Origin of the sequence: Variovorax sp. YR634, from assembly GCF_900106655.1 — a bacterium.
In the GTDB taxonomy this organism is placed as follows: Bacteria; Pseudomonadota; Gammaproteobacteria; order Burkholderiales; family Burkholderiaceae_C; genus Variovorax.
In genome coordinates, this window is sequence record NZ_FNOL01000025.1 from 1 (window position 1) to 57671 (window position 57671).

Here is a 57671-nt window from a genome sequence, read left to right on the forward strand (position 1 = left end):
GTTCATGCAAGCTCTTCCCTTGAGGATCGAGTGTGTTGCACTTCAGACTTGAAACCGCCAAGCAAAGAAAAGGCGACCCTGCTGTCTGCGTCCCTTCGCTTCGCTACGGGCAACCTGCGGTGCTCGACTCCGGAGGGGGGCCGCAGAACTCGCTTCGCTCAAACAGCTGCGGCCCTGATCCCTCCTACGTCTGCGCTCCTCGGCGCAACCAGAAGGGATTGGGGAACCGGGCGGGCCATTGCTGCGCTCGGCCCCCAGCGCGACTGCAGGCGCTGCGCGCCTGCAGTCGCACCGTGCCGAGCGAAGCGATGGCCCGTGTTGTCTCCACCTCCCCTCTGGCTGCGCCGAGGAGCGGAGCGTTTCGCGGATCAGGGCCGCAGCTGTTTGAGCGAAGCGAGTTCTGCGGACCCCGCGAAACGCGAGCACCGCAGGTTGCCCCGTAGCGCAGCGAAGGGGTCGCAGACAGTGGGGTCGCCTTTCTTTTGCCTACGTTTCTTTGGCGAAGCAAAGAAAAGTAGGTCGGCCGCCGGGCCGAGACCCGGCCTCGGGAAGCAAACACTCAACAAAGGAGCCAGTCAATGACCGACTCCAACGACGACCGCACCCGCGTAGTCCCCAAGCCTGGTCAGCCGACAACAACAACCGGCGACACGGCCGCGACCGTAATCACCGCAGGCGCTACCCCAGTCACCAGCCCCGCCACGGGAAGCACAGACGCCGGCCTGCTCCCGGTAGGCAGCCGCCTGGCCGAATTCGAAGTCACAAGAGTCATAGGCCAAGGCGGCTTCGGCGTCGTCTACGAGGCGTGGGACCACACGCTGGAACGCGTAGTAGCAATCAAGGAATACCTCCCCACGTCACTGTCGACAAGACAGAACGACGGCACAGTAGTCCCCCTGTCAGAACGCCACAGAGAAACCTTCGACCTCGGCATGCGCAGCTTCATCAACGAAGCCCGCCTGCTCGCCCAGTTCGACCACCCGTCGCTCCTGAAGGTCTACCGCTTCTGGCAAGAAAAAGGCACCACCTACATGGTCATGCCTTTCTACAGAGGCGACACGCTGAGAGAGGCCCTGGTAGCCATCCCCGCAGGCGTAGACGAGTCCTGGCTGATCCGCATCATGGACGGCGTCACGCAGGCGCTAGCGGTGATGCACAACGCCAACTGCTACCACCGCGACATCGCCCCCGACAACATCATCCTGCTCGAAGGTTCGGGCCGCCCGGTGGTGCTCGACTTCGGCGCCGCGCGCCGTGTGATCACCGACAAGACCCAGGCGATCACCGTCATCCTCAAGCCCGGCTATGCCCCCATCGAGCAGTACGCCGAGATGCCCGACATGTCGCAGGGCGCGTGGACCGATGTGTATGCGCTCGCGGCCGTGATGCACGTGGCGGTGTGCGGTCGCGCGCCGCCGCCTTCGGTGGCGCGGCTGCTGTCCGACAGCTATGTGCCGCTTGCGGGCAACGAGATCCTGCGGCAGCGCTACAGCCTGCGGCTGCTGGAGGCGATCGATGCGGGCCTCGGCGTGCGGCCCGAGCAGCGGCCGCAGTCGATGGCCGAGCTGCGCGCCGCGCTCGATCTCGAAGTTGGGCACAGCATCGCGCCGACGCCGCGCACGCAGCCGCCTTCGGGTGCGCGCAGCGGCAACAGCAGCAATGCCGACGCTGCGACAGTCATCGCGAGCGGCAAGAGCAAGGCAGGTGGCAAGGCACCGGCGCCCGCGCCCGCGCCCACCGGCGGCGGGGGCAAGAGCAACAAGACCGTTGCCGCACTCGTATCGGTCGCCGTGCTCGCAGCCGCGGCTGGTGGCGGCTGGTGGTGGTTCCAGGGCCGCACCGGCGGCAACACGAACACCGATGACAAGAATGTCGTCACCACCACGCCGGCCCCGCCACCCGACACAAAGATCGCAGAGGCTCCTCCAGCACCGCCGCCACCACCACCGCCCCCTCCGGCCCCGCGCACGCCCGCCGAATCGCTGCAATCTCTCGCAACCGGCGCCGCGCCCGGCTTCGAGGTGACGGCCACGCCGAAGAAGGCCGAAGTCGCCATCGGCAAGGACCGCCTTGCCTTCGAGGTGCGCAGCAAGCGCGAAGGTTTTGTCTACGTGTTCCTGCTGTCCAGCGGCGGCGAGATGTTCCTGCTGTTCCCGAACCTGCTCGACAAGTACAACAAGATCACCGCGGGCGGTTCGCTTTCTCTGCCGCGCGCCTCGTGGCCGATGGACGCGGGCGGCCCGGCCGGCACCGACCAGTTCGCGGTGCTCGTGAGCGAGCACGAGCGCGACTTCAGTGCCGCCGGCGTGCAGAACGACGGCGTGTTCCCGGTGTTCCCGCTGCCGGTGCTGGCCGCGCTCGAAGCCACGCGCGGTACCGGCCCCTCGCCGTTGCTGGGCAAACCCGTGTGCGCACCCGGCGCCCCGTGCAACGACGTCTATGGCGTCGGGAATTTCAAAATCGTCGAGAAGTAATCGTCTGTAGAGCGTTGGCCCCTCGGGTCGCCACTTTCCGGACAAGGAGACTTTCATGACCACCTCGCAAGCACTGCAGCAGCAACGACAACAGCAGCTGCAACAGCGCCTCAACTATGTGCTCCAGTGGGCCGCTACTGCCGCCGTTGTTGCCGTCATCGCCTCGCTGGCGGGCTGCACCGCGCCGCCACCGGCCGCCACGGGCACCGGCGCGGCCACGACCGACACCGCCGGCACGAGCAGCAGCGCCTCGCGCCCACCGCCGACCGGCGCCAGCGTGGCCGGCCAGGCGCGCACCTTCTCGACCCAACTCGCCACCTACACCTCGGTTGGCTTCGACTCGGTGCCGGGCTGGTCACGCGACGACTTCTCCGAAAGCTGGCCCGCCTTTCTCGGCAGCTGCAAGGTGCTGACCGGGCGCGGCGCCGAATGGAAAGAGGTGTGCGACCGCGCGCTCAAGGTCGACGGCAAGAACAACAACGCCATCCGGGGCTTCTTCGAGGGCGAGTTCTCGGCCTACCAGATTCGCGACGACGACCGCAAGCCCGACGGCGTGGTCACCGGCTACTTCGAGCCCGAGATCGCGGGCGCCCGCCAGTACGGCGCGCCTTTCATCTACCCCGTGTACGGCCAGCCCGACGACATGCTGTTCGCCGATGCGCGCAAGCTGCCCGCCGGCAACGGCACGGTGGCGGCCCGCGTGGAAGGGCGCAACGTGGTGGTGCAGACCGGCCTCAGCACGCGCGACATGGGCGCGCCGGGCCTCTTTGCGCTCGACCTCTCGGCCATCTCGCGCGACACGCTCGACCGCAAGGTGCGCCTGCGGGTCGAGGGCAAGCAGCTGCTGCCGTACTACACGCGCGAAGAAATCGAGACCAAGGGCGCCCCCAACGCCAAGGTGCTGGCCTTCGTGAGCAGCGCCACCGCGCTGTACGAAATGCAGATCCAGGGCTCGGGGCGCATCAAGCTGGCCAACGGCGACATCGTGCGCGTCGCCTACGCCGAGCAGAACGGCCAGCCCTTCCGCCCGACGCTGGCGCAGGCCGCCAACGGCAAGCCGCGCAGCCCGGTGAAGGTGCGCGGCTCGTCCATCGAGCTGCAGCTGGACGACGGCGATGACGACGATGTCGGCGCGGTCGACAGCGGCACCATCCGCACGCGCGGCTTCACGCTCGCGCGGCCCGTTGCCAGCGGCCCGGTCGTGGTGCCGGGGCGGCGCGCGGCCGGCGCGGTGTCGGGCTCGGGCATCAAGGACCCGAGCTATGTGTTCTTCAAGGAATCGACCTCGCCCGTGGGCGGCCCGGTGGGCGCCTTCGGCGTGCCGCTGTCGGCGGGGCGCTCGATTGCGGTCGATCCGCGCAGCACGCCGCTGGGCTACCCGGTGTTCGTGTCGACGCGCACGCCCGGCAGCGGCGCGCCGATGCAGCGCCTGACGATCGCGCAGGACACCGGCGGCGCCATCCGCGGCGCGGTGCGGGCCGACTATTTCTTCGGCAACGGCCAGCAGGCCGCGACCAACGCGCGCCGCATGAAGGAGCGCGGCCAGCTGTGGATATTGCTGCCGCGCGGCCTGGCCGTTGCGCAGGCCGCGGTGTCGTCGGCCATCCGCACGCGCGGCGGGCCGGTGGGCGCGAATCTGCCGCAGTGCCTGGTGCCTTCGGAGGGCAGCTGCGTCGACGACTGATCGATCGGGCGCCTTGACTCCTCATGCAGGAAACCCTTTCGTCCGCGGAAAGCAGTGAGCTCGTCCGCCTCTGGCGGCGGCGGCAGACGCTGTCCCCGAACGACATGGGCGCCATGTACCGCATCGTGGGCGATGCGCTGGTGGCCTGCAATCCGCCAGAGCTGCAGGTGCTGGGCGAGGGACGGCAGGAGCTGGTGGCGCAGTTCATCTATGTGAAGGTGTTGCGGCTCGATGCCGACCCGGACGAAGCCGACGAACGCGCGAGCCACAGCGCGCCTTCCACCGCCTTTGCGCTGTGCGCGTACTTCCGCCGCTATCTCATCGACTGCACGCGCGCCAGCTCCTTCCGCCGCAAGCTCTCCATCGGCGACCAGATCACCGAGGCACAGCTCGAAGACGAGATCGGCGCGGGCGAAGACCTCGACGGCTGCCTGGCCGAGCACGGCCTGAGCGCGCAGGCCGTGCAAGTGGCCGCGCGCGCCTTCATCGCCGAACTGCCCGAGCCCGAGCGCCTGCTGCTGTGCGAGGGCTTCGGCAAGGAGGCCGAGGGCGGGCTGTCGGGCATCGCCTCGCGCCACGCCATTGCTTCCTATCACTACCGCGCGGGCCGGCTCGGCCTCGTGCACAAGCGCGAGGGGTTGACCGCGGACTACGCCAAAACCCGGATCGGCGGCTGGCTCCAGCAGACGCTGGGCATCGCCATCGAGCCCGACAACATGGCGGCGATCCTGCAGGTTTTCAAAATCCTCGGTGCTGAAGCGTCTTATGCCTGAAGACATAGCCATTCAGGAACAGACGCCATGACCCACGACCTCTGGCCCCCGCTCAGCGTGATCCGCCACGCGTTGGAAACCGGCGCGGCCGTGCCCGACGATGCGCCGGACAGCGCACCCGGCGCGGCCACCGTGGCCATGCCGGGCACGTCCCCTCCAACGGGCGCTGCACCGGCCCCGGCGGCTGCCGCATCCGACCTGCTGCTGCCTCTTGTCGAATTGGCCCGGCGCCGCGAGGCTGTCGCCCAGCGCGCCTTTCCGGCCCGCTGGGCGCCGGGCCGCCTTGTCAGCGTGGTGCACGAAGGGCGGCTGCTCGGCGTGCTGCTCGACCGCTGCATCCAGGGCGATCTCTGGCAGGGCTGGATGGCCGCCGGCGAGGCCGACTGGGCATCTGCCTTCGACGTGCTGCTGGAGCCTGACGACGAGCCCTTCGAGCCGATGTTCGGCGTGATCCAGGCCTGGAACGTGCTCACGCTGGCACCTGCTCCGCAGCTTTGCGCGCGCGTGCTCGGCGAGGTTTCGGCCACGCGGCTCGCCGCGATCCGCGCGGTGCACGACGAGTGGGCCGCGCACGCATCGCTCGCCATTGCGCCGGAGCCGGGGCGCATCGCGTTGCGCGACGTGGGCGGTGTGTTCTCGGTGCTGTCGGGCACGCCGCTCGGGCCCCAGGACCCGCGTGCCGATTACCAGGAGCTGTACCGCGACGTGGGCTTGCAGCTGGGGAAGGCGCTGACGCGGCCGCAGGGCGACGAGGCTTCTTCTTCTCCCGCTCCATCGCCTGCACGGCCGCAGCCCCGTCCCGAAGGCGGCTGGTGGGGCAGCATCCGCCGCTGGTTCGGCGCGGAAGGCTGGACGCGCCCGGCCTTCGCGGTGCTGGCGCTGTTCGTGGTGATCCAGAACGTCGGGCTGCTCGGCGGCCGCGGTGCTCCCGAGGAAGACGAGGTGCGCTTCCGCGACGTGCCAGCCGCACCCGCGCCGGCGCGCGCCGACCTGGTGGTGCGCTGGAAAGCCGGCGTGCGCATGGACGAGGCCGACCGGCTGCTGCAATCGATATCGGCCGACGTGGTGGGCGGGCCGGGCGATCCGGGTGGCAATGGCGTATGGCGGCTGCGGGTGCCGGAGCCAGTGGATGCGCTGGCGGTGCTCGCGGCTTCGCCGCTGGTCGAGTCAGCCGGGCCGGCTGGGGAGCAGCGGCCATGACACGCGCCGCGGCCCTCGGGCATGCCGCCCGTCTGCACCTTCACCTGCGGCCCAAGGGGAAGGGCGTCACGCAATTGCGCTTTCTCCAGGTGCTGCTCGTGCTGTGGCTGCTCGCCTGCTGCACCCTGGCCTTCGCCACCCAGCGCGCCTTGCTCGTCGGCGTCTCCGAACTCGTCAACCAGCCGCAGGCGCTGTGGCTGCAGGCGCCTCGCAACGACGTGATGCTGATGCGCGACGCGCTGCTCAGGCAGGGCTTCGCGGCGCCCGACATCGCAGTGCTCGCCGACGGCGTGAGCGGCGCCGCGCTACCCGAATCGCAAGCCATCCACGACGCGCTGGCCAGGCTGCTCGCGCAGTCGAAGAGCGGCGACTTCGTGCTGCTGTACTTCTCCGGCCACGGCACCCGCCTGCGCGACATCGCCAAGCGCTACCAGGAGCCCGATGGGCTGTCGGAGAACTTTCTCGCGCGCGACGTGCGCGGCACACTCGGGAGCGACAACGTGCTCACGGGTGACCTGCGCGACGTCGACTTCGACGCGTGGATCCAGTCCTTCCTCGCGAAGAACGTGTTCGTCGCCTCGGTGTTCGACACCTGCTCGGCCAACTCCATGACGCGCGGCACGGCCGATGCACCCGCCACAGCCGAAGGCCCGCCCGATGACGAAGTGCGCTGGCGCGGCCTGCGCGTGACGCAATTGACCGGCGGGGCACCACCCGCGCGACCGCAGACGCCACCCGTGCCGGCCGAAGCCGTGCCTCGCGCCCGCTACGTCGCCTTCTTCGCGTCCGAAAGCCACCAGATCACGCCCGAGCTGCGCCTGCCCCGCAAGGCGCGCAATGCCCGGCCGCAGGGCCTGCTGACCTGGGCCGTGGTCGAAGCGCTGTCGCGCAAGCCCGCCACCTGGCGCGACCTGTTCGACGGCGTGCTCGCGCAGTATCCACCGGTCATCGAAGAGCTCGCTCAGCGCTTTCCCACGCGCGAGCTGCCGTCTCCGGTGGCCGAAGGCAACCTCGATGCGCCGCTGTTCGCCAACAGCGGCGCGCCCGCATCCACGCGCCCCGTATGGCGCGCGCAACGCAGCGGCGACAGCCTGGCCATCAAGGCCGGGTTGCTCGACGGCCTCGCGCAGCAGCAGGAGCTGCGCGTGCTCGCTACGCTCGAAGACGGCGCCGTGCGCAGCGCGCCTGCCACCGTGTCGCAGATCAAGCTCGGCGGCGCGTGGCTGGCCGTGCCGGCGGCGCTGAAGGATGTGTCGGGCGCTGCGTTCTGGAGCGTCACGCCGATGAGTGAACCGGCCGCCACCGCCTTGCGCGTGCGCGCCGACAAGCCGCTGCCCGCCGGCCTCAGCCTCGACTACCCGGCTGCGATCCGCCCGGCCGACGATGCGGCCACTGCCGACGTGCGCTGGACCGACCTCGGCCCCTCGGGCCAGCGCCTCGAACTGCTCTCGCCGCTGTTCGGCGCCACTGTCTCCACCGTGGTGCTGCCCGACACCGCCGCGCTGCGCCGCCGCCTGCAGGTACTGGCGCAGCTCAAGTGGCTCGCGCAGCTGCAGGCCTACGGCAAGGATGGCCAGCTCGACGGCTTCGATGCCGCGCTCGAAGTGTGGAGCGCTGACCGCATGCTGCGCAGCACGCCCATCGTTCAAGTTCAGGCCCAAGCGGCGAACGCGCTGCCCTCGCTGCGCGCCGGCGAGCGCCTGCGCCTGAACGTGCGCAACACCAGCGGCCGTTCGCTCGATCTCGTCATCGCCGGCATCGACGCGCGCGGCAACCTGCAGTCGGTCTACCCCGACGAGCTCGTCGGCGAAACCAACCGCTTCAAGCGCGGCACGCCCGATCAGCCCTCGGTCAAGCGCTTCGACCTGCCGTGGCTCGATGCCGCCGGCGACGCGCGCCTGCTGGTCATGGCAGTGCCCGCCACGCCCTACAGCGCGCCGCGCCTGTTCGGCGTGGCCTATGCGCAGGCCGATGTGTCGGAAGTGCGCGTGCGCGGCGGCCAGCCGCCGGCGGAGAGCGGCGAGCGGCAGGTGTTCGCGGCCCTGCTGCGCAGGAGCAGCGGCGCAGCGGACGGCGGAGCCCGGCCATGACAGCGCGGTCCGAGATCACGGTTTCCTTTTCCTGTTTCGATTTCCGGAGGTGATATGGCATTTCTAGACGACGGCTCCTGGAGCCCTGAAGACGCCCAGCGGTTCTACGAACTGATCGGCACCGGCTCAGCCGAAACCGACCTGGTCATGCTGATCGAGAACAAGGGTGCGCCAGTCGAAGGCGAGCTCGACCGCCCCTTCGACGACGGCAAGGCGCGCATGAACATCGGCGGCTACTACTGGTCGGTGCAGGTGCCCGAGTCTTCCAGCCAGAACCAGGTCGTGCCCAACAACCTGATCGTTGCGCGTCGCAGCGATGCGGCCACCGCCACCATCGCCAGCCTGCTGCGCGCGCAGGAAAAAGACCTGAAGGTCGTCATCAGCGCCTTCAAGTCGGGCGGCGACGAGCGCTCGCCCGATGCGCAGTCGACCTTCGAGCTGGTGCTGGAGAACGCGCGCATCTGCCGGCTGGTGCTCAACTCCGGCGGCCACTGGGGCGTGCCCTCGGAGCTGATCTCCATCAGCTACCGCACGGTGAAGGTCAAGTCGGCACCGCAGAAGACCACCGGCTTGCGCGGCGCGGTGCGCGAATGCCAGTTCACCCGCGCCTGAGCCTCATCACCCCACCCAGGAGCCGCACACCATGACGACCGCCGCCGAATTCCTCAAGGCCGCCGATCCGGCCGCCGCCCTCAAGGCCCTGAGCGACGACGTGCGCGCCAAGCCTTCCGACAGCAAGCACCGCGTGTTCATGGCGCAGCTGCTGTGCGTGCTCGGGCAGTGGGAGCGCGCGCTCAACCAGCTGACCGTTGCGGCCGAGCTCGACGCGCTCGCCGTGCCCATGAAACAGGTCTACGGCGAGGCCGTGCGCTGCGAGGGCCTGCGCGCCGAAGTGTTCGCCGGCACGCGCACGCCCATGATCTTCGGCCAGCCCGACCAATGGCTGGCGCTGCTCATCGAGTCGCTGCTGCGCCAGGGCCGCGGCGAGAGCGAACTGGCCGAGGACCTGCGCCAGCGCGCCTTCGACGGCGCGCCCGCCATCAGCGGCACCATCGACGGCGCGCCCTTCGAATGGCTGGCCGATGCCGACATGCGCCTGGGCCCGGTGCTTGAAGCCTTCGTCAACGGCAAGTACTACTGGATTCCGTATGCGCGGCTCGCGCACATCAAGATCGATCCGCCCGAAGACCTGCGCGACTGCGTGTGGATGCCCGCGCACCTGCAGTTCGAGAACGGCGGTGAAACCCTTGCGCTGATTCCCACGCGCTACGAGGGCACAGAGAAGGTGGAAGACGGCGAGCTGCGTCTCGCGCGCAAGACCGAGTGGCGCGAGCTGCGCCCCGAAGTCTGGGCCGGCTACGGCCAGCGCGTGCTCGGCAGCGACGCGGGCGAGTACGCGCTGATGGACGTGCGCGAGATCCTGTTCACGCAGGCTGAGGACACCTCGGCGGGCGAAGCCGAAGAGGGCAGCGTCGATGGCTGAGCTCACCGCGCAGGAGCGGCTGCAGCCCTCGCTGCTCGATCGCCTCGTCGACAACGCACCCGACGAAAAGCGCGAGGGCGACGAGAAGCGCACGCTGACCAAGCAGGCGCTGCGCCAGGCCGTGCTGCGCGACCTCGGCTGGCTGTTCAACGCCACCGGCTACGGCCTCTCGATGGACGACAAGCAATACCCGAATGCGGCGCGCTCGGTCATCAACTACGGATTGCCTATGCTGTCTGGCCAGTTCACCTCGTCGGTGCAGCGTGTCAGCATGGAACAGGCTTTGAAGAACGCAATCCTGCAGTTCGAGCCGCGCATTTTGTCCCGCACACTCGAAGTGGAACTCGTCATGGAAGGCCCGGCACTGGACTCCCACAACAGCATCGGCCTGCAGATACGCGGCATGCTGTGGGCACAGCCCGTGCCGCTGGAGTTCCTGATGCGAAGCCGCGTTGACCTGGAAGAAGGACGCATCGAGATAGTGGACATGGCGCAAAACCCAAGGTGAGTCCCGCATGGACCCTCGGCTGCTGAGCCTGTACGAACAGGAGCTGCGCTACTTCCGCGAAAGCGCTTCCGAGTTCGCGCGGGCATTTCCAAAGATTGCGCATCGACTTGGCATCGAGGGCCAGGAAGTGGCCGACCCGTATGTGGAGCGGCTCATCGAGGCAACGGCGTTTCTTTCGGCACGGGTGGGCCTGAAGCTCGACGCCGAGTACCCGCGCTTCACGGGCCATTTGCTCGACATCGTCTATCCGCACTTTCTTTCGCCCACGCCGGCGATGGTGGTCGTGTCTTTCGTGCCCGACCCCGACGACGCGAACCTTGCGACCGGCCCGACATTGCCGCGCGGCAGCGGACTGCGCGCACGGCAGGCGGTGGGTCAGAACACGCATTGCGAATTCCGCACGGCCAGCGCGCTGCGCATCTGGCCCATCGAAGTGCAGCGCGCGCAGTACTTCACCTACGCGCCCGACCTGCCGCTGAACACGCACTCGCAATCGCGCGCCATCCGCGGCGGCCTGCGCATTGCGCTGCATGCCACGGCCGGCCTGAACTTCAGCCAGATCGCTCTCGACGATCTGGTGCTGCACTTCGGCGGTGCCGAAGACGTGGCCTGGCAACTGCATGAATGCGCGCTGGGCCAGCCCATCGGCGTGCTGGTGCGGCCGCTCGCGCCCGGTGGTGTGCTGCAAGGCGTGGCGCAGAGCCTGCCGGCCAGCGCCATCGGCGCGGTCGGCTTCGAGGAGGACGAAGCGCTGCTGCCCACCACCGCCACCGGCTTCTCGGGCTTTCGGCTGTTGCAGGAGTACTTCGCGTTTCCGCAGCGCTTCCAGTTCGTGCGCATCGGCGGGCTCCAGGCGCTGCTCGCGGCCATGCCGGTGACCGACGTCGAAATCGTGCTGCTGTTCTCGCGCGGCGACGCAGCACTCGAAAAGCTGGTGAGCGCCGACAACGTGCAGCTGCACTGCGTGCCCGCCGTCAACCTGTTCAGCAAGCGGCTCGACCGCGTGCCCATGACCGAGGGCGTGAGCCAGTTCCACCTGGTGCCCGATCGCACGCGCCCCCAGGACTTCGAGGTGCACACCATCACCGAAGTCATCGGCCACGGCGCGCCCGGTGCCGATGCGGTCGCGGCCGAGCAGCCTTTCAGGCCTTTCTATTCGGCCTTTCACGGCAGCCGCAACAGCCACCCGGCCTACTTCACGACCACGCGCGAGCCGCGCATGCTGTCGGTGCGACAGCGCACCGAGGGCAACCGCAGCAGCCACATCGGCTCCGAGGTCTACATGCAGATCGTCGATCCGCAGCAGGCGCCGTATGCGGCCACGCTGCGGCAGCTGGCAGTGACGGCGCTGTGCACCAACCGCGACCTGCCGCTCTTGATGCCGCTGGGCCGCGAGAACGACTTCGACTGCGTCGATTCATTTCCCGTGCAGCGCGTGCGCATGGTGCGCGGGCCGTCGCGGCCGGTGTCGCCGGTGGTGAGCCAGGGGCTGGGGTGGCGCGTGGTCGATCACCTTGCGCTGAACTACCTGTCGCTGTCCGACAGCACGCCGGAGCAGGGCGCGGCCGCGCTGCGCGAAACGCTGATGCTCTATGCCGTGCATGCCGACGAGATGCGCCAGGGCCAGGTGCGCGGCCTGCTGTCGGTGAAGTGCAAGCCGGTTGCACGCCGCCTGCCGCTGAAGGGACCGATCGCTTTCGGGCGTGGGCTCGAAGTGACGCTCGAAGTCGACAAGGACGCCTTTCATGGCCACAGCGCCTTCCTGTTCGGGGCCGTGCTGGCGCGCTTCCTGTCGCGCCATGTGGAGGTGAACCATTTCGTCGAGACCGTGCTGCGCATCGCGGGCAAGGGCGAGACCATGCGCTGGAGGCCGCTGTGCGGGACGCGACAGATTCTGTGAGCACCCGCGTCGACAACGCGCTGCGCGGGTGGTCCGCGGAGCCGTGGTCGTTCGACTACTTCGCGGTGATGCGCCGGCTGGAGTCCGTCGCGAAGACCACGCCGCGCTGGGGCCGCGCGCTGCTGCCGAGCGCCGAGCCGGTGCGCGTGGGGCAGGAGCCATCGCTGTCGTTCGCGCCCGCGAGCTTCAGCCGCTTCGAGCCCGCCACAGCCTATTCGCCGCCGCGCCTGCGCCAGCACTTCTTCAGCTACATCGGCCCCAATGGTCCGCTGCCGGTGCACCTGAGCGACTTCATTCGCGAGCGCAGCCTGAACCATGGCGACCCGACGTGGCTGGCCTTTCTGGACAGCTTTTCGCACCGCTTCTCGCTGCACTTCTATCGCGCGTGGGCACAGTCGCGGCCGGCCGTGGCGCTCGACCGGCCGGGCGAAGACCGCTTCCGCCTGCAGGTCGGTGCGCTGGTCGGCATCGGCACGCCGGGCCGCGTGGACCGCGACGAGATCCATGACGACGCGCGCCTGCATTTTTCGGGCTGGCTCGCGCGCCGCGTGCACAACGTGGAAAGCGTGGAGTCGGTGCTGTGCAGCTACTTCGGCGTGCCCGTGAAGCTGGAGCGCTGGGTCGGCCACTGGATGAGCCTGCCGGTGGCAGAGCTCACGCGGCTGGGGCAGGGCGAGAGCTCGCGCTCCATGGGCATGGGCGCCATGCTCGGCACCCGCGCCTGGGACCGCCAGCACCGCGTGCGCCTGCACCTGGGCCCGCTCACGCTGGAGCAGTACCGGATGTTCCTTCCCATCGGAAATGCGCGCCCCGTGCTGCAGCGCTGGATGCAGCAGCTGCTCGGCGACGAGCTCGAGTGGGACGCCGAGCTGGTGCTCGAGAAGGCGCAGGTTCCGCTCACGCGCCTTGGCGACGCGAAGGGCAATGCACCGCGCCTGGGCTGGGTGTCGTGGCTCGGGCAGCGCAAGCGTTCGCGCGATGCAGCGGACGTGCGCATCGGCAACCAGTCTTTCAACAAACCCATCTTCATTCGTTCAGAAGAGATACGGAGTCCCTCATGAGTGAAATCAGCCGCACCGCCCTTTTCGGCAAACTCAACTCGCTGGCCTACAAGGCCATCGAAGGCGCCACCGTGTTCTGCAAGATGCGGGGCAATCCGTACGTGGAGCTGGAACACTGGTTTGCCCAGCTGCTGCAGGCGCAGGACTCCGACCTGCACCGCGTGATCCAGCACTACGGGCTCGACGTGTCGGTCATTGCGAAAGACATGACCACCGCGCTCGACCGCCTGCCGCGCGGCGCCACTGCCATCAGCGACTTTTCTCCGCACATCGAGAACGCCATCGAGCGCGCCTGGACCTATGCCACCCTGCAGTTCGGCGAAGCGCAGGTGCGCACCGGCTACATCCTGGTGGGCATGCTGAAGACGCAGAGCCTGCGCAACCCGCTGTTCGGCTTGTCGAAGCAGTTCGAGAAGGTCAAGGTCGAAGACCTGGCCGACAACTTCGCCAAGATCTGCGATGCCTCGCCCGAATCGCAGATGCGCGCGCAGGACGGCACTGGCATGGGCAGCGGCGCACCCGGCGAAGACTCGGGCGCGATGGCTCCAGCCGCCATGGGCAAGGGCGATGCGCTGAAGAAGTTCGCGGTCGACCTCACCGAGAAGGCCAAGAAGGGTGAGATGGACCCGGTGACCGGCCGCGACGAAGAGATCCGCCAGATCGTCGACATCCTCATGCGCCGCCGCCAGAACAATCCGCTGCTCACCGGCGAGGCCGGCGTCGGCAAGACGGCCGTGGTCGAAGGCTTTGCGCAGCGCCTCGCACGCGGCGACGTGCCACCGCAGCTGAAAGACGTGAAGCTGCTCACGCTCGACATCGGCCTGCTGCAGGCCGGCGCGAGCATGAAGGGCGAATTCGAGCAGCGCCTGCGCCAGGTGATCGATGAGGTGCAGAGCTCGCCCACGCCCATCATCCTGTTCATCGACGAGATCCACACACTGGTGGGTGCGGGCGGTGCGGCAGGAACGGGCGACGCGGCCAACCTGCTGAAGCCGGCTTTGGCGCGCGGCAACCTGCGCACCATCGGTGCCACCACCTGGGCCGAGTACAAGAAGTACATCGAGAAAGACCCGGCGCTCACCCGTCGCTTCCAGGTGGTGCAGGTGCCGGAGCCCGACGAGACCAAGGCGATCCTGATGCTGCGTGGCGTGGCCAGCGTGCTTGAGAAGCACCACCGCGTGCAACTGCTCGACGAGGCCATCGAGGCGGCCGTGAAGCTGTCGCACCGCTACATTCCCGCTCGCCAATTGCCCGACAAGGCCGTGAGCCTGCTCGACACGGCCTGCGCGCGCGTGGCCGTGTCGCAGCACGCGACGCCGCCCGAGGTGGAAGACTGCATGCGCCGCATCGAAGGGCTCACGGTCGAGCAGGAAATCATCGGCCGCGAAGAAGCCATCGGCATCGACGTGACCAAGCGCGCAGCACAGGTCACCGCGCTGCTGGCCGAATCGAAGGTGCAGCTCGATGCGCTGAATGCGCGCTGGCAGGAAGAAAAAGGGCTGGTCGACCGGCTGCTCGAACTTCGCAGCAAGCTGCGTGCAGGCAACAAGCCAGTGGATACGCCTGCGGCTGCAGCTGCCACCGATGCGGCACCAGCCGCGGCAGAGCCCGCGCACGACCGCGCCGCGCTGCTCGCCGAGCTGCACGAGCTGCAGGCCAAGATCCACGCGGTGCAGGGCGAGTCGCCGCTCATCCTGCCTTCGGTCGACGAGCAGGCCGTGGCCTCGGTGGTCGCCGACTGGACCGGCATCCCCGTCGGCCGCATGGTGAAGAACGAAGTGGAGGCGGTGCTCAAGCTCGCCGACACGCTCAACCAGCGCGTCATCGGCCAGAAGCACGGGCTGGAAATGATCGCGCGCCGCATCCAGACCTCGCGCGCGCGGCTCGACAACCCGCAGAAGCCGATCGGCGTGTTCATGCTCTGCGGCACCTCCGGCGTGGGCAAGACCGAGACCGCGCTGGCGCTGGCCGAGGCGCTGTACGGCGGCGAGCAGAACATCATCACCATCAACATGAGCGAGTTCCAGGAGGCGCACACCGTCTCCACGCTCAAGGGCGCGCCTCCGGGCTACGTGGGCTATGGCGAGGGCGGCATCCTGACAGAGGCCGTGCGCCGCCGCCCCTACAGCGTGGTGCTGCTCGACGAAGTGGAGAAGGCCCACCCCGACGTGCACGAGATCTTCTTCCAGGTGTTCGACAAGGGCTGGATGGAAGACGGCGAGGGCCGCATGATCGATTTCAAGAACACGATCATCCTGCTGACCACCAACGCCGGCAGCGAGCTGGTGATGAGCATGTGCCGCGACCCCGAGTTGCTGCCCGACTCCAACGCGTTGGCCGATGCGCTGAAGGCGCCGCTGATGAAGGTGTTCCCGCCCGCGCTGCTGGGCCGCATCGTCACCATTCCCTATTACCCGCTGTCGCCCGAGATGATGAAGAAGATCGTGCGGCTGCAGCTGGGGCGCATCAAGAAGCGCGTCGAGACCAACCACGGCGTGCCCTTCGAGTACAGCGAAGCGGTGGTCGAGCAGGTGGTCGCGCGGTGCCAGGACCCGGAGTCGGGTGGGCGCGTGATCGACGCGATCCTTACCAACACCGTGCTGCCTACGATTTCTGTCGAGTATCTGCAGCGTCTGGCCTCTGGTGGGGAGATCCGCCGTGTTGCGCTGGACGTGAAGGATGCGGACTTCACTTACGCGTTCGACTGAGATGTCGTCTTGCTCTTTTATTCGCTGCGTAGGTTCGGGGGGCGATCACGCCGACGGGGTGCCTTGCTCCGCGAATGTCCCCCGGCCTGCGGCCTCCTCCTTTATTTCGCTGCGCAAGGCACCCCATCGGCGTGATCGTTGTTCGCAGCGGTGGGTGAGCGGCCGGCACCACAGCCGCGTCCATGTGCGAATGGCATCGGGTGCTCCCCGCAGCGAAATAAAGGAGGAGCCGAAGGCGGGGGACATTCGCGGAGGGGAGTACCCGGTGCCATTCGCACGCACCCCGAATGTCTTCCTGACTGACTGACTGACTGACACGCCACCACCATCAAGAGAAAAAAATGGCCGACCACGAGTTCCGCATAGAAAGCGATTCACCCGCGAAGGACGACCTGATGTTCTGGCGCATCGTCGGCCACGAGGCGCTTGCGCGTCCGTCGGCCTACGAGCTTACGGTGATCTCGCAGAACAAGGCCATCGAGGCCAAGGACATCCTCGGGCATGCCTTCGACGTGGTCATCGAGTTCCAGGACGCCGACGGCGGCACGCATGAGCGCCATTGCCAGGGCCATGCCGTGCGCTTCGTGCGCGCCGGCCACATGGGACGGCACTACGAATATCGCATCACCCTGCGCTCGTGGTTCTGGCTGCTCACCAAGCGCGCCAACTCCCGCATCCTGCAAGAAAAGAAAGTTCTCGAAGTGCTCGATGCCGTGTTCGAGGACAGCCCCATCAAGCGCTTCAAGAAAACCAAGGCCGACAACGTCGTCGGCACCCACAACCCGCGCCGCTACTGCGTGCAGCACCAGGAAAGCGACTACCAGTTTCTCTCGCGCCTGCTCGAAGACGAAGGCATCTACTACTGGTTCGACGCGCACGACGCCCCCGGAACCATGCATCTTTCGGACGCCAGCGACATGGCGCACGACAAGCTGCCCGCCGCCGACACCCTGCGCCACATGGCCACCAACGCCGCCGAGCCGCGCTTCAATGAAATCTCGCGCTGGGTCAGCGGGCGCCAGTTCGACACCGGCAAGCATGCCTCGCGCGACAGCGACTTCAAGGCCATCAAGAAAAAGCTGGGCGCTGACATCGACGCCTCGGACGACCACGAGCTGGCCAACCTGGAGCTGTTCGAGTTTCCGGGCGGCTACTTCACCGGCGACGAAGCCGAGACCCGCGCCAAGCTGCGCGGCGACGAACTCAACGCGCGCCGCGACCGCCACTGGGCCGTGACGCCGTGGCCCGACGTCACCGCCGGGCGCGGCTTCAAGTACGAGGGCGACCCCGACGGCACGCGCAACGGCGACTACGTCATTGCTGCCTGCACCTTCGTCGCCAGCCACCGAGGCTACGAGGGCGTGAGCGCCAGCGCCGCGGCGCGGCCCGTGCACAACGCGCTGGCCGACGTGCTGCGCGACGACGCGGTGAACGCCGACACGCTGCCGGTGCTCGAAGAGCTCATCGCCGCCACGCCCGCGCTGGCCGCCGCGCAGACCGGCAACAGCATCTTCCTGCTCACCGTGATGCCGGCCGATCGCCTGTTCCGCGCGCCGCGCCTCACGCCGCGCGTGACCATGCCCGGCCCGCAGACCGCCATCGTCGTCGGCCCCAAGGGTGACGAGCTGCACGTGGACGACCACGGCCGCGTGAAGGTGCACTTTCACTGGGACCGCTACGACGAGAGCAACGAGAAGTCGACCTGCTGGGTGCGCGTGTCGCAGCCCTGGGGCGGCAAGGGCTGGGGCGGCTACTTCATTCCGCGCATCGGGCAGGAGGTGATCGTCGACTTTCTCAACGGCGACCCCGACCGGCCGATCATCGTCGGGCGCGTCTACAACGACGAGCAGCCCATTCCGTACAAGTCGCCCACGCAGAGCGGCTTCAAGACCCGCTCCACGCCCGGCGGCGGCCCTGCGAACTACAACGAGATCATGTTCGAGGACAAGAAGGGCGAGGAGAACATCAACATCCACGCCGAGCTCGACATGAGCCGCAGCGTGGAGCGCGACGACTCCACCACCATCGACCGCGACCAGACCGTCACCGTCAAGCGCGACCAGACCAGCCTGGTAGACCGCGACCGCAAGAGCACCGTCACGCGCAACGACACCAACATGGTGGTGGTCGACCAGAAGAACACCGTCAAGGGCAAGCAGAACAACCAGGTGGTTGGCACTCGCACCACCTTCGTCGACAGCGACGACAAGACCATGGTCACGGGCACCAGCCTGAGCGACGTGACCGGCGCGCGTACCGACACCTCGCGCGCCGGCGAAACCCGCAACGTCACCGGCAACCAGACCATCACCGTCAGCGGCAACGTCACCTACAAGGCCGCGAAGATGAGCTTCGAGGCCGCCCACATCGACTGGCTGGTGACGGGCTCCAACTCCAAGTACATCACCGTGCCCAGCGGCCCGCTGGGGCTGATGGCCGACAAGATCAAGCTGATAAGCAACACCAAGATCGAGATGATGGCGGTGGGCGACATCAACGCCACCTCCATCGGCTCGAACACCACGGTGCTGGGCTCCAACTCGAGCGGCTATATCGGCACCAACAGCGAAGCCAACATGGGCGTGACCCGCTCGACCTTCATCGGCATGAGCATCGAGAACGCGCTGGCGTTGGCCATGGCCAACGTGCTGGGCGTGAACATCGAGAACACGGCGGGCGTGAAGCTGACCAACTGCGCGGCGCCTGACATCGCGGCGGTGGCGATGGATGTCAAGCAATCGGCGCTGCACACCTTCACGCCGGGCGCCGGTGGCGCGGGCGCCGGGGCGGCCGCGGTGGCCGGCGGCCTGGCCGCCGTGGCAGGCGCCGCCTCGGCCTATGTCGACATCGGCGCCACGCTCAAGCAGTACGCCGATGCGGCCGAGGCCCTGGGCAAGGCCGCCGACGACGCGCATGCCGAAGGCCTGCACAGCCTGGAAGACCGGCTTCGGTCGCTGGCGGGCAAGGCCAGCAACCGGCGCTTCGACGCCATCCTCGGCCTGGTGCCGATCATGGGGCTGGGGCTGCCGATCGCGGAGGTCTTTACCAGTGACCCCAGCGGCACCGCCGATCTCGGCAAGGTCAACAACGCCGTCGAGCCCGACGGCTCGGCCCGGCCGCCCGCAGAGCGCGAGCCCGAAGACGACTAGCCGGGACGCCGAATGCAAGTCCTCAAGCCCCAGGCGCTCGGCCTCTCGACGCGGCCCATCGAATTCCGCAAGCGGTTCGGACTCAGCGTCAGCGCGTACCTGCACCTGCCGTTCGCGCAGGGCGAGCGCGGCACGCTGTGGGCCGAGCAGTCGATGTGGTCCTTTCTTGCGAAGGAAATGGCGCAGCCGCTGATCGACGAAGGCGTTGCCAAGCTCACGCCCGAGTTCCTGGTGCACGGCAAGGCCTTCGCGCCGGCCGACCGACCCGATGCCTGCGCGGTGCGCGCGCGCTTCGGCGCGTGCGAGAAGACGCTGCTCGTCTTCGGCGAGCGGCACTGGGAGGGCACCCGCACCACCGCGCCGCAGCCCTTCGAGTCGCTGCCGCTCGACTGGGCTGCCGCATACGGCGGTGCCGATTTCGCGCAGAACCCGCAAGGACGGGGCCGGCAGGCACGCGACGGCGTCCTGTGGCTGCCGAACACCGAGTTGCCGCAAGACCGCCTGCTGAGGCCCGACCAGGCCATTGCGCCGGCCGGCTTCGGCGCGCTCGACCTGATGCATCCGCAGCGCGCGCAGTACCGCGGCACCTACGACGCCGACTACCTGAAGCTGCATGCGCCGGGCTTTGCGCCCGACACCGACTGGCGCTACTTCAACCTCGCGCCTCCCGACCAGTGGATGGCCGCGCCTCTCGCCGGCGACGAGCCCTTCGCCTTCGACAACATGCACCCGCAAAAGCCGCGCATCGAAGGCCGCCTGCCGGGCCTGCGCGCGCGCGTGTTCGTCGGCTACAGGATTGCCGGCAGCAGCGAGCCCAAGGTGCGCGAGGTGCCGCTGCGGCTGACCACCGTGTGGTTCTTCCCGCATGCGGAGCGCTGCATCGCGATCTTCCAGGGGCTGGCCGAGGTCGGTACCGACGACGGCTCCGACGTGGCCAGCCTGATGGGCGCGGTAGAGCGCACCGGCGAGCCGCGCAGCGACGCGCATTACCTTGAGGCCGCCGCGAAGCGCGCAGACCCGAAGATGGGCCCCGTCTACGCCATCATCGACAGCGACCTGCTGCCCGAAGGCATCAGCACGCTCGACCCCGACGTGGAAGCCGCCAAGGCGCCGTTCGGCATGGACGGCCTGCAGGGCGAGGCGCAGTATCGTCGCGCGGAGATGGATGTCGAATTCGCGCGCGACAAGGCCGTGGAAATGGGCAAGGACCCCGACGCGCTCGGCATCAGGATGCCGCCGCGCGAGAAGGTGCCGGTGGGCGATGAGCTGCCCCCGTACCTCGAGAAGAAGATGAAGGAGGCCAACGCGCAGGGCTGGGCCGCCGTCGAAGACGCCTTGACCGTGCTCGAGAAGGCGCTGGAAGCGGCGGAGCAGAACCGCATCGACCTCGCCAAGGTGCAGCACCGCGGGCCGCCGCTCTACAACGCCGAGAAGCATCTGGCCGAGATGCAGGCGCAGGCGGCGGGTAGCACCCGCAAGGTCGACCTGACGCCGATGTTCCCCAAGCTCTGCGAACTCGAGGAAGTGCAGCGCAAGGGCTACCTGCAGTCCGCGCATGTGCAGCCGCCGGCCTTTGCGATGCCGGCCGATGCGGCAGCGGTATTGCGTGCGGAGATGACGCGCGCCATCGCGGCCGGCATCAAGCTGTTTTCGCGCGCCGACTTCACGGGCGCCGACTTTTCTGGCCTCGACCTGCGCGAGGTGAACTTCGAAGGCGCATGGCTGGAGAGCACCAACTTCAGCAATGCCAATCTCTCGGGCGCCACTTTCGCGGGGGCGGTGCTCGCGCATGCGAACCTGGAAGGCGCCATTGCCATCGGTGTCAGCTTTCGCGAGGCCAACCTTGGCAAGGCGCGGCTCGCGCGCGCCGTGTTCGACGGCTGCGATTTCTCGCAGGCCATGCTCATGCACTGCGCCTTCGGCGGCACGCAGATGCGGCGCGCCAACTTCACGAAGGCCCAACTGCTCGAAACCACCTGGGGCGAGGCAGACTGGACCGGTGCACTGCTCGCGGGCCAGGTCTTCCACAAGCTCGACCTGAAGGGCATGCGCTGGCCCGAGGCCGACCTGTCGGCCTGCAACTTCATCGAATGCGACCTCACGGGCGTGGACATGCACGACGCCACGCTCGCAGCCGCCACCTTCGTCACCTGCAAGCTCGACGCCGCCCGGCTCATGGGCGCGAAGTGCGCCGGCGCCGTGGCCGTGAAGGGCACCAGCCTCGCCGATGCCGAGATGGGCCTGGCCGACCTGCGCAACTTCAACTTCGGCGCTTCGGACCTGCGCGGCGCGAAGCTGGTGCGTTCCGTGCTCGACGGCGCCAACCTCTGCGATGCGCGGCTCGACGGGGCCGACCTGCGGCTGGCCAGCGCCAAGGGCGTGCTGATGCGCAAGGCCGTGTGCACCGGCGCGCTGCTGTCGGGCGTGAACTTCAGCGACGCGGTGTTCCAGTCGGCCGACCTGCGCGGCGCCGACCTGCGGCGCAGCAACCTCTTCGGTGCCGACCTCAGCCGCGTGCGGCTCGACGGATCGACCAGCTTCGACGGCGCGTTGCTCCAGCGTGCGCGCACGTGGCCCAGGCTCACTCCTGAACAGCAGGCTGCAGCATGACACCGCAACTGCTCGCCATTGCCGTTGGCGTCGGGGAGACGCTGGAAGGCCTCGACCTGCGCAAGGGCCAGTTCGCGAAACTGCCGCTGGGCGGCGGCGTGTTCTCCAAGGTCAACTTCGCCGAAGCCGACCTGCGCGCAGCAGACCTGCGCGAGACCGTGTTCGACCAGTGCGACCTGCGCGGCGCGCTCGTCTCGGGCGCTAACCTTCGCAAGGCTGTGTTCAATCGCTGCCTGCTCGACCACGTCGATCTGCGCGAGGCCAACCTGCACGGTGCGGTGTTCACCGAATGCGACCTGACGCACGCGCAGCTGGCCGGCACCGTGCTCACCATGGCCACCGTCGCGAAGTGCCGGCTCGACCATGCGGTGCTGCGCGGCGCGCAGCTCGACTCGGCGGTGTTCAGCCAGTCGGTGCTGCTGGACGTGTGCGCCGACGACACCAGCTGGCACTACACCGCGGTGAACGAGTGCGACCTGTCGCACCTCACGTGGACCGGGGCGCGCATGCTGCGCAACGTGTTCTTCAAGACCTCGCTGAAAGGCATGTCGTTCGCGGGGCTGGAGCTGGAGGGTTGCCAGTTCTCGTCCACCGACCTGGGTGGCGCGGACTTCAGCGGCATCGTGCTGCGGCAGTGCAACTTCCAGGGCGCGCGGCTCGATGGAGCGAAGTTCGCGAAGGCGGTGGCGCCCTCGTCGATCTTCTGCGAGGCGGGCGGCACGGGGTGCGACTTCTCCGGCGCGAAGCTGAGGCAGGCGCTGTTCACCGGGGCCGTGCTGCCGCAGGCCAACTTCTCGGGCTGCGACCTGTACCAGACGCACTTCGCGGGCGCGAAGCTGCGCGGCGCCAACTTCACGGGCGCCGAACTCACCTATGCCGATTTCCGCCATGCCGACCTGGGCACCGCCGACCTGCGCCACGCCACGCTGATGCGCACCGTGCTGCATGGCGCCAATACGGAAGACGCGCAGATGACCGACCGCGCACGCGCCATCGAGAGCGACCCGGAGCTGGAGAAATCCGAGCGCTGGCAGCCGCTGGTCGCATGACGCCACATCGCAGCCACACCACATCGAAGCCAAGCAACGGAGGGAACACACCATGAAGACAAGCAGCCTGAAACCAGCGCCCGCCCAGGCCATCACCGGCCAATGGTGTGTGGGCGTGCTCGGCCTCGACGAGGTCGGGGCGCTCGTCGTCGACAGCGGTGGCCTGCGGCTTCGCACGCGGCGCGCGGCGAGCTGCCTGCTCGAACCCGCCGCTGGCGACAGCGTTGCCTGCCTGCGCATTGCGCCCGACGAGGTCTGGGTCATGGCCGTGCTGCAGCGCGAGGAAGGCACTGCCAACGTCGTCAGCTGCGAAGGCAACAACATGCGCATTGCCGTGGAGGGCGGCCGGCTCGAACTCGCGGCCGAAGAGCTCGACGTGGCCACCCAGCGCACGCGCCTGGCCGCCGACACCGCAGACGTCGTCGGCCGCCAGCTCACCGTGGTGGGCACTGGCATCAAGCTGGTCGGCTCGGTGCTGTCCTCGGTGATGGACCGCGTGCAGCATTTCAGCAAGCACTACCTGCGCACCACCGACGGCATCGACCGCGTGGCGGCCACGCATCTGGAGTGCGAGGCGAAGCAACTGCTGCGGCTCGAAGGCGAGCACACGCTGGTGAACGGCCGTGAGCTCATCAAGGCGCGCGGCGCGCAGATCCACTTCGGCTGAAGCGAAAAGGGAGAACAGGAAATGTTCGCCAACTGCCAGCTGATGGGCACCGACATGGGCTTTCCCGATGTCTGCATCACGCCCGCTGCGCCGTCGCCCATTCCGGTGCCATATCCGAACATCGCGATGGGGCCGATGGCGATTCCGAACTGCCCCACGATCCTCATCATGGGCGGGCCGGCGCACAACCTCGGCACCACCATTCCCATGACCAACGGCGACAACCCGGGCGTGATGCTGGGCGTGGCCTCGGGCACGGTGATGGGGCCGAGCCGCCATCTCACCGGCGCCTTCACGGTGCTGTGGATGGGCATGCCCGCGTCGCGGCTTACCAGCACGTCGCTGCAGAACAGCACCAATTGCCCCGGTGTGCGCACGGTGCCGAGCCAGCCGCTGGTGCTGTTGCTGGCGCCGTAGGCGGAGGTAGCTGCGCGGCCGCACGGCGGTGCGGCTCGCGAGGGAGGGGAACGCAAAAAAAAGGGACGGGAAGCATGGCCGATCACAAGTTCAGCATCCAGGGCGATTCGCCCGTAGTCGACAAGCTCATGTTCTGGCGCATCGTGGGCCACGAGGTGCTGGCGCGCCCCTCGGCCTACGAACTCACCGTGCTGACCGACAACGAAAGCATCGATGCCGCGGACATACTGGGCCGCTCCTTCGACGTCGTGATCGAATTCGCCGATGCCGATGGCGATACTCACAAGCGGCACTGCCAGGGGCATGCCGTGCGCTTCACGCGCGTGGCACAGAGTGGGCGCTTCCTCGAATACCGCATCAGCCTGCGCTCGTGGTTCTGGTTGCTGAGCAAGCGCGTCAACGCACGCATCCTGCAGAACAAGCCGGTGCTGGGCGTGATCGATGCCGTGCTCGACGACAGCCCCATCGGCAGCCTCAAGAAGCTCAAGGCGGGCGGCGTGGTCGGCCCCCATGAGCCCCACGTGTACTGCGTGCAATACCGGGAGAGCGACTACCAGTTTCTTTCGCGCCTTCTGGAAGAAGAGGGCATCTACTACTGGTTCGACGCGCACGACGCGCCCGGCACCCTGTACCTGTCGGACAGCAGCACGCTGGCACACGAGAAACTGCCCGTTGCCGACACGCTGAACCATGCAGAGCGCGGTGCGTCGGAAGGGCGCTTCAACGAGATCACGCGCTGGATAAGCTCGCGCCAATTCGAATCGGGCAAGTTCGCGTCGCGCGACCGGGACTTCAAGGTCATCAGCAAGCAGCTGCGCGCCGACAAGGGCGATCCCGACACGCACGAGCTGTCGGACCTGGAAGTGTTCGAGTTCCCGGGCGGCTATCAGTCGGGCGACGACACCGACAACCTCGCGCAGCTGCGGCTCGACGAGCTGATCGGCCGGCGGCAACGCCATTGGGCATTGACCAGCTGGCCCGACGTGGCGGCCGGGCGCAGCTTCGCGTTCAAGGGCGACCCCGACGGCAAGCGCGACGGTGACTACCTGATCGCGGCCTGCACATTCGTCGCGAGCCATCCCGGCTACGAGGGCGCGAACTTTCCCGAGAGCCAGCGTTCGATCGACGTCGTGCTGCACGACGCGCTGGCCGACGACCCCGTCAACACCGGGCTGGGCGAACTGGTGGGCGACCTGATCGCCGAGACGCCGGCGCTGAGTACCGGCCAACGCGCGAGCAGCAGTTTTTTGCTCACGGTGATTCCGCTGAACACGCCCTGGCGCCCGCCGCGCCTGACGCCGCGCGTCACCATGCCCGGCCCGCAGAGCGCCATCGTCACGGGCCGCAGCGGTGAGCAGATCTGGACCGAGGAGCACGGCCGCGTGAAGGTGCAGTTCCACTGGGACCGCTACGGCAAGAACGACGAGAACAGCTCATGCTGGGTGCGCGTGTCGCACCCCTGGGCCGGCAAGAGCTGGGGTGCGATCAGCATCCCGCGCATCGGCCAGGAAGTGATCGTCGATTTTCTGGATGGCGACCCCGACCAGCCCATCATCGTCGGCCGCTTCTACAACGGCGAATCGATGGCGCCCTTCGGCCTGCCGGCCGGCGCCGTGGTGAGCGGCATCAAGTCGAACACGCACAAGGGCAAGGGCTACAACGAACTGTCGATGGACGACACCGCCGGCAAGGAGAAGGTGACCATCCACGGCCAGTACGACATGAACACCACGGTCGAGAACAACCAGACGACCACCGTGCACAACAGCCGCACCGACACCATCGACGTGGATGACTCGGAGAGCGTGGGCAACAACCAGAAGCAGCACGTGGGCGTCGACCAGACCGTGTCGATAGGCTCCAACCGCAGCGAGACGGTGGGCGGCACCGAGACCATCGTCATCACCGGCCATCGCACCGAGACCGTGAACGGCGGCGAGACCGTGACCGTCAACGGCGGGCGCAGTCATACCGTGAATGGCATGCAGACCACCACCATTTCTGTGGCCGAGGCGCACACCGTTGGCGCGGGCCGCATGCACAGCGTGGGCGCGGGCGAGGCCATCAACGTGGGCGGCGTGCAGACCGTGAGCGTTGGCGGCGCGCAGATGGTGAGCGTGGGCGGCGTGCAAAAGGTGAGCGTGGGCGCGCTGCAGTCGATCTCCGTGGGCGGTCCGCACAAGCTGTCGGCCGCGGTGATCTCGGAGACATCGAAGGGGCCGATCAAGATCAAGGCGGGCGCGATCTGCATGGTCGAGGCGCCCACCATCATGCTCAAGGCGGGCGGCAGCAAGATCGTCATGAACGCCAGCGGCATCACCATCAAGGGCGCCAAGATCACCATCAAGGCCGACGGCAGCGCGTCGTTCAAGGCCGGTGGCTCGATCAAGATCAAGGGCTCCAACCTGGGGGAGGACTGAGCCGTGGAAGACCACACCGATCTTCAGAGCGCGCGCAGCGTGCTGCACAGCGTGGCGGCCTGGTCGAAGCTGTCGGGCCAGGGCGTGGCGGTGGCCGCCTTTGCCGGCTTCGATGCCGAGGGGCGCTTCCTGGTCACGCTGGGCGATGGCATGACGCCGGTGCAGGCGCTCTCGACAGTGGGCCTGGCGCCTGGTGATGCAGGCGCGGCGATCGTCGTGGCCTTCGAGCAGGGCGAGGTGCGGCACCCGGTCATCGTCGGACGCGTGCAGCCGCTGCGCACCGAGACGGCATCGGCACTCGATGCGCGCGTGGATGGCGAGCGCGTCGTGCTGCAGGGGCGCGAGCGCATCGAGCTGCGCTGCGGCGAGGCCAGCATCGTCCTCACGCGTGCGGGCAAAGTGTTGATCAACGGCAACTACGTGCTCACGCGCTCGCGCGGTGCGAACCGCGTCAAGGGTGCCTACGTGGGCATCAACTGACGAACGAGGCACACGCCATGTGGCAGCTCGAAAACCGCACACCCTATGCCGCCGAACGCACCTGGGTGCGCGACCGCGACGGAGCGGAGATCTGGCTCGTGGCGGTGAAGTGCAGCTTCGATATTTCGCCCGATGGCGAGACGAGCGTTGCCCCCGAACAACCATCCGTCGCGCAGGCGCCCGTCTTCGTCGACGAGGCCGCGCCGCAGCCCAGCCTGCTCTACGAGATGGACCTGGTTCGCACCAAGCTGACGACCGACGTGCTGTTGATCGGCAATGCGCATGCGCCCGGTGGAGTGCCCGTGACGCAGCTCGACGTGGGCCTGCGCGTCGGCCCGATTGCCAAGCGGCTGCGCGTGACCGGCGACCGCGTGTGGCTCGGCGGCGCGCCATCGGAGCCCGAGCCTTTCAGCACCATGCCGCTGGTGTGGGAGCGCGCATACGGCGGTGTCGATCCGTGGACGCGCGATGCGCCGTTGCCGCAGTTCGATGTGCGCAATCCGGTGGGCACGGGCTTTGTGATGGAGGCTGCACATGCGGAAGGTGTGCGACTGCCGAATATCGAGTATCCGGATCAATGCGTGCGGGCGTGGAGCGACCGGCCGGAGCCTGCGGGCTTCGGGCCGCTGTGCAATCACTGGCAGCCGCGCGCGAGGTTTGCGGGGACGTATGACGAAGCGTGGCAGCGGGATCGGTTGCCGCTGCTGCCGGTGGATTTCGATGATCGGCACTATCAGTGCGCGCCTGTGGACCAGCAGGCGCCGCAGTTTCTCATCGGTGGAGAGCCGGTGGTGCTGATCCATCTCTGGCCACAAGCCGGACAGCTGCGTTTCGAACTGCCGCGAGTGATTCTTGGCCTCGAGACATTCTTCATCGACGGCGACCGTGTGCCGCACGAGCGGCCGAGGTTGCACACGGTGATCGTCGAGCCCGATCACTCGCGTGTCTCGCTGGTGTGGCACAGCGCGCTGCCTTGTCATCCCAAGGTGCACAAGCTGCTGCGAACTCGCATCGTCGAGAAGCGCCTCGTGCGTCTGGGCGAGCAGCTCGACGAAACCGGAGTGTCGGCATGACCGCTGCCGCCTTGCAGATTGCCGGTCTCGGTGCGTGCACGCCCATAGGCCGCAACGCGTGGTCGAGTGCCGCCGCGGCGCGCGCCGGTGTTTGCGGCTTCGGCGAGCATCCGTTCTTGATCGATTCGGCGGGTGAACCGATGCGTGTGGCCCGCGCGCCGTGGATAGGTGCGGACGTCGACGCGCAGCAGCGCTGCGCCGCCCTGCTGCTGCCGGCCATCGAGGAAGCCATGCGACCACTCGTAGCTGCCGGCGCCGCGGTGCATTGCCGGCTCGGTCTGGCCCTGGCCCTGCCACCTCCGCGCGCTGGACGGCCGGCGGACCTGCGGGATGCGTTGCTGGCACATGTCACACAGCGGCACCAAGAGCTCTTCAATGCATCGCGGGTCTTCGAGATCGGCCATGCGGGTGGACATCTGGCGCTCGACGCGGCGGCGCGTGGTTGTGCCGGTGCCTCGATCGACGCGTGTCTGGTCTGCGGTGTCGATACTTACCTCGCACCGGAAACGCTCGAATGGGTCGAGGCCAGCGACCAGCTTCATGGCGGCGGCGTGCTCAACAACCCCTGGGGATTCATTCCCGGCGAGGCAGCGGGCGCCGTATTGGTCGCCTCGCACGAGTTCACGGCGCGAGCCGGCTTGACTTCGCTCGCGACGCTCGACGAGCCCGGCCTGGGGCTGGAGACGCGGCTCATCAAGAGCGGGGAGGTCTGCATCGGCGACGGACTCACGCAGGCCTTTCGCCAGGCCCTGAAATCGCTGGACCAGAACGACCTGGTACATAACGTCTTCTGCGACATGAACGGCGAGACCTATCGCGCCGACGAGTACGGGTTTACCGTGCTGCGGACGAAGGAGCACTTTCGCAATGCCACCGATTTCGTGGCGCCGGCCGATTGCTGGGGCGACGTGGGAGCTGCCGGAATGCCGCTGCACATTGCCCTTGCAGTCATCTCCCATCTCAAGCACTACGGCAAGGGGCCGGTGTCGATGGTGTGGGCCAGTTCCGAGTCCGGCGAGCGTGGCGCCGTACTGGTACGCGGCATCGAGCCGCGCGATGGCTGAGGCCCGCCATGCCCGTCACGATCCGGGTCAATGGCACTGTGGGCTCGCTCGTCCACAAGATGAGTAGCGGGATCACCACCGCGACCATTCCGGACGTCTGCAAGACGCCGAGTCCAGGTGGCCCAGTGCCCGTGCCCTATCCGAACATCGCGCAATCCATCACGTTGACCAACGGGACAACCACCGTCAAGGGTGACAAGGTGATGGCGGCGAACAAGGGCTCGAAGTTCGCGCTCTCCAACGGCGACAACGCCGGTGTGGCCGGTGGCGTGAAGTCGAGCACCTTCATGAAGGAGGCCACCTGGATCCTCTATTCGTTCGACGTGAAGATGGACGGCAAGAACGCCGCACGCTTCATGGACAAGATGTTCCACAACTCGGAGAACGCGGCCAATCTTGCTGGCATTCTCCAGTCGGTAGTCAAGGATCTCGGACTCGACGCCGACGAGGAGGCGATGGCGAACAAGCTCTGCGAAGAGTTCTGCAAAGACCTCGCGAAAGGCCATGTGAAGGGGCCGCGTGGTGGTTGGAGCCGGGATCCTTCCTCGAGCGGCAACTGGTCTTACGAACTGGAATCTCGCCTGAGCAATCCGTTATCGTCGGCCGCGCGCGCGATCCAGAAGCTCGGCGGCCTGATCACCCAGCAATTCACGCGCTCCTACGGCCTGCTGATTCCCGATGTGGTGTTGTCGCTCGGCACGGATGCGGCGGGTGTGCCGATCGTGAAGCGCTGTTTCGATTTCAAGTTTCCCGGAGATCGTTGGCGCAAGACGCAGAAGCTGCGGCAGCAGAAGCTGGCCAACGGCAACAAGCCGGTGAAGATCAACGCCAAGAACTGCGATTGCTGAGAAAAGGAGCACCCCATGAGCGAAGCGACTGACAAGCTGGTTTTTTCCGGCGGCGATGGAATCTACCTGCGGCTCGTGACTGACATCACGCTGTATTGGCGCGGGTCGATGTTCGATCACGCGCAAGGCATCCAGAACTTCTATGCGAAGGCACTCGGCGTGATCGGCAGCTACCTGAAGTTCTACCGAACCGAATCGATGGAGGGCTCCAGGCCACTCAAGGCCGACTCTCTGCAGCTACTGCCCGACTGGTTCCTCAAGCGCAAGGGAAAGGGCAAAGGCATCTATATGCTGAGCCTTGAAGGCGGCAACGACAAGGACGAGCCCTCGGAGCATGGCTTCTACTTGCTGGCCGATCAAGAAGAGGAAACGCGGGTGGGCGCGGTACGGCTCATTCTTCCATCCTGGTTCATGGACACAGGGTATGAAAGCGTCGCGAACCTGCTGGCCGAGCTGGTCGCGGGCTTCGATTTCGACTCGGGGCACGCAGGTTTCGCGGTCAACTGGGACCCGGAGGGAGAGTACGAGAACGAGGCTGCGAGCCAGATGCTGATGCTCGCAAAGAAGTACCCGGGCATCGATCTGAACTACATGGACTCGACCATCATCGCCCTGCAGCAATCCGATGCGCCCGCCCTCAAGTGCGTGAACTGGCTCACGCTCGTTGGGGCCGGGCTTCAGCAGCGGCTGCCCGCGCTGGAAGAGTTGCGCGAGGAATTGGGGCGCGCCTGCCCGGTGCATGAGCTGCCGAGCTGCTGGGTGATCCAGGCCGGCCCGGCACCGGCCCTGGGCTATCCGGACAGGGACGAAATGAAGCCCTATCACCGCGTCGGCTCGTCGTTGGCGTCGGTGCGTCTGCAGCGGCACCCGGCGATCTTTGCCGAGTCGGATCCGGGCTATGGAACGGACGAATGGTTGGCGCGATTCGACTGACACGCGGAGGTGCGCGATGAATGATCCCGACACTTCGTCGCCTACCCTGAGCGATGTCCTGGTCGAACACACCGACGAAGCCTCCTTCCTCTGGCTCCAACGCGCCAGCGCAGTCCACGCCCCCAACTACTCGCCCCAGCAATTCGCCGACCTCGACGAGCGCCTCGCCGCCCACATCGACGGCCTGCGCGTTGCCGGCGATGAAGGCTGGCAGCATGCACTGGCGATCACCGACAACGAAGGCCCCGAAGACTTCTTCGTCGCCGCCGTGCTCGCCATCGAGGCGGTCGATGGCCGCTTCGACGATCTGGTCGAGCGCGCCAAGGACCTGCCCGAGGTCGTGCCCGGCCTGATCTCCGCGCTGGGCTGGGTCGAGCCGAAGTATCTTGGCGGCCGCGTCAGGGCCTTGCTCGAGGACGCCTCTCCTTTGCGGCAGAAGCTCGGCGTGGCAGCCTGCGCGCTGCATCGGCGCGACGTGGGCCCGCTGCTCGGGCAGCTGCTTGCGGGCGCTCCAGACAGCGTGCGCATCCGCGCGCTGCGTGCAGCCGGCGAGCTGGGCCGTGCCGACCTGTTGCCGCAGGCCCAATCGCTGTTCGGCGAGGCCAAGCCCGAGCTGCGCTTCTGGGCCGCGTGGGCGGCGGTGCTGCTCGGCGACCGGGCGCAGGCGCTGGACGTGCTTGCGGCCTTTGCACTGAAGAGCGGGCCGCGCCAGCCGCGCGCTTTCCAGCTCGCACTGCAGGCGATGGCGCTGGCACCGGGCCACGCGCTGCTGCTCGACAGCGCCGCGCTGCCCGAGGCGCAGCGCCTGCGCATCATCGGCTCGGGCTTCATCGGCGACGCGCGCTATGTGCCCTGGCTCATCGAGCAGATGGCGCAGCCGGCCACGGCGCGTATCGCGGCCGAGGCCTTCGTCACCATCACGGGCGTGGACTTCAACCTCGCGCAGATGGAGGTTCCGCCGCCCGACGGCTTCGAGGATGGGCCGACCGACGACCCCGACGACGACAACGTCGAGCTGCCCGAGGACATCGCCTTGCCCTGGCCCGACATCGACAAGATCCGTGCGTGGTGGCAGCAGAATGGTGCACGCTTTGCCCCAGGTGTGCGGCTCTTCATGGGGCAACCGGTCTCGCCCGACAGCTGTACGGGTGTGCTGCGTGAGGGCTTCCAGCGTCAGCGCGTGGCAGCGGCGCTGCATCTGGCGCTGCTCGACGCGCGCGCACCGCTGTTCGCAACCAGCGCGCCGGCATGGCGGCAGCAGCGCTGGCTTGGCGACGGCATACCTCTTTAGGCGAGATTGCCAACATGCCCCACGGAATGAATACTCCTTGCGAGTTTGTTCGGGCGCATTCAGGCACAGAGCCTTCGGGGGCCGATTCATGATCCATATCGCTGTCATCACCCGGCAAGGCGCTCCGGCGGGGCAGGCCATTGCCGCGGACTTCGGACCCAATGGCGGAACCATCGGCCGGGCCGACACCAACACGCTGGTGCTGGACGACCCGGACCGCACCGTCTCGCGCGTGCATGCGCAGGTGCTGTGCCGTGACGGTCAGTACTTCGTCATCGATCGGGGCAGCAACCCGATGCAGTGCAACGGCGTGTCGCTGGGCTCGGGCAAGGAGGCCGCGCTGACCGATGGCGCGCGGCTGGTGGTGGGCAGCTTCGAGCTCACGGTGCGCGTGACGGCCGCCGCGCCGCCGTCGCTGGCCATCCCGAACACGGTGCTTGGAGGGGCTGCCATGGCCGCGCCAGCCGCACCTTCGAGCGACGACCCCTTTGCCGACCTGCTGGCGGGCCTCGCGCCGCCGGCCGCACCAGCGGCAGCGCCCGCCCCAACCCCTGCCACGGCACTGCCTGATTCGCTGCTGTTCCCCGACCCGATGGAAAGCGGCTCGCGCAACGTGCAAGCCGCGCAGATCGATCCTTTCGCGAACCTGCTGGGGCCCACGCCGTCGTCGACGCCGGCGGCCGGTCTTGGCGCGCTCGACGATTTCTCCGACCTCGGCGCGCCGCCCGCGCACGGCAAGGCCGCGGGCATCGACGAGCTGTTCGGCGGCATGGGCAATAGTGGCGGCGGCATCGGCGGCGATCCGCTCGCGCTGTCGCCGCTGGCCGATCCGCTGCTGCAGCCCAATACCGCTTCCGAAGCCGATCCGCTGGCCGCGCTGCAGCACGCGGCGCCGCGTACGCCCACGCCGCGCTCCGACCATCTGCCGATCGACCAGTTCGGCTTCACGCCGCCGAAGGCCATCGAGCCGCCACCACCGCCGCCACCGTCTGCACCGCCTCCAGTGGCTGCGCCGGTGCCCGTGCAACCGCTGGCGCAGTTCGACGACATCACCGGCCAGCCGATACGCATCAGCGGGCCGGAGAATTCCGGCAGGCCCGCCGAGTCGCTGCCGCCGCCCATCGACATCGCGCCTGCGCCACCAGCCAGGCGCACCGCGGCAACGACGCCGCCAGAGCGCATCGCCACCGATGACGAGCTGCTCGCCGCCTTCCTGCGCGGCCTGGCCAGCACGCACCAGCCACCCGAGATGCTCACGCCGGGCCTGATGGAGCGCATCGGCTCGATGCTGCGCAGCGCCACCGAGGGCACGCTGCAGCTGCTGCTCACGCGCCAGGAGTTCAAGCGCGAGGTGCGCGCCGAGGTCACGATGATCGCGGCGCAGGCCAACAACCCGCTGAAGTTCTCGCCCACGGTCGAGGTGGCGCTGGCCCATCTGCTGGGGCCCGGCGTGCGTGGCTTCATGCCGCCCGAGGCCGCGATGCGCGATGCCTTCAACGACCTGCGCGCACACCAGTTCGGCGTGATGGTGGGCATGCGCGCGGCGCTGGCCCATGTCATCGGGCGCTTCGAGCCGGCGGAGCTGGAGAAGAAGATCAGCGCCAAGTCGGCGCTCGACGCGCTCTTCAGCGCCAACCGCAAGGCCAAGCTCTGGGACCAGTTCGTGTCGCTCTATGGCGGCATCGCGAGCGAGGCGGAGGACGACTTCCACAGCCTCTTCGGCAAGGCCTTCCTCGAGGCCTACGAAGAGCAGATGGCACGCCTGAAGTCCGACGCCTGAAAAGAATCAAAACAACCCCAGCACCCGCGAGGCACCCCGCTTGGAAATCGAAATCGTCACGCTCTCCCGGCAGGGAGGCCGCACCTACAACGAGGACGTGCACGGCCATTGGCACGACGAGCGCTATGTCGCCTGCCTGGTGGCCGACGGCGCGGGCGGCCACGGCGGGGGCGACGTGGCGGCGGCCACCGCGCGCGGCAGCATGCTCGGTGGCTTCTCGGCCGCGCCGGGGCTCGACGAAGCCACGCTGCGCCGGCTGGTGGAGCAGGCCAACCTCGACGTGGTGGCGCGCCAGGCCGAGGGCGGCAAGCTCGCGGGCATGCGCTCGACCATCGTGTTCGCGGCCATCGACCTCGAAAGCCAGGCTCTGGCGTGGGTGCACAGCGGCGACAGCCGGGCATACCTGTTCCGTGGCGGCGCCATCGTGGCGCGCACCACCGATCACAGCCTGGTGCAGCAGATGGTGGCCGGCGGCATGCTCGACGAAGAGGGCGCGCGGCTGCATCCGCAGCGCAACATGCTGCTGTCGGCGCTGGGCTCGGTGGAAGAGGCGCCCGACATCGCGGTGTCGGACCGCATGCGCCTCTTGCCCGGCGACGTGCTGCTGCTGTGCAGCGACGGCGTGTGGGAGCCGCTGGGCGACGAGTGCCTGATAGACACGCTGCATGCCTCCCGCACACCCAGCCAGTGGACCGAGCTGATCGACGCGCAGGTCAAGGCGAATGCCAAGCCGGGGTACGACAACTACACGGCGCTCACGCTGTGGGTGATCGAGGACGACGAAGACGACGCGACGCGGCTGATGCCCGAGAACGCCGCATCGACGGACACCTGAGCCCCAAAAGAAAAACGCCCGTCCATCGGACGGGCGCCAGGCTGGCGGTCGCTGGGGCCGCTCAGCTGTACTTCTTGGCCGTCTTCTTGACCTTCTTCAACGCGCTGCGCAGCAACATGGGCATGTCTTCCCGGTTCGGCAGGTTGGTGTAGTTGTCGATGCCCTGCTCCTTGCAGCAGTTGGCACAGGCGTTGTTGAGCAGGTCGAGCGCGTAGCGTGTCTTGCTGATCGTGCTGGACGCACCGGGCTCCCGGAACGGATCGAAGATGCCGTCCGGCAGGACCTTGTATCCGAGCGCTATCACCTGCGTCTGGAAGTGCGTGATGTGCTTCTGCGTGATCTGCCCGTAGTAGCCGTCCACGACGATCACCTCTGTCTGGCCGGGAGGTGGGTTCAGATCGTGGTTGAAGCCGAGCAGTTCGTAGTAGAAGATCTTGAACAGCGCCTGCACGAGCATCACGTCTTCACGTGTGTTGGAGCCGATCCGGCCGACCGACCAGTCGGTGTTGTAGGTCGTGAGCAGCGCGCCGCTGCTGCCGATGGTTGGGGTGCTGAATGCCATTGCATTGCTCCGGTGCGGTGAGGACGCATGGAAACTGCACCGGGCACTGGCGCGCCCGATGCCGTGCCCGGCGGTCCGTCGCCCGTCAGCGGGTTTCGGTGGTTGCCACGTTCCAGCCGAACTTGACTTCGCCGCCGCCGGCGCCCTTGTCGTCCTGGGCCTTGTAGGCGAACTCGATGTCCTTGAACGAGCACATCACCTGTTCGTACACGTCGCCGCCCTGCGCGCCGCCGGGGCTCACGGCAGAGATGAAGACTTCCTTCATCGTGACCTTCAGGTACTCCTGCTGGCCTTCGCCGGCCTTGCGGCAGGTCAGGACCATGTCCTTGAAGTGCTTGCCGCTCACGCAGTTCTTGGCCAGCACCGGGGAGGCCTTGTCGTAGGTGTGCGTGAAGTGGAATTCACCGGGCGTGGCCTTGCCCTTGCCCGAGCCGCCGCCGGAGCCTGCGCCCGACGAGTTGGCCACGTTCCAGGACCACGACGAAATCTCGATCTCGTCCTTGTGGTCCTTGTGGGAAGACTCGCCCTTGACGCCGTCGAGCTTGATGTGAAAGTCAGATGACATGTTCCTACTCCTTGGAACCCGATTGCGTTCGGGCGGTTGATGATCGAAACGAGAAAAATGGCTGCCGGCGGTGGGAGGTAAGTTCCGATGCCCGGCAGCTACTCATAGAACGAAACGGAACCGGGAATTCAAGAAGAATCCCCAGATTTTTTTTCAGCCGGCGCCCTTGGCCGTCGGCAGCTTGGACACCAGGCGCAAAGAAACCGTGAGGCCTTCGAGCTGGTAGTGCGGGCGCAGGAAGAACTTGGACGTGTAGTAGCCCGGGTTGCCTTCCACTTCCTCAACGACCACTTCGGCGGCCGCCAGGGGCTTCTGCGACTTGGTGATTTCCGACGAGTTTGCCGGGTCGCCGTCCACGTAATTCATGATCCATTTGTTCAGCCAGCGCTGCATGTCCTCGCGCTCCTTGAAGCTGCCGACCTTGTCGCGCACGATGCACTTGAGGTAGTGCGCAAAGCGGTTGCAGGCAAAGAGGTAGGGCAGGCGCGCCGCCAGGTTGGCGTTGGCCGTGGCGTCCGGGTCGTCGTACTCGGCCGGCTTGTTGAGCGACTGGGCGCCGATGAAAGCGGCAAAGTCGGAGTTCTTGCGGTGGATCATCGACAGCAGGCCGGCCTTCGAGAGCTCGGCCTCGCGCCGGTCGCTGATGGCGATCTCGGTCGGGCATTTCTGGTCCACGCCGCCGTCGTCGCTCGGGAAGGTGTGCAGCGGCAGGTTCTCCACCGCGCCGCCCGACTCGATGCCGCGGATGCGCGAACCCCAGCCGTACAGCTTGTACGAACGGTTGATGTTGGTCGCCATCGCGTAGGCCGCATTGGCCCAGGCGTACTTGCTGTGGTCGGCGCCGGCGGTGTCTTCCTCGAAATCGAACTCTTCCACCGGGTTGGTGTTGGCACCGTAGGGCGTGCGCGCCAGGAAGCGCGGCATGCACATGCCGAGGTACTTGGAGTCGTCCGACTCGCGCAGGCTGCGCCAGCCGGCGTACTCGGGCGTGAGGAAGATCTTGGTCAGGTCGCGCGGGTTGGCGAGCTCCTGCCACGACTCCATCTGCATCAGGTTGGGGCTGGCGCCGGTGATGAAGGGGGCATGCGCCGACGCGGCGATCTTGGCCATTTCGCCGAGCAGTTCCACGTCGGGCGGGCTCTGGTCGAAGTGGTAGTCGCCCACCAGCGCGCCGAAGGGCTCGCCGCCGAACTGGCCGTACTCCTGCTCGTAGATCTTCTTGAACATCGGGCTCTGGTCCCAGGCCGCGCCCTTGAACTTCTTCAGGCTCTTGGCCAGATCCGTCTTGGAGATGTCCATCACGCGGATCTTCAGGTTCTCGTCGGTCTCGGTGTTGTTCACCATGTAGTGCAGGCCGCGCCACGCACTCTCGAGCTTCTGGTATTCGGGGTGGTGGATGATCTTGTTCACCTGGTCGGTGAGCTTGGCGTCGATCGCGGCGATCATGGCCTGGATCGACTTGGTCACGTCCTTGCCGATGACGGTGCTGTTGGCCAGCGCCTGCTGCGCCAGCGTGAGCACCGCGGCTTCGACGGCGCTCTTGGCTTCGTCGCTGCGCGGCTTGAATTCCTTTTGCAGCAGCGACGAAAAGTCGCTGCCCGCGTACGCGACATCTTTCAGCGCGCTCTGTTCGAGTGCTTCGGTGGCCATGGTGGTTTACTCCTCGTGATCCTGTGTGGCGGTCGGATGGGTGTCGTCGTCAGGCGGCGGGTGTGCCGCCGGCGTCTTCGGGCTTCTTGCTCGCGGCCAGCGTCTGCAGCAGGGCCGGGTCTTCGAGCACCTTGGCCAGCAGGTCTTCGGCGCCGCCCTTGCCGTCCATGTAGGTGACGAGGTTCGACAGCTGCGTGCGCGCTTCGAGCAGCTTGTTCAGCGCGCCCACCTTGCGCGCCACGGCGGCGGGCGAAAAGTCTTCCATGTTCTCGAAGGTGAGCTCCACCTTCAGGTCGCCCTCGCCGGTGAGCGAGTTCTCTACCGCGAAGGCCGCGCGCGGCTTCATGGCCTTCATGCGCGAGTCGAAGTTGTCGACGTCGATCTCCAGGAACTTGCGATCGGCCACCGGCGCGAGCGGGTCTGCCGGCTTGCCAGAGAGGTCTGCCAGCACGCCCATCACGAAGGGCAGCTGCACCTTTTTCTCTGCCCCGTAGAGCTCCACGTCGTATTCGATCTGGACCCGGGGCGCCCGGTTGCGGGCGATGAATTTCTGACTGCTCTTGGCCATGGAGATGCTCCTTGCGGGTGTGAATGGGGGCGGGTGTGGGGTGGTGCTGGCTTACTCGGACGGGCGGCGGCCCGTGACCGTTTCGATGGTGTCCATCGCGTTCGGCGCGAGGTTGGCCATGATTTCGAGAAAGCTCACGCCGATGAGCTTCTTGGCGCGCTCGATCAGAAGCGGCGCGGGGTTGCCCGGCTCGGCCTGCTCGAGGTAGCGGATCACGCGGTCGAGCATCTGCACCGCGTCTTGCCGGTTCTGGATCTCGCCGCGTGCGCCGGCGGGGCGGGAGGCCGCGCTGCCGTTCGCCTGTGCATCGGCGGCCGTGTCGCCGGAGGCATCCGAAGCGGCATCGGCCGACGCGCCGCTGGCGGCGGCGCAGGCCTTCTGCAGCACGCGGGCGATGGTGCGAAGCGGTTCGAGGTCGACGGCATCGGCGCGGCCGGTGTGATCGGCGACGAGTTTCTTCAGCTGCTCCACCAGCGCGGGCACGCCGAGGGCGGCCTGGATCGCCTCGGGCCGCTCGGCCTGGATGGCTTCGAGCCCGCCATGCACCTGCGCTGCGGAGTACGCGGCCTCGCCGCCGACGGCGGTGAGCGTGTTGTGGGCAATGGCAATGTCGCGCACGCGGATCGGGCCCACGCCGCGCGCGATGCCGATCTGCGCCTCGTACAGGTCGCGCAGGCCCATGCTCTCGTCGGTCAGCGGCGCGAGCGCGTTCAGGCGCATCGTCGGATCGTTGTCGTCGTCCGCATCCAGCTTTGGATGTATGCCTTCCCAGAAGGTGTCGAGCAATCCGTTGAGCAGGCGCAGCCCGGCGGCGAAGCCTTCCACGCCCTGCATGCGGGTGGATGCGCGCAGCAGCAGCACCGCGGCGCGCACGTCCTTGCTGCGGCGCAGGATGCCGTCGGCCCGTTCGCCCACTTCGCGCCACTCGGGTTCGACCGCGGGAATCACGGTGTCGCCGAACTGCTGCTCGGGCTTGCCCTGCGCGGCCGAGACCAGCGTCATGAAGTCCGCGTCGTACTCGAGATCGTCGCCGCACGGCGAGGCCTCGCCGATGGGCGCGAGCAGTGTGGCTGCGAGTTCGTTGGTCAGCATGTTGCCTGTTGGAGTTCGCTGGTGATAATCAAAGATGCGTCTTGACCGGTCAATGCAACGAAGGGAATAGCATGCGCACGCTGGGTACACACCATTCGTCCTATGAAGGCCTCCTTGGCGCGGCAACGCGGCGCCGCATCGCAGCTCTTGGCCTTGCTGCAGCGGGTCTTTTCATCGCGGGCTGCGCGAGCAAACCGGTGGTCACCACGGTGGCCGTGACCCTCACGGCCGGCGCCGATGCCAACCCCGATGCGCGTGGACGGGCCTCGCCGCTCACCGTGCGCGTGTATGCATTGAAGTCGCCCGGCCCGTTCGAGGGTGCCGACTTCTTCTCGCTGTTCGAGAAAGACCAGGCCACGCTCGGCGCTGAACTCGTGCAGCGCGAAGAAGTGCTGCTGCGGCCCGGCGAGACGAAGAAGCTCGACTTCAACCTGCCGCCCGATGCGAAGTCCATCGGCGTGATGGCGGCGTTCCGCGATCTCGACCGAGCGCGCTGGCGCGAAGTGCGCCCGGTCACCACGGGCAAGGCGCAGGCACTCGACGTGAACTTCGGCGCACGCGCGATCCGTGTCGACGCGAAGTAGTCGCCGCACCTTGCCCCGGGGGCGGCTCATGACGGCCGCCCTGGCCGCACCAGCGGTTGGTCGGCAGGCAGGAAGTGCTCGAACAGATCGTTCACGAAGGCCCCGCCGGTTGAGTCCGATGCGGCTGCCGTGAGGTAGAGCCCGCGCCAGCGCGGCGCGCGCGAGGATTTGCCGTGGTTCTCGAACAGCACCTGCGCGAACTGGCGCAGGCCGGGCTGCAGCGCGCGCACGGCCTCCACGAATTCGTGAATGGCGAGCCGGCCCGCGGCGCCGGGCTGCTCGCGCAGCAGCGCCATGCGCAGCGCGTGCAGGTGCTTCGCGATGGGCTCGAACACGGTATCCAGCCGCTCACCGGCCGGTGTCTCGATGAAGGGCGAGGCATCGGTCAGCCGATGCCCCAGCACCTGCGCCAGCACTTCGGGCGGCAGCGCGCCGCGCAGGGCCGCATAGCCCGTGAGTTGTTCGAGCCCGGTCACGACGAGGTAGGTGGGCAGCTGCAGGCGCAGGGTGTCGCTGGTTTCGTCGAGCAGGCGGCGCGCCCGTGCGGCCAGCGACTTCAGCTCCGTGGCATCGGCATGCAGCAGTTCGCTCGCCGCGACGCCCACCACGAGGCCATTGAGAGGCAGCCGGTCGCGCCGCTCGGCCAGCGCGAGCAGCGACTGCAGCCACAGGCCGCGCAGCGGCGGCGTACCGGCCGTGTCGCCGAGCGCGCCCGGATGGATCTCTATGGCCACCGTCGCGCCTGTCAGCCACCAGTGCCACCACGTTGCGCCGAAGGGTTCGCCGCCACCTCCGCTCGCAGGTTCGGGCGGGGGCACGCGGTCGGCGTGTGCCGTCGCGAACAGGCCGGCCAGGTTGGCCGCAGCGTCGCCGAAGCACAGGAACCACGGCGCGGGCACCAGGGCCTTCAGCCGTGACGAGCGGCGCAGGGCCTGCTGCGCCTGCGCCATGTCGTCCCTCAGGGCGTCGATGGCAGCCTCGTCGGCGCCGGTGGATGGCGCGCCGAGCGCCGCGATGCGCTTCTGCAGCCCACGCCTGCGTGCACCTCGGCCCGCATCGCGCACCACCGCGTACAGCAGGCCGAAGCCGAGCAGGCACAGCGCCAGCAGCAGCCAGAAGCGATGGGTGGGCGAGAGCAGGGCATTCATCGGGAAACGGTCTCGAGGAAGACGAAGTCGGCGATCAGCCGCTCGCTGCTCTTGCCGGCCGCAAGCGCTTCGCGCAGCCGCAGCAGGTAGGCGGAGGCCAGCTCGTAGGGCGGACGGTCGGAGGTTTCGCTGAATGGCGTCGGCGACGACAGCACGGTGACCAGCACGTTGCCGAAGGGCGGGCTCACCAGCCAGCTCGACGGAATGTCGCGGCCCAGCTCCAGCGTTTCGCCGGCGTGCAGCCGCGTGGGCACCTGCCCGGCATTGAGGTGCATGACCGAGCCGTCGACCGTGTAGTAGTCGACCCAGATGTAGCTGTCGTGGCGCGGCGCGACCACTTGCACGCGCACGTTGTCGCCCTCGCGCAGCTGGCCTTCGCGGGCCGAGAGCGCGGTCACGTCCAGCCCGTAGACCTTCTCGTTGTTGCGCATCTGGTAGGGCTTGAGGATGGCGAACACCTCGCAGTGCGGCCATACGCGCAGGCCGATGTCGAAGCGCGGCGCCTTCACGCCGGGCAGCGCGCTCACTTCATGCTCCACGCGCGGCAGGTCGCCCGGCAGCGAGACGAAGCCGGTCACTTGCGTGCGGCCGTCGCGGTCGACGGTGGCCGTGAGGTCGGCACAGGCAAAAGTCTGCAGGTGCTGCTCGACGCGCTGGCTCAGGCCGGTGGCGGCCGCGGGCGGACCGGTGGACCACAGCCACAGCAGGTAGAGCAGGGGCAGCGCCAGCGCCAGCGCGGCGCTGCTCAGCAGCAGCGTGCGGTCGCGCCGGCGCGTGTCGTTGGGGCCGCGCGGGTCGGGCACCTCGTAGGGTTGCGGCGTGATGCGGTCCTGCACCAGGCTGCCGGTGGGCAGCGGGCGCAGCAGCAGCTGGCTGCCGTGCAGGTCTTTCAGCTTGCCCAGCTCGCCCTGGTCGCCGTCCTCGAAGTAGTACTGGCCCTTGAAGCCGAGCGCCAGCGCATGCCAGTACACCTCGCGCACGGCGTCGTCCCGCGCGCCCAGGGCCGACAGGTGGTGGAAGAACTCGCTGTGCGCGTTGTTGGAGTTGAAGAGCTGCACCTGCAGCGGGGCCGCCGTGCTTGCCGCCGAGGTGGCCTCGGGGTGGCGTGCAAGGATTTCGTCGATCCAGGCCACCATTGCGAAAGCCGCCGATTCGATCTGCCCCGCGGGCGTGCCCGAGGCCTCGGCGGCGGCGCGGGCCGCATCGAGCCGCTGTCGGGCCTGCTGCTGTGCAGCATCGTGCGCCAGCACGGGCGTGCCGGCCGCGATCGATGCGTCCAGTGCGAGGCCGAACGAGATGAAGCTGGAGAAGCAGTCTAGAAGGCGGGCCATGGGCGGGCCCGCTCAGCCATGCGTTGCGAAGGATGCCCGGCGCCAGAGTCTGCTGCGATGGCACATGCCCATGTCCCCGGTTCCTTCGAGTAGGCGTTCATTCTTCCAAAGGGGGCGCGGCGGGCGCCATATCGCTTGGGGTCTATGCCGTTGGTGGGACGGCCGGCCTTGCTGCGCGGGGCATTCGCCGGTATCTTCAGCGTCTGCAAGTGCACTGCACGCTGGGACACGGGGAAAGACATCATGAAAATCCTGATCGCCGACGACCACCGGCTCGTCATCGAGGCGGTCAAAGCCAAGTTGTCGGAGCTGGAGCCTGGCATCGAATTCGTTCTGACGATGAGCGTCGACGAATTGCTTGCCGGAGCCACCGACGACCTCGACCTGGCCCTGATCGACCTCAACATGCCAGGCGCCGACGGCCAGGCCCACATCGACGAAATCCGCCGCCGCCATCCGGCCGTGCCGGTGATCGTGCTGTCGGGCTACGAAGACCCGGCCATCATGCGCAGCGCGCTCGAGCGCGGCGTGCTGGGCTTCATACCCAAGGCTTACTCACCCGAGGTCATGCTCTCGGCCGTGCGGCTGGTGCTGGCCGGCGGTGTGTACGTGCCGCCGATGATGCTGACGGCGCTGCCGCCGGGCATCGTGGCCGGCGTGGCGCCGCAGGCGGCTGCCGAGTCGCTGACGCGCGGCGCAGGCGGCGGCAATGGCGGCACCCAGACGCTGGAGCACCTGCGCAACGTGCTCACCGAGCGCCAGGTCGAGGTGTTGCAGCTGCTGTCGCAGGGCAAGCCCAACAAGCTGATCGGGCGCAGCCTGGGCATCAGCGAAGGCACCGTGAAGATCCACCTGGCAGCCATCTTTCGCGCGCTCAATGTGCGCAACCGCACAGAGGCGGTGGTGGCTGCGCAGGCGCTGACCGAGGCGCAGCAGGCCTAGGCTGCGCGCAATTCGGGCGCCGGGGTACCGGTACTGCCGCGCAATCCCTCTTTTCTCTGCGCAATGGCTTCCGACAGGAATTCCGCATCGCGCGCCACGCCCGAGAAGCGCCCTGAACCCCAGGTGTGGAGCCAGGGCAGCCCGAGAAAGTAAAGCCCCGGCTCGTTCGTCACGCCGCGCAGGTGCACCGGTGCGCCGCGCCCGTTGAATACCGGCGCGTCGACCCATGCGAAATCAGGTGAGAAGCCGATGCACCAGACCACGCTGGTGATGCCCGCCGCCGCAAGGTCGAGCCGCGTGCGTTCTTCCTGCGGCTCCCACACCGGCGCGTAGACCGAAGGCGGCGGCGCCTCGATGCCCTGCGCGGCGATGTGCTTGTCGATCGATGCGTTGATGCGGTTGTAGGTGCCGTCGGCCTGGTCGAGGTTGTCGCGCAGGTTGGGCTGCAGCTCGAAGGCGCCGTTGTCGAAGCCGCTCAGCAGGCCATACAGCTCCATGCCTTCGAGCGCAAAGCGCCGCAGGTCGATGTCGCGCCCGCCGTCGCGGCCGGTCACGTAGTGGTTGGTGTTGTCGCGCACGCCTTCGCGCAGCGGATGCTCGGTGACGGGCATGTCGTAGTACTTCATGTCGGCAAGCCAGTCGACCACCTCGCGGCCACGGTAGAAGCGCGCGCAGCGCGGCGCGTTGCCGGTGGCCAGGTGCACCTTGCGGCCGGCCAGATGCAGGTCTTCGGCAATCTGCGCGCCCGACTGGCCGCAGCCCACCACCAGCACCGCGCCCTCGGGCAGCTGCGCCGGGTTGCGGTACTGCGCCGAGTGGAACTGCGCCACGCTTGCAGGCAGCTTCTCGGCCAGGCGCGGCACGATGGGGCGGTGGTAGCCGCCGGAGGCCACCACCACCTGGTCGGCGGTGTAGAGGCCGGCGTCGGTCTGCACGCTGAAGCGCTCGCGTTCGCCATCGCGCGATACGCGTTCGACAGTCACGCCTTCGATGGCCGGCGCCTTCACGTGCTCGACGAAGCCCGCGAGCCATTCGTTGATCTGGTCCTTGACCATGAAGCCGTGCGGATCGCTGCCGATGTAGCCCCAGCCCGGCAGCTGGCACTGCCAGTTGGGCGTGACGAGGCAGAACGAATCCCAGCGCTGCGTGCGCCAGGTGTGCACGAGGCTGCGCTTCTCGATCACGAGGTGGTCGATGCCGCGCTGCTGCAAGCAATGGCTCAGCGACAGGCCGGCCTGGCCGCCGCCGATGATGACGACGCTGTAGTGGCTGCGTCCGCCGTAAGGGTGTGACATGGGTTTCTTTCTCTCTCTGGATGTGGGGACAGTCAGTCGAAGGCGACGACGGTGACCTGGGCCTCTGCGGTTTCGCTGAAGCGCGCGGCGATGTGTTCGATCTCGGCGAGCTGGTCCATGGCCTGCGAGCAGGCGAAGCCGTACTTCGCGCGAACCCGCTCGGAGGCCATGCCCAATGCCTCGCGCGTGCGCCGCATGAAGTCGGCCAGGGCATAGCGCTCGCCGGGCGCAAGGTAGTCGCGCACCACGCTGGAAGGCGAATAGCAGCGTGTTTCGCTGGCGTCGGGCCAGCGCACGCGGAAGTGCATCACAGGCATGCGGAGGGCTCCAGCAGGGCGAGAGGTGGCTGGATGAAGGCGTCGCTGCCGAAGTCCCACAGCAGCGCTTCTTCGCCTTCGGCGCGCAGCCGTACCTGCCGGGTGGCATCGACCTCGCCGATCACACCGCAGGCGACGTCGCGCGCGGCAAAGCGCGCCATCACCGAGGCCACCTGCGCGGGTGCCACGCTGAGCACGAAGCCGTAGCTCGGAAACGTCGACAGCCAGCGCAGCAGCGGCACGCCATCGGGCCTTGGCATCGCGTCGAGATCGATGCGCGCGCCAACGCCAGAGCACTCGAGCAGCATCATGGCCGTGCCAACGGCGCCGGCCATGCTGATGTCCTTAGCGGCGCCGCACAGGCCGTCTTCGGCGATGGCTGGCAGCAGCTCCAGGTCGGCACGCAGCCGCACGGCGGGTGCCCGGGTCGAGGCGTTCCAGTACGGAAAGGGCTCTTCGTAGGCGCCGCGCAGGTCGGCGGCCATCACGAGCAGGTCGCCCGGCTTCGCGTCGAAGCTGGTCAGCAGCCGGCGCGCGTGGCCGAGGATGGCGACTGCCAGCTGCGGCCGCTCGCTGCGGTTGTTGCTGTGCCCGCCCACGATGGGCACGCCGTAGCGCACGGCGGCCTCGGCCATGCCGCGCAGCACGTCGTCGGCGGGGCTCATGCCGCTGCTCCACAGTGCATCGACCACGGCCGTGGGGCGCCCACCCATGGCGTAGATGTCGCTCACGTTGACCATCACGCCGCAGTAGCCCGCGAACCACGGCATGCGCACGATGAAGTCTTCCACCAGCCCTTCGATGGCGAACAGCAGGTAGCCACCATGGCCGTCGGGGATGGCTGCGCAGTCGTCGCCGATGGGCACGGCCTGCGCGAGCGCGGCATGGCCGCCGGGCAGCGAGCGGCCCAGCGCCGACACCACGTCGCTGATGTCGCGCTTGTGGGCGAAGCCGCGCGTGGCGCGCAAGGCTTCTGCAATCTCGTGGACGTTCGTCGTCATGCCAGCACCTTCGCGCGCGTGACGAAGCCGCTCACGGGGTCGTGGCAGGGCGGATAGCGGCCCAGGTCGGCCTGCATGCGCGCATGCGGGCGGCCGTGCACGCTCGTTTCTTCGAGCACCGTCCAGCCGAGCTTGTTGAACAGCGGCACGTTCTGCATCTGCACCTGCGCGAGAAAGGTCTCGCAACCCAGCGCGTTGGCGCGCGACACCGCCAGCCGTATCAACGTCGCGCCCAGGTGCCCCTGGCTGCGGAACGCGGGGTGCACGGCCAGCCGCGAGCCCCACCATTCGCCTTCGGCTTCACCGCGATGGATTCGCACAGTGCCCACCACCTGCTCGGGCATGCCGCCGTTGCACGACATGGCCACCAGCAAGCGCGCATGGTCGTCGATGGCATCGCGGTCGTCGCGCACGAAGATGCCCTGCTCGATGCAGAACACCGCGCGGCGCAGCGCCATGGCCTCATCGCGCTCCCACTGCTGCGCGGCTTCGCGCACCAGGTATTCGACGGGCGCGTAGTGGTCGCCCATCCGTTCGCGCATCTCGCAGAGGTCGTCGATGCACAGCATGTTCAGCTTTCGTAGACGGAGAGCGACGAGCACGCGCCGCATTTGCCGCAGCCGGCCTTGATGTCGGCCGAGCGCAGGCCCGCCGCCACCACGCGCTCACCCAGCGGCGCGAGCAGCGACTTCATGAACTCGGGCGAGGGTGCGGGATGGTCTTCGAGCGGTGTGCCGCTGATCGGCACGAAGGGCACGACGAAGGGGTACACGCCGCGCGCCAGCAGCTGGTCGCAGGTGTCGAGAATGGCCTCGCGCGTGTCGCCCAGCCCGGCCAGGATGTAGGTGCTGACCTGCCCGCGTCCGAACACGCCCACGGCGGCTTCGAAGGCGCTCATGTAGCGTGAGACGGGCACGCTGGCCTTGCCCGGCATGATGCGTTCGCGCACCTCGGGCGTGACCACTTCGAGGTGCATGCCCAGCGTGTCGATGCCAGCGGCCCTCATGCGGTGGAACCACTGGTCGTCGTCAGGCGGCTCGCACTGGCCCTGGATGGGAATGTCGACCGCGGCCTTGATGGCGAAGGCGCTCTCGCACAGCACGGCCGCGCCGCGGTCGGTGGCGTTGGGCGTGCCGGTGGTCATCACCATGTGCTTCACGCCGTCGAGCAGCACGGCGGCGCGCGCCACCTCGGCAAGCTGCTCGGGCGTCTTGCGCGCGATGGTGCGACCGGCCGCGAGCGACTGGCCGATCGCGCAGAACTTGCAGCTTTTTTTGCGGCTCTCGTAGCGGATGCAGGTCTGCAGCACGGTGGTGGCGAGCACGTCGCTGCCGTGCAGCGTGGCGATGTGCGAGTAGGGCACGCCGTCGAAGGTCTGCATCGCGTAGAAGCGCGGCTGCTTCGGAAAGCTGATGCTCGCAATGGGAATGCTGCCGCGCATCACGCGGCTCATGCCGGTGGCGTCGGGCGCCTCGGCGGTGAAGGGCGAGTGCCAGGCGGTGGAGGTGTGGACCGGCACCATGATCGTGTGGCCGTCGACCGTCACGGCCTTGTGGTCCGAAGGGCCCGCGCCGCCGCGGCGGCTCGAGACGCCGGCCGAAGGGTCAACCAGCCGCAACCCGAAGGACTGGAGCTCGGTCATCAGCTGCCGGCTGTCCTGCGGCTGCATCGTCGTGGGTGTTGTCGTCATGGTCGGGGCTCCGTTGGGCAAAAGGTTGCGTGAGGTGCATGGGCACGGTGGTCTGCGCCGGCCGGTCGTTGATGGCGAGCGACAGCAGCTCGGGCCGCGCGTAGTGGCCGACCGAATCCATCATTCGCTTGCGCTTGGCGATCAGCGCCATGTCGAGGTCGGCAATCACCATGCCTTCGCCCTCGGTGAGCGGCGGCGCGAGGTGCTTGCCCTCGGGCGAGACGATGGCCGTGTGGCAGCCTCCGCGCAGCGCCTTCTGCAGGTTGGCGTCGGGCGTCACGCTGCGGATCTGCTCGTCGGTGAGCCAGCCGGTGGCGTTGACCACGAAGCAGCCTGACTCCAGCGCGTGGTGGCGGATGGTCACTTCCATCTGCTCCGCGAAGATCGGACCGACCAGCGAGCCGGGAAACTGCGCGCAGTGGATCTGCTCGTGCTGCGCCATCAGCGCGTAGCGTGCGAGCGGGTTGTAGTGCTCCCAGCAGGCCAGTGCGCCGACGCGGCCCACGGCCGTGTCGACCACCTTGAGGCCGGCGCCGTCGCCCATGCCCCAGACCATGCGCTCGTGATAAGTGGGCGTGATCTTGCGGCGCTTGAGCACCAGAGTGCCGTCGGCGTCGAACACCAGCTGCGTGTTGTAGAGGCTGCCGTGGTCGCGCTCGTTCACGCCGAGCACCACCACCATGCCGCGCGCACGGGCCCGCTGGGCCACCGCCTGCGTGACGGGGCCGGGCACGACCACCGCGCGCTCCACCAGCTGCAGGTGCGGCGCGCCCTGCAGCACCGGCGGCAGCACGAAGCTGAAGTAGGGGTAGTAGGGCACGAAGGTCTCGGGGAAGACCGCGATCTGCGCGCCCTTCGATGCGGCTTCGTCGATGGCGCTGCACACCCGGTCGAGCGTGCCGTCGGGCCGCTCGAAGTCGGGCGCGATCTGGATCGCCGCTGCGCGCACGATGCGGGAGGTGGAAGCCATCGCTCGTGCTGCCTTACAGCGTCCAGGTGTCGATGACCACGGCGTTCGCCTTCTTGTGCAGCAGCACGAGGTCGAGCACGTCGAGCGGGTTGATCGGCGTGATGCCCTCGATCAGCGCGCCTTCGCCATGGCCGTACAGCGCCTGCAGCGCGAAGCGGCAGGCGTACACCTTGCCGCCCTCTTCCATGAACTTGGCGAGCTGCTTGTTGAAGTTCTGGTGGCCCGGAAAGGCTTCGTCGCCCAGCGTGGGAAAGCCGCGCTGCACGCCCAGCGTCACGCCGGGGCCGTACAGCAGGACGGAAGTCTCGAAGCCCTTGCGACGCAGCCGCGTGGCCTGCAGCAGGTTCACGAAGCCGATCGAACCCTCGAAGGCCACGGTGTGGAAGGTGACGAGCGCCTTCTGGCCGGGTTCGGCCTTGACGTCTTCGAACACCTTCTCTTCGTAGTCGACGAGGAACTCGCCTTTTTCGTTGCGGGGGCGGGTGACTTTGGGCATGAGGTACTCCGGTTGGGTGGTGGGTACGCAGGTGTTGCGTGCCTTTTCCTTCGCAGGCGATGTGCCAGCGGTTTGCCGGGTTCATGCGATCAATGCGCGATCAACGTGCAGCAGTGCGGGCTGCGTGCACGCAAAAATTTTTCCGGTACCCGAAAACGCCGCCTCGGGGTGGGCCTGCGCGGCCTGTTCTGCACCGCGACGACGCACATGCCATGCGATCAATGCACCCGATCAATGGGGTTGATCGCACCTGATCGAAGCATTCATCCCCTCTGGCGCGGGCGCGGATCCTGCATGTTGATCGGTAGCCAGATGCAATCAATGGATGCAATCAACTTCGCCGGACCATCACCGATGACCACGATCACCGCCCACTGGCGCAAGCAGCTGCGCAACACCGCCCGGCCGGCCTACCTGCTGCTGGCCGACCTGATCGCCGACGACATCAAGACCGGCCGGCTCGGCGTGCGCGACCGCCTGCCCACGCTGCGCGAGCTGGCCGCCGACCTGGAGCTGAACTACACGACGGTGGCGCGCGGCTATGCCGAGGCGCGCAAGCGCGGGCTGATCGACTCGCGCGCCGGCACCGGCACCTTCATCCGCTCTGGCAGCCCGAGCCTGCGGCTGCGCGGCGGCAGCGGCGCCGAGATGACGATGAACATGCCGCCCGAGCCCGACGACGAGCACCTGATGGCGCGGCTGCACGACAGCGCCAGCCGCGCCTTCGCGCAGGTCGACTTCCACGACCTGCTGCGCTACCAGGACTTCGGCGGCACCGCGCACGACCGCGCCGCCGCAATGCACTGGCTGCGGCCCTTCGTGCCCGACGCGAGCGTCGACCGCATCCTGGTGTGCCCCGGCATCCACGGCGTGCTGACTGCGCTGTTCTCGCAGCTGGCGCGGCCGGGCGAGCTGATCTGCGTGGAAACGCTCACCTACCCGGGCGTGAAGGCCATCGCCGCGCAGCTCGGCGTGCAGCTGCACGCGCTGCAGATGGACGACGACGGCCCCATCGCCGATGCCTTCGAGCACGCCTGCAAGACGCTCAAGCCCAAGGCGCTGTACTGCAACCCCACGCTGCTGAACCCCACGGCGGCCACCGTGTCGCGCGCACGGCGCGAGGCGCTGGCCGACGTGGCGCTGCGCTATGCGGTGCCGATCATCGAGGACGACGCCTACGGCATGCTGCCACGCCAGACGCCCGCGTCACTGGCCACGCTGGCGCCGGGGCTCACGTACTACGTGAGCGGTTTCTCCAAATGCTTCGGCGCGGGGCTGCGCAGCGCGTACGTGTGCTCGCCGACCGTGGTGCAGTCGCAGCGGCTGGCGGGCGCGATGCGCGCTACCACGGTGATGGCCTCGCCGATCACCAATGCGCTGACCACGCTGTGGGTGGAAGACGGCACGGCCGAAGAGATGCTTCAGGCGGTGCGCGCGGAGTCGGTGGCGCGACAGGTGCTGGCCACGCGCTACCTGGGCGACAGCGGGCTGCAGGCGCACCCCGAGGGCTTTCATGCGTGGCTGCCGCTCACGCCGGGCTGGAGCCCGGTGGAATTCGCGTCGTACCTGCGCACGCAGAACGTGGGCGTGGTGGCGAGTGCGGCCTTTTCCACCGATGGCGATCCGCCCGATGCGGTGCGCATCTGCCTGGGCGGGCCGATGTCGCGCGAGCAGTGCGATCAGGCGCTGCGGTTGATTGCGGACACGCTGGCGCATCCGCTGCATCCGCACGCAACGCTGCGCTGACGAGCCACTGTCGTCATGGCTACCAGCGGTAGGTGAGCTTCGCCTGCACCGTGCGCCCCTGGCCGAAGTACTGGCCGTAGCCCGCGACGTAGCTCTTGTCGAAGAGGTTGGTGGCGTTCAGCGCAAAGCTGTAGGGGCCGCGTTCGTAACGGATGGCCGCATCGACCAGCGTGTAGGCCGGGTTGTAGCTGCTGTTGTCCACGCTGGCCGGCACCTTGCCGACACGGCGCACGCCGCCGCCCACGCTCCAGCCTTGCAGCTCGGGGCTGCCGAAGCGGTAGTCGAGCCACAGTGCGGCGGTCTGGCGCGCTGTGTTGAGCGGCTGCTTGCCCAGTTCTTCGGGGTTCAGGCTGCGGGTGATCTTTGCGTCGAGCAGGGTGTAGCTGGCCACCAGCTTGAGCTGCCGGGTCAGCGAGGCGCGCGCCTCGAACTCCGGGCCGCGCGTGCGCACCTCGCCGATCTGCGAAACCGGGTTGAGCACATACGGGGTGAACGTGGGCGAGTTGTTCTTCTTCAGGTCGAAGACCGACACGGTGAACAGTGCGTCCACGTTCGGCGGGCGGTACTTCAGGCCCACCTCGAACTGCCGGCCGAGCTCGGGCTTCAGGAGGTCGCCGCCGGCGATGGTGCCCAGCAGCGGGGTGAACGAGGTCGAGTAGCTGAAGTAGGGCGCCAGGCCGTTCGGCGCAAGGTAGAGCAGGCCCGCGTTGTAGGTGGTCTTGGTATTGGTGTCGAGGCCGATGGACGACGCTGCCGCCTGCGGCCCCGGGCTGGCGCTGTTGTGCGCCCGGTCCTGCCGCACGGCCAGCCCGAGGGACCACGGCCCCGCGCGCATCTGGTCCTGCACATGGAGCCCGCGCTGCGTGATGCCGTTGGTCGACTGAACGGAGAACGCGGGCTCGGGCACGGGCGCGCCATAGACCGGTGCGAAGGCATCGATGGAGGAGGCCGGATCGACGCTGGTCTGCGTGGTGCTGCTCTGGCGCTGGTACTCCAGCCCCATCAGCAGCGTGTGCTCCACCGGCCCGGTGCGAAAGCGCCCCTCGAGCTGGGTGTCGAGCGTGGTGGTGCGGCTCTTGTCCTTCATCCGCACCACCGAGCGGTCGAGTGTGCGCAGGTCGCTCTCGAAGCCGGTGCCGTAGATCTGCCGGTAGTCGATGTCGAGCGTCGCGTGGCGCGCGTTCTGCCGCAGCGTCCAGTTGTCGTTCAGCTGGTGCTCCAGCAGGTAGGTGAGCGAGAACGCATCGCGGTTATAGCGGTCGAAGCCGGGCTCGCCGATGAAGCGTTCGCGCGGAATGCTGCCGTTGGGGTTGGGCGAGATGAGGGCGCCTTCGGGCCAGATACTCTTGGGCGTCATGCGGTCGCGCGTGGCCTCGGCCATCAGCGTGACCTTGGTGCGCGGCGATGGCGTCCAGGTCAGCGACGGGGCAATGAAGTTGCGGTCGTCGCGCGAGAAGTCGGTCTGGCCGTTGCTGTTGCGCAGCACGCCGTTGAGCCTGAAGAGCAGGCTGCCGTCGGCGTTCATCGCGCCGCCGAGGTCGAAGCTGCCCTGGTAGCGGTTGCGGTTGCCCACCGAAAGGCTCACCTCGCGCACCGCCTCCGCCGAAGGGCGCTTCGACACCATGTTGATGGCCCCGCCCGGCGCCGATGGGTCGTAGACCGCGCCCGGTCCTTTCAGCAGCTCGACGCGCTCCAGCACCTGCGGCTCGACCAGCCACCGCGTGACGAGGCTGGTGGTGGGGAGCTTGAAGCCGTCGAGGTATTCGGCGGGCGTGAAGCCGCGCACCGTGAGCGACGCGAAGCGCGGGTCGTAGCCGCTGACCTCGGTGAGCACGCCGGCGGAATAGCGCAGCGACTGCTCGACGGTGTGCACGGCCTGGTCGTCCATCTGCGCGCGCGTGACGACGGTGACGGCGCGCGGCGTTTCGAGCAGCGACGTGTCGGTGCGTGTGGCGGTGGCGCTGCGCTGCGCCACGTAGCCCTGCACCTGGCCGTCAGCGCGCTCGCCCTGTGCGGTGACGGTGAGCGTGGGCAGCGTGCTGCCGGTGCCCGGCGCTGCCGCCGTGGCCCCGGCCGGGCGCACTGCATAGGCGCCGCTGCTGCCGGGCACGGCCTCCAGCTGGTGGGGCGACAGCAGCTCGGCCAGGCCTTCGGGCACCGTGCGGCTGCCCTGCAGCGCGGCCGCGTTCTTGCCACGCACCAGCGCCGGATCGAAAGACAGCGTGATGCCGGCCTGGCGCGCGAAGGTGCTGAGCGCGTCTTCGAGCGCGCCGGCCGGAACATCGAAACCGGCGCGTGCGGAGGCCTCCGCCTGTGCACGTGCGGATCCTGCGGGCGCAGCCCAGCCCGCCGCGACGCCCAGCAGCAGCGCGGGAAGCAGGGTGGGCCTTGCCGGCCGGAACCGCCAGAACCCGGGAGGGCGGTCCGGATTAAGCCGTCTCAACGTCGCGCAACAGTCAATGTGCCTCCTGTGCCATGTTCGAGCCGTACAGGCAGTGTGCGAACCAGCGCTTCGAGCGCGCGGCCGACCGGGTCGGGGCCATTGAGCTGGAACACGCCCGACACGCGCAGCGAGGCCACGTCCGCATCGCACAGCAGCGGAGTGCCGTGGTAGCGCGCGAGTTCTGCGACGAAGGCGTCCAGGCGCATCTGCCGGGCCACCAGCGCGCCGTCGGTCCAGGCGTCGGGCTCGAAGCTGCGGTCGACGATGCGCTGGGGCTGTGCAGCGCCGCCGCGCACGATGTAGCCGTCGCCGGCCTGTGCGACCACCGGCGGTGCGCCTTCGGTATGGATGGCCACGCGGCCTTCGGTGAGCGATAGCCGTGTCTGGTCGTCCTGCTCGCGCACGCCGAAGCGCGTGCCGAGCGCCTCGAAGCGCGCATGCGGCGTCTCGACCCAGAAGGCGCGGTGGCCCAGCAGCGCGCCGCTGTCGGCGCCGGTGCGCACGAAGAGCTCGCCGCGGCTCAGCACGATGCGCCGCTGGCGCGGCGAGAAGATCACCTGCACCTCGGAGCCGGTGTTGATGTTCAGCTCGGTGCCGTCGGCCAGCGTCACGCGCTGGCGCTCGCCCACGGCGGTGGCGTAGTTCGTGCGTTGCTCCCAGGGCGTTTCGCGCCAGACGAACAGGCCGACGACGCCGCCGGTGACAGCCAGGCCCAGCACGCCGAGTGCGCGGCGCCGGCTTTGCTGCTGCCGCTGCTGTTGCGCGCGCATCAGGGCCGCGGCCTGCAGCGCGCCGTGGGCCAGCGCGCCGCCTGCGTCGCCCATGTCGCTGCTCATATCGCCGCTCATACTGCCGCCGATGCGCGGCACCTGGCGGAAGGCGTCTTCCACGGCCTGCACCTGCTGCCAGGCCTGTTCGTGCGCGGGGTGCGCGGCGCGCCATGCGTCGCAGGCGCTGTGCGTTGTTTCGTCCGCGCTGCCGGAGCCCAGCCGCACGACCCAGGCGATGGCCTGTTCGAGCAGGTCGGAGGCGTTGCCGCCGTCGCCGGACGAAGGAGAAGAAGAGGGGAATGCAGGTTTCATCGCAGCGCCAGGCAGTGGCGGATGGCAGTTGCCATGTATTTCTCGACCGAGCTCAGGCTCACGTTCAGGCGCTGCGCGATCTCGGCATAGCCCAGGCCGTCGAGCCGCGAGAGCAGGAAGGCGCTGCGCGCCTTGGGCGGGAGGCCGTCGAGCATGGTGTCGATGCGCACCAGCGCCTCGACCAGCAGCAGTTGCGTCTCGGGCGAGGGCGCCTGGGGCTCCGGCAGGGCCGCGATGGCTTCCATGCAGGCGCGCTCCAGCGTGCGGCGGCGCACGTGGTCGACCACGAGGCCGTGCGCGATGGTGGTGAGCCAGGCACGCGGCTCGCGCACCTCTTCGACATCGCCCGGACGGCCCAGCACGCGCACGAATGTGTCCTGCGCGAGGTCGGCGGCGTCGCCCGCGTGGCCGAGCTTGCGGCGCAGCCATCCGAGCAGCCAGCCGTGGTGGTCGCCGTAGAGGGTTTCCACACTGCGCGTGGGAGGACGGTCCGGCATGGAAGGGAAAGAGAAGTCGTTCGGGAACGCAGCGAGCGTTGCAGGCATGAATCTATCTCACTGGGTTGGCATTTGTGAAAGCTTTACTGCCGCGGCTGCATCCCGCCGGGGGATGGCCCCGGGTCTGCATGATCGGCGCGAGCGTGGACAGGCTGGCGGCGCTGGTGCTGCCAGCCTCGCAGCGCCCGAGGCCGATCGACAGCGCAAGGCCGCCCGCCGCCGCGCCGAGGCAGCCCGCGCTGGCCAGCCAGGAGCGCAGGGAGCCTGAGGCGCCGACGGTGGTTCGCGCCCGTGTTCGTGCGCGGGTGGGTGGCGGCACGAAGAGCCACGGGGTGGCCATCACAGCAGCCCCTTCGGGGCACGCACCGCGCGGTCGCCGTACAGCGGAAACCGCAGCGTGAGGCAGCCGTCGCCCAGGGGCGAGGGCGCGGTATAGATGCGCGCGCCATGCCGCGCCACGATGGCCCGGCAGGCATGGATGCGGGGCGTGGCCGCGCGGCTGGCGCTGGTTTCGAAGGCGTGCGAGAGGCGGGGTGCGTCGGTGTCGCTGTCGATGGTGGCCTCGCGCCAGCTGATCACCGCCTGGTGCCCTTCGGCGCGCGCCAGCACGTGCAGCGTCGTGCCCTGCGGCAGGGTGGCAGCCGCCGCGTCGGCGATATGCGCCATGAGCTGGGGCAGGTCGCCCGCGATCACGGCCACCGGCAGCGGGTCTTCCGGCAGGCGCAGGTCGAGCCCGATGCCGCGTTGCGCCAGCGTTGCCCCGTGGGTGACGGCGAGCGCGCGCAGCGGCTGTCGCAGGTCGATGCGCTCGCGCGTGGCGACAGGCTCCGGCCGGGCGCCGATGTGGGCCGGCGGCGTGCCCGCGGCGCGCACACCGAGCGCCTTGCCCGTGAACCAGACGACGCCGAGCGCGAAGAAGGCGGTCGCGACGACGCAAAGGCTGCTTGCGCTCATCGGGCCGCCTCCTGGCGGGGAGACGGGGACGATTCGGGCGATGACGGTGACGTGCGGAAAGTGCTCTGAAGCATGGCGAGGCGGCTCCTCTTTCGGTCTCAGGTGAATGCACTTCCTTGCCGAATGGAGCCACCAAAACCCGTAATGGCGTATCGAAAAAAAGTTGCGGGTGTCAGTTCCTGCACTCGGGCGCGGCCTGGTCGAGCAGGGCCACGATGCGCCCGACCAGCCGCTCGCTGTAGGCCGGGGCTGGGTGCAGCACGTCCGCCATCTCGGCGGGCTTGAAGGACACGGCACCCCAGTCGGCAAACAGCGCGCCGGTCTCGCCGGCCACGCGCCGGGCGATGTTGTCGGCTGCGTCCCTGCCCGGGGCGGGGTGCGTCTGGCGGCTGAGGCCGGTGACGAGCGGTGTGCGCCCCTGGGCCTGCACGTGCGCCACCATGCGGCGCAGCGCCGGCTCGTAGGGCTGGCCGAACTGCCCGTCGTTGATGCCGTGTTGCAGCACCACGAAATGCGTGGTCAGCGGTGTGCTGGAGAAGGCGGGCGCGCGCTGGGCGGCCGTCGACCCCGCCACGCTGTTGTCGAGCACCGTGTAGGCCGGCCGCATGCGCTTGAGCATCGCCGCGGGCGGCTCGTCGAAGCGCTGGTTGTTGTTGTAGGCGCCATAGAGGATCGAGTCGCCCTCCAGGGTGACGGTGCAGTCGCGGGGTGCGTCGTCGGGCGCTTTCGCGGACGCCGCCGGACGGGTCGGGGCACTGCTGCTGTGGCTATTGCTGCTGCCCCTGTCGCCTCCGCAGGCGGGGACCAGCGCACCGATCGCAAGGATGGCAAGCAGCGTGAAAGCGATGTCGGACAGGCGGACACAGGCCGCGCGTGGGCGTGCAGAAAGAGAAACCAAGGCGATCTCCGGCAAGGGCCTCCGGCGTTTTCCGGAAGCATCGATCCCTTGCCGTACGAGCTTTCAAAACCCGTAATGCGCGTTGCGTTTCAGGTCAGTCAGCCATGTAAAGCCTGCTTTGTCTTCAGCGCTTGGCGAACACGCCGTTCCACGCGAACACCGAGTTCGGCGCGTTCACGCGCATCGGCAGGGTTGCGGGGCTCGGTAGGGCTTCTTTCTTCTTCGGGGGCTCGTGCTCGACGCGCACGCCCTTGGCCAGCTGGTCTTCGACCAGGCTCTGCAGCGTGACGGAGCCCAGGAATTCCATGACATGGTGCTTGGCGGAGGCCCACAGCGCATCGGTCGAGTAGCAGCCCTTGCTGCTGCCGCCGACGTCTTCCTTGTTCGGCGAGGCTTCGGTGTCGGCCAGTGGCTGACCATCGACCGAAGCGAGGATGTCCGCCACGGTGATTTCGGACGCCCTGCGCGTCAGCGTGTAGCCGCCGCCCGGTCCGCGCGTTGCCTTGATCAGCGCATGCTGGCGCAGCTTGCTGAACAGCAGTTCGAGCGACGAGCGGGCAATGTGCTGTCGTCGGCTGATCGAGGCCAACGGTACGGGGCCGTCCCGTTCGCGCATGGCGACATCGATCATGGCCGTCAAGGCGAAGCCGCCCTTCGTCGTGAGACGCATGGAGTGTTCCTCGGTGTTGGGTTTTGCAAACAATGCGTGGTAGGTGTGCAAAAGACCGGGAAAAGTTTCCTTCGGGAGGTAAAGGCCTTTTTTGAAACAAATCGCAAAAGACCCGCCCATCGACGCTTGCGAGCCTGCAGGAAGGGCTTGGGGGGCTAGGACGACCGGCGATGAAGTTCCACGCCAGGAGCGTCGAGCGCCAGCTTCAGCACGTTGCCGTGCGTGGAGTTGGTGACGAACAAGGTCGACCTGCCAGCGCCACCGAAGGCGATGTTCGTCGTCGAGGCGCCGGTGGGCCCGCGCAGCACCATGACGGGTTCGGCGCGCGTGTTGAGCACCCAGACATAGCCCAGGCCGGGATTGGCCACCAGCAACCGACCCTGCGTGTCGACCGCAAGCCCGTCGGGGCCGCTGGGCCCGTAGGACGTGAAGAACTGGCTCACCTTGGCAACGCTCCCGTCGGCCAGCAACGGCACGCGCCAGACACAGTTGCCGCGCGTCACCGCGAGATAGAGCACCTTGCCGTCCGGCGAGAGGGCCACGCCATTCGGGCTGGGCACGTTGGACAGCAACAGGTCGAGCTGCCCGTCGGGCCTCAGGCGATACAGGCGGCCCGAAGGGTCGTGCAACCCGCTCTGGCCCTGGTCCGTGAAGTAGACGTTGCCCTGCGCAT

At 68.1% G+C, this 57671-nt stretch carries 49 protein-coding genes (1 of these 49 running past the window's edge); 28 read left to right on the forward strand and 21 right to left on the reverse strand.

Annotation, left to right across the window (positions count from 1 at the left end; genetic code table 11):
* The first annotated feature begins 578 nt into the window (after positions 1–578).
* The 25 genes from BLV60_RS28855 to BLV60_RS28975 all read left to right on the forward strand — a co-directional run bounded on the left by BLV60_RS28855 (position 579) and on the right by BLV60_RS28975 (position 34497).
* Positions 579–2474 carry a serine/threonine-protein kinase gene (locus BLV60_RS28855; protein WP_093058739.1) on the forward strand — a complete coding sequence of 632 codons (1896 nt, stop codon included), beginning with the start codon at positions 579–581 and terminating at the stop codon, positions 2472–2474.
* 55 nt (positions 2475–2529) lie between these two features.
* Positions 2530–4158 (forward strand): murein transglycosylase A, encoded by a 1629-nt coding sequence (locus tag BLV60_RS28860; protein ID WP_176928993.1) that lies wholly within the window; start codon positions 2530–2532, stop codon positions 4156–4158.
* A gap of 23 nt (positions 4159–4181) precedes the next feature.
* A complete protein-coding gene (locus BLV60_RS28865) occupies positions 4182–4931 on the forward strand; it encodes a hypothetical protein (protein WP_093058740.1) in 750 nt (249 codons plus the stop codon).
* Between the two features lie 27 nt (positions 4932–4958).
* Positions 4959–6131 carry a hypothetical protein gene (locus BLV60_RS28870; RefSeq protein WP_093058741.1) on the forward strand — a complete coding sequence of 391 codons (1173 nt, stop codon included), beginning with the start codon at positions 4959–4961 and terminating at the stop codon, positions 6129–6131.
* A complete protein-coding gene (locus tag BLV60_RS28875; protein WP_256329622.1) occupies positions 6128–8221 on the forward strand; it encodes a caspase family protein in 2094 nt (697 codons plus the stop codon). Before BLV60_RS28870 ends, BLV60_RS28875 begins: the two co-directional genes overlap by 4 nt.
* Before the next feature lie 54 nt (positions 8222–8275).
* Positions 8276–8833, forward strand: a complete 558-nt coding sequence (locus BLV60_RS28880) for a type VI secretion system tube protein Hcp (RefSeq protein ID WP_093058742.1) — start codon at positions 8276–8278, stop codon at positions 8831–8833.
* A 31-nt stretch (positions 8834–8864) separates the two neighbouring features.
* Positions 8865–9704, forward strand: coding sequence for a type VI secretion system accessory protein TagJ (locus BLV60_RS28885; protein WP_093058743.1), 840 nt, complete (start codon positions 8865–8867; stop codon positions 9702–9704).
* Positions 9697–10212, forward strand: a complete 516-nt coding sequence (gene tssE / locus BLV60_RS28890; protein ID WP_093058744.1) for a type VI secretion system baseplate subunit TssE — start codon at positions 9697–9699, stop codon at positions 10210–10212. The genes BLV60_RS28885 and tssE overlap by 8 nt, the downstream gene beginning before the upstream one ends.
* A 7-nt stretch (positions 10213–10219) precedes the next feature.
* Complete coding sequence (gene tssF, locus BLV60_RS28895) at positions 10220–12112, forward strand: type VI secretion system baseplate subunit TssF (protein ID WP_093058745.1); 1893 nt, start codon at positions 10220–10222, stop codon at positions 12110–12112.
* Positions 12109–13173, forward strand: a complete 1065-nt coding sequence (tssG, locus tag BLV60_RS28900; RefSeq protein WP_256216773.1) for a type VI secretion system baseplate subunit TssG — start codon at positions 12109–12111, stop codon at positions 13171–13173. The genes tssF and tssG overlap by 4 nt, the downstream gene beginning before the upstream one ends.
* Positions 13170–15881, forward strand: a complete 2712-nt coding sequence (gene tssH, locus BLV60_RS28905) for a type VI secretion system ATPase TssH (protein WP_093058747.1) — start codon at positions 13170–13172, stop codon at positions 15879–15881. The genes tssG and tssH overlap by 4 nt, the downstream gene beginning before the upstream one ends.
* Positions 15882–16222: 341 nt before the next feature.
* Entirely contained in the window at positions 16223–19030 is a 2808-nt protein-coding gene (locus BLV60_RS28910; protein ID WP_093058748.1) for a type VI secretion system Vgr family protein, read from the forward strand.
* A gap of 12 nt (positions 19031–19042) precedes the next feature.
* Positions 19043–21640: a DUF2169 family type VI secretion system accessory protein gene (locus BLV60_RS28915; RefSeq protein ID WP_093058749.1), complete on the forward strand. Its 2598-nt coding sequence runs from the start codon at positions 19043–19045 to the stop codon at positions 21638–21640.
* A complete protein-coding gene (locus tag BLV60_RS28920) occupies positions 21637–22689 on the forward strand; it encodes a pentapeptide repeat-containing protein (protein WP_093058750.1) in 1053 nt (350 codons plus the stop codon). The genes BLV60_RS28915 and BLV60_RS28920 overlap by 4 nt, the downstream gene beginning before the upstream one ends.
* Before the next feature lie 52 nt (positions 22690–22741).
* Complete coding sequence (locus tag BLV60_RS28925) at positions 22742–23356, forward strand: DUF3540 domain-containing protein (RefSeq protein ID WP_093058751.1); 615 nt, start codon at positions 22742–22744, stop codon at positions 23354–23356.
* 21 nt (positions 23357–23377) lie between these two features.
* A complete protein-coding gene (locus BLV60_RS28930; protein WP_093058752.1) occupies positions 23378–23773 on the forward strand; it encodes a DUF4150 domain-containing protein in 396 nt (131 codons plus the stop codon).
* 74 nt (positions 23774–23847) lie between these two features.
* Entirely contained in the window at positions 23848–26193 is a 2346-nt protein-coding gene (locus BLV60_RS28935; protein ID WP_093058753.1) for a type VI secretion system Vgr family protein, read from the forward strand.
* Positions 26194–26196: 3 nt separating this feature from the next.
* Positions 26197–26673 carry a DUF6484 domain-containing protein gene (locus BLV60_RS28940; RefSeq protein ID WP_093058754.1) on the forward strand — a complete coding sequence of 159 codons (477 nt, stop codon included), beginning with the start codon at positions 26197–26199 and terminating at the stop codon, positions 26671–26673.
* A gap of 17 nt (positions 26674–26690) precedes the next feature.
* Positions 26691–27746: a DUF2169 family type VI secretion system accessory protein gene (locus tag BLV60_RS28945; RefSeq protein ID WP_093058755.1), complete on the forward strand. Its 1056-nt coding sequence runs from the start codon at positions 26691–26693 to the stop codon at positions 27744–27746.
* Complete coding sequence (locus BLV60_RS28950) at positions 27743–28810, forward strand: hypothetical protein (RefSeq protein WP_093058756.1); 1068 nt, start codon at positions 27743–27745, stop codon at positions 28808–28810. Before BLV60_RS28945 ends, BLV60_RS28950 begins: the two co-directional genes overlap by 4 nt.
* Positions 28811–28818: 8 nt before the next feature.
* Complete coding sequence (locus BLV60_RS28955; protein WP_093058757.1) at positions 28819–29658, forward strand: DUF4150 domain-containing protein; 840 nt, start codon at positions 28819–28821, stop codon at positions 29656–29658.
* Between the two features lie 15 nt (positions 29659–29673).
* The gene (locus BLV60_RS28960) at positions 29674–30591 is read left to right on the forward strand and encodes a type VI immunity family protein (RefSeq protein WP_093058758.1); all 918 of its coding nucleotides are present in this window, start codon (positions 29674–29676) and stop codon (positions 30589–30591) included.
* 16 nt (positions 30592–30607) lie between these two features.
* Positions 30608–31882: a TIGR02270 family protein gene (locus BLV60_RS28965; protein ID WP_093058759.1), complete on the forward strand. Its 1275-nt coding sequence runs from the start codon at positions 30608–30610 to the stop codon at positions 31880–31882.
* A gap of 88 nt (positions 31883–31970) precedes the next feature.
* Positions 31971–33662, forward strand: coding sequence for a type VI secretion system-associated FHA domain protein TagH (gene tagH, locus BLV60_RS28970; protein WP_093058760.1), 1692 nt, complete (start codon positions 31971–31973; stop codon positions 33660–33662).
* Positions 33663–33702: 40 nt separating this feature from the next.
* On the forward strand, positions 33703–34497 hold the full coding sequence (locus BLV60_RS28975; protein ID WP_093058761.1) for a PP2C family protein-serine/threonine phosphatase: 795 nt from the start codon (positions 33703–33705) through the stop codon (positions 34495–34497).
* 61 nt (positions 34498–34558) lie between these two features.
* Here BLV60_RS28975 and BLV60_RS28980 read toward each other — a convergent pair whose 3' ends face one another.
* The 5 genes from BLV60_RS28980 to tssA form a co-directional block, all read right to left on the reverse strand.
* A complete protein-coding gene (locus BLV60_RS28980) occupies positions 34559–35059 on the reverse strand; it encodes a peptidoglycan-binding domain-containing protein (protein WP_093058762.1) in 501 nt (166 codons plus the stop codon).
* Positions 35060–35144: 85 nt separating this feature from the next.
* A complete protein-coding gene (locus BLV60_RS28985; protein WP_093058763.1) occupies positions 35145–35624 on the reverse strand; it encodes an Hcp family type VI secretion system effector in 480 nt (159 codons plus the stop codon).
* A gap of 153 nt (positions 35625–35777) precedes the next feature.
* Positions 35778–37274, reverse strand: a complete 1497-nt coding sequence (gene tssC / locus BLV60_RS28990; protein ID WP_093058764.1) for a type VI secretion system contractile sheath large subunit — start codon at positions 37272–37274, stop codon at positions 35778–35780.
* Positions 37275–37323: 49 nt separating this feature from the next.
* Positions 37324–37842: a type VI secretion system contractile sheath small subunit gene (tssB, locus tag BLV60_RS28995; protein ID WP_093058765.1), complete on the reverse strand. Its 519-nt coding sequence runs from the start codon at positions 37840–37842 to the stop codon at positions 37324–37326.
* 51 nt (positions 37843–37893) lie between these two features.
* Positions 37894–38934: a type VI secretion system protein TssA gene (gene tssA / locus BLV60_RS29000; RefSeq protein ID WP_093058766.1), complete on the reverse strand. Its 1041-nt coding sequence runs from the start codon at positions 38932–38934 to the stop codon at positions 37894–37896.
* Positions 38935–39005: 71 nt separating this feature from the next.
* Between tssA and tssJ the strand changes: the two genes are divergently transcribed.
* Positions 39006–39518, forward strand: coding sequence for a type VI secretion system lipoprotein TssJ (gene tssJ / locus BLV60_RS29005; RefSeq protein WP_093058767.1), 513 nt, complete (start codon positions 39006–39008; stop codon positions 39516–39518).
* 26 nt (positions 39519–39544) lie between these two features.
* Here the strand turns inward: tssJ and BLV60_RS29010 are convergent, their stop codons facing one another.
* Complete coding sequence (locus BLV60_RS29010; protein ID WP_093058768.1) at positions 39545–40666, reverse strand: type VI secretion system protein; 1122 nt, start codon at positions 40664–40666, stop codon at positions 39545–39547.
* The gene (locus BLV60_RS29015; protein WP_093058769.1) at positions 40663–41997 is read right to left on the reverse strand and encodes a DotU family type IV/VI secretion system protein; all 1335 of its coding nucleotides are present in this window, start codon (positions 41995–41997) and stop codon (positions 40663–40665) included. The genes BLV60_RS29010 and BLV60_RS29015 overlap by 4 nt, the downstream gene beginning before the upstream one ends.
* A 243-nt stretch (positions 41998–42240) precedes the next feature.
* Here BLV60_RS29015 and BLV60_RS29020 point away from each other — a divergent pair, with 243 nt between their 5' ends.
* Positions 42241–42939 carry a response regulator transcription factor gene (locus tag BLV60_RS29020; protein ID WP_093058816.1) on the forward strand — a complete coding sequence of 233 codons (699 nt, stop codon included), beginning with the start codon at positions 42241–42243 and terminating at the stop codon, positions 42937–42939.
* Here the strand turns inward: BLV60_RS29020 and BLV60_RS29025 are convergent.
* From BLV60_RS29025 to BLV60_RS29055, 7 genes are read right to left on the reverse strand one after another with little or no spacing between them, the layout of a single operon-like run.
* Positions 42936–44234, reverse strand: a complete 1299-nt coding sequence (locus BLV60_RS29025; protein WP_093058770.1) for an MSMEG_0569 family flavin-dependent oxidoreductase — start codon at positions 44232–44234, stop codon at positions 42936–42938. The two genes, BLV60_RS29020 and BLV60_RS29025, sit on opposite strands and share 4 nt — an antisense overlap.
* A 32-nt stretch (positions 44235–44266) precedes the next feature.
* Entirely contained in the window at positions 44267–44551 is a 285-nt protein-coding gene (locus tag BLV60_RS29030; RefSeq protein WP_093058771.1) for an MSMEG_0570 family nitrogen starvation response protein, read from the reverse strand.
* Positions 44542–45552 carry a sll0787 family AIR synthase-like protein gene (locus BLV60_RS29035; RefSeq protein WP_093058772.1) on the reverse strand — a complete coding sequence of 337 codons (1011 nt, stop codon included), beginning with the start codon at positions 45550–45552 and terminating at the stop codon, positions 44542–44544. Before BLV60_RS29035 ends, BLV60_RS29030 begins: the two co-directional genes overlap by 10 nt.
* Positions 45549–46121 (reverse strand): MSMEG_0567/Sll0786 family nitrogen starvation N-acetyltransferase, encoded by a 573-nt coding sequence (locus BLV60_RS29040; protein ID WP_093058773.1) that lies wholly within the window; start codon positions 46119–46121, stop codon positions 45549–45551. Before BLV60_RS29040 ends, BLV60_RS29035 begins: the two co-directional genes overlap by 4 nt.
* Before the next feature lie 2 nt (positions 46122–46123).
* A complete protein-coding gene (locus BLV60_RS29045; protein WP_093058817.1) occupies positions 46124–47194 on the reverse strand; it encodes an MSMEG_0568 family radical SAM protein in 1071 nt (356 codons plus the stop codon).
* The gene (locus BLV60_RS29050) at positions 47157–48212 is read right to left on the reverse strand and encodes a Nit6803 family nitrilase (RefSeq protein ID WP_093058774.1); all 1056 of its coding nucleotides are present in this window, start codon (positions 48210–48212) and stop codon (positions 47157–47159) included. The genes BLV60_RS29045 and BLV60_RS29050 overlap by 38 nt, the downstream gene beginning before the upstream one ends.
* Positions 48213–48225: 13 nt before the next feature.
* Complete coding sequence (locus tag BLV60_RS29055; protein WP_093058775.1) at positions 48226–48708, reverse strand: MSMEG_0572/Sll0783 family nitrogen starvation response protein; 483 nt, start codon at positions 48706–48708, stop codon at positions 48226–48228.
* A gap of 354 nt (positions 48709–49062) precedes the next feature.
* On the opposite strand from BLV60_RS29055, the gene BLV60_RS29060 reads away from it, so the two are divergent.
* Positions 49063–50454 (forward strand): aminotransferase-like domain-containing protein, encoded by a 1392-nt coding sequence (locus BLV60_RS29060; protein ID WP_093058776.1) that lies wholly within the window; start codon positions 49063–49065, stop codon positions 50452–50454.
* A 19-nt stretch (positions 50455–50473) separates the two neighbouring features.
* Here the strand turns inward: BLV60_RS29060 and BLV60_RS29065 are convergent, their stop codons facing one another.
* The 7 genes from BLV60_RS29065 to BLV60_RS29095 form a co-directional block, all read right to left on the reverse strand.
* Positions 50474–52897 (reverse strand): TonB-dependent siderophore receptor, encoded by a 2424-nt coding sequence (locus BLV60_RS29065; RefSeq protein WP_093058777.1) that lies wholly within the window; start codon positions 52895–52897, stop codon positions 50474–50476.
* Positions 52894–53979, reverse strand: a complete 1086-nt coding sequence (locus BLV60_RS29070; protein ID WP_093058778.1) for a FecR family protein — start codon at positions 53977–53979, stop codon at positions 52894–52896. The genes BLV60_RS29065 and BLV60_RS29070 overlap by 4 nt, the downstream gene beginning before the upstream one ends.
* Positions 53976–54476, reverse strand: coding sequence for a sigma-70 family RNA polymerase sigma factor (locus BLV60_RS29075; RefSeq protein WP_093058818.1), 501 nt, complete (start codon positions 54474–54476; stop codon positions 53976–53978). The genes BLV60_RS29070 and BLV60_RS29075 overlap by 4 nt, the downstream gene beginning before the upstream one ends.
* A gap of 339 nt (positions 54477–54815) precedes the next feature.
* Entirely contained in the window at positions 54816–55430 is a 615-nt protein-coding gene (locus tag BLV60_RS29080) for a sensor histidine kinase (RefSeq protein WP_093058779.1), read from the reverse strand.
* A gap of 172 nt (positions 55431–55602) precedes the next feature.
* Positions 55603–56328 carry a GDSL-type esterase/lipase family protein gene (locus tag BLV60_RS29085; protein WP_176928995.1) on the reverse strand — a complete coding sequence of 242 codons (726 nt, stop codon included), beginning with the start codon at positions 56326–56328 and terminating at the stop codon, positions 55603–55605.
* Between the two features lie 124 nt (positions 56329–56452).
* Positions 56453–56998, reverse strand: a complete 546-nt coding sequence (locus tag BLV60_RS29090) for an Rrf2 family transcriptional regulator (RefSeq protein WP_093058819.1) — start codon at positions 56996–56998, stop codon at positions 56453–56455.
* A 155-nt stretch (positions 56999–57153) separates the two neighbouring features.
* On the reverse strand, positions 57154–57671 hold the 3' portion of the coding sequence (locus BLV60_RS29095; RefSeq protein WP_093058781.1) for an SMP-30/gluconolactonase/LRE family protein. It continues 403 nt past the right edge of the window; 518 of the gene's 921 nt are visible here — the last part of the coding sequence; its start codon lies off the right edge, out of view; its stop codon occupies positions 57154–57156.

Coding starts and splice junctions, on each gene's coding strand:
- BLV60_RS28855 (WP_093058739.1), top strand. CDS start 579: ATGACCGACTCCAACGACGACCGCACCCGCGTAGTCCCCAAGCCTGGT.
- BLV60_RS28860 (WP_176928993.1), top strand. CDS start 2,530: ATGACCACCTCGCAAGCACTGCAGCAGCAACGACAACAGCAGCTGCAA.
- BLV60_RS28865 (WP_093058740.1), top strand. CDS start 4,182: ATGCAGGAAACCCTTTCGTCCGCGGAAAGCAGTGAGCTCGTCCGCCTC.
- BLV60_RS28870 (WP_093058741.1), top strand. CDS start 4,959: ATGACCCACGACCTCTGGCCCCCGCTCAGCGTGATCCGCCACGCGTTG.
- BLV60_RS28875 (WP_256329622.1), top strand. CDS start 6,128: ATGACACGCGCCGCGGCCCTCGGGCATGCCGCCCGTCTGCACCTTCAC.
- BLV60_RS28880 (WP_093058742.1), top strand. CDS start 8,276: ATGGCATTTCTAGACGACGGCTCCTGGAGCCCTGAAGACGCCCAGCGG.
- BLV60_RS28885 (WP_093058743.1), top strand. CDS start 8,865: ATGACGACCGCCGCCGAATTCCTCAAGGCCGCCGATCCGGCCGCCGCC.
- tssE (WP_093058744.1), top strand. CDS start 9,697: ATGGCTGAGCTCACCGCGCAGGAGCGGCTGCAGCCCTCGCTGCTCGAT.
- tssF (WP_093058745.1), top strand. CDS start 10,220: ATGGACCCTCGGCTGCTGAGCCTGTACGAACAGGAGCTGCGCTACTTC.
- tssH (WP_093058747.1), top strand. CDS start 13,170: ATGAGTGAAATCAGCCGCACCGCCCTTTTCGGCAAACTCAACTCGCTG.
- BLV60_RS28910 (WP_093058748.1), top strand. CDS start 16,223: ATGGCCGACCACGAGTTCCGCATAGAAAGCGATTCACCCGCGAAGGAC.
- BLV60_RS28915 (WP_093058749.1), top strand. CDS start 19,043: ATGCAAGTCCTCAAGCCCCAGGCGCTCGGCCTCTCGACGCGGCCCATC.
- BLV60_RS28920 (WP_093058750.1), top strand. CDS start 21,637: ATGACACCGCAACTGCTCGCCATTGCCGTTGGCGTCGGGGAGACGCTG.
- BLV60_RS28925 (WP_093058751.1), top strand. CDS start 22,742: ATGAAGACAAGCAGCCTGAAACCAGCGCCCGCCCAGGCCATCACCGGC.
- BLV60_RS28930 (WP_093058752.1), top strand. CDS start 23,378: ATGTTCGCCAACTGCCAGCTGATGGGCACCGACATGGGCTTTCCCGAT.
- BLV60_RS28935 (WP_093058753.1), top strand. CDS start 23,848: ATGGCCGATCACAAGTTCAGCATCCAGGGCGATTCGCCCGTAGTCGAC.
- BLV60_RS28945 (WP_093058755.1), top strand. CDS start 26,691: ATGTGGCAGCTCGAAAACCGCACACCCTATGCCGCCGAACGCACCTGG.
- BLV60_RS28950 (WP_093058756.1), top strand. CDS start 27,743: ATGACCGCTGCCGCCTTGCAGATTGCCGGTCTCGGTGCGTGCACGCCC.
- BLV60_RS28955 (WP_093058757.1), top strand. CDS start 28,819: ATGCCCGTCACGATCCGGGTCAATGGCACTGTGGGCTCGCTCGTCCAC.
- BLV60_RS28960 (WP_093058758.1), top strand. CDS start 29,674: ATGAGCGAAGCGACTGACAAGCTGGTTTTTTCCGGCGGCGATGGAATC.
- BLV60_RS28965 (WP_093058759.1), top strand. CDS start 30,608: ATGAATGATCCCGACACTTCGTCGCCTACCCTGAGCGATGTCCTGGTC.
- tagH (WP_093058760.1), top strand. CDS start 31,971: ATGATCCATATCGCTGTCATCACCCGGCAAGGCGCTCCGGCGGGGCAG.
- BLV60_RS28980 (WP_093058762.1), bottom strand. CDS start 35,059: ATGGCATTCAGCACCCCAACCATCGGCAGCAGCGGCGCGCTGCTCACG.
- BLV60_RS28985 (WP_093058763.1), bottom strand. CDS start 35,624: ATGTCATCTGACTTTCACATCAAGCTCGACGGCGTCAAGGGCGAGTCT.
- tssC (WP_093058764.1), bottom strand. CDS start 37,274: ATGGCCACCGAAGCACTCGAACAGAGCGCGCTGAAAGATGTCGCGTAC.
- tssB (WP_093058765.1), bottom strand. CDS start 37,842: ATGGCCAAGAGCAGTCAGAAATTCATCGCCCGCAACCGGGCGCCCCGG.
- tssA (WP_093058766.1), bottom strand. CDS start 38,934: ATGCTGACCAACGAACTCGCAGCCACACTGCTCGCGCCCATCGGCGAG.
- tssJ (WP_093058767.1), top strand. CDS start 39,006: ATGCGCACGCTGGGTACACACCATTCGTCCTATGAAGGCCTCCTTGGC.
- BLV60_RS29010 (WP_093058768.1), bottom strand. CDS start 40,666: ATGAATGCCCTGCTCTCGCCCACCCATCGCTTCTGGCTGCTGCTGGCG.
- BLV60_RS29015 (WP_093058769.1), bottom strand. CDS start 41,997: ATGGCCCGCCTTCTAGACTGCTTCTCCAGCTTCATCTCGTTCGGCCTC.
- BLV60_RS29020 (WP_093058816.1), top strand. CDS start 42,241: ATGAAAATCCTGATCGCCGACGACCACCGGCTCGTCATCGAGGCGGTC.
- BLV60_RS29025 (WP_093058770.1), bottom strand. CDS start 44,234: ATGTCACACCCTTACGGCGGACGCAGCCACTACAGCGTCGTCATCATC.
- BLV60_RS29030 (WP_093058771.1), bottom strand. CDS start 44,551: ATGCCTGTGATGCACTTCCGCGTGCGCTGGCCCGACGCCAGCGAAACA.
- BLV60_RS29035 (WP_093058772.1), bottom strand. CDS start 45,552: ATGACGACGAACGTCCACGAGATTGCAGAAGCCTTGCGCGCCACGCGC.
- BLV60_RS29040 (WP_093058773.1), bottom strand. CDS start 46,121: ATGCTGTGCATCGACGACCTCTGCGAGATGCGCGAACGGATGGGCGAC.
- BLV60_RS29045 (WP_093058817.1), bottom strand. CDS start 47,194: ATGACCGAGCTCCAGTCCTTCGGGTTGCGGCTGGTTGACCCTTCGGCC.
- BLV60_RS29050 (WP_093058774.1), bottom strand. CDS start 48,212: ATGGCTTCCACCTCCCGCATCGTGCGCGCAGCGGCGATCCAGATCGCG.
- BLV60_RS29055 (WP_093058775.1), bottom strand. CDS start 48,708: ATGCCCAAAGTCACCCGCCCCCGCAACGAAAAAGGCGAGTTCCTCGTC.
- BLV60_RS29060 (WP_093058776.1), top strand. CDS start 49,063: ATGACCACGATCACCGCCCACTGGCGCAAGCAGCTGCGCAACACCGCC.
- BLV60_RS29070 (WP_093058778.1), bottom strand. CDS start 53,979: ATGAAACCTGCATTCCCCTCTTCTTCTCCTTCGTCCGGCGACGGCGGC.
- BLV60_RS29075 (WP_093058818.1), bottom strand. CDS start 54,476: ATGCCGGACCGTCCTCCCACGCGCAGTGTGGAAACCCTCTACGGCGAC.
- BLV60_RS29080 (WP_093058779.1), bottom strand. CDS start 55,430: ATGAGCGCAAGCAGCCTTTGCGTCGTCGCGACCGCCTTCTTCGCGCTC.
- BLV60_RS29090 (WP_093058819.1), bottom strand. CDS start 56,998: ATGCGTCTCACGACGAAGGGCGGCTTCGCCTTGACGGCCATGATCGAT.